Annotated in this window: 55 protein-coding genes and 2 pseudogenes (2 of these 57 running past the window's edge); 23 read left to right on the top strand and 34 right to left on the bottom strand. The window is 66.8% G+C overall.

Features of this window, described 5'->3' with window-relative positions:
* The 10 genes from AS181_RS11985 to AS181_RS11940 all read right to left on the bottom strand — a co-directional run.
* On the bottom strand, window positions 1-1,324 hold the 5' portion of the coding sequence (locus tag AS181_RS11985) for an AMP-binding protein (protein WP_091344346.1). It extends 287 nt beyond the left edge of the window; only the first 1,324 of its 1,611 coding nucleotides appear in the window; it begins with the start codon at window positions 1,322-1,324; its stop codon lies off the left edge, out of view.
* Entirely contained in the window at window positions 1,314-2,441 is a 1,128-nt protein-coding gene (locus tag AS181_RS11980) for a glycerol dehydrogenase (protein ID WP_058251823.1), read from the bottom strand. Before AS181_RS11980 ends, AS181_RS11985 begins: the two co-directional genes overlap by 11 nt.
* Window positions 2,438-3,427, bottom strand: coding sequence for a transketolase family protein (locus AS181_RS11975; RefSeq protein ID WP_058251822.1), 990 nt, complete (start codon window positions 3,425-3,427; stop codon window positions 2,438-2,440). The genes AS181_RS11980 and AS181_RS11975 overlap by 4 nt, the downstream gene beginning before the upstream one ends.
* Window positions 3,420-4,262 carry a transketolase gene (locus tag AS181_RS11970; RefSeq protein ID WP_058251821.1) on the bottom strand — a complete coding sequence of 281 codons (843 nt, stop codon included), beginning with the start codon at window positions 4,260-4,262 and terminating at the stop codon, window positions 3,420-3,422. Before AS181_RS11970 ends, AS181_RS11975 begins: the two co-directional genes overlap by 8 nt.
* A gap of 3 nt (window positions 4,263-4,265) precedes the next feature.
* Entirely contained in the window at window positions 4,266-5,063 is a 798-nt protein-coding gene (locus AS181_RS11965; protein WP_058251820.1) for an SDR family NAD(P)-dependent oxidoreductase, read from the bottom strand.
* Window positions 5,060-6,496: an MFS transporter gene (locus tag AS181_RS11960; protein ID WP_058251871.1), complete on the bottom strand. Its 1,437-nt coding sequence runs from the start codon at window positions 6,494-6,496 to the stop codon at window positions 5,060-5,062. The genes AS181_RS11965 and AS181_RS11960 overlap by 4 nt, the downstream gene beginning before the upstream one ends.
* Before the next feature lie 132 nt (window positions 6,497-6,628).
* Entirely contained in the window at window positions 6,629-7,330 is a 702-nt protein-coding gene (locus tag AS181_RS11955; protein ID WP_058251819.1) for an HAD family hydrolase, read from the bottom strand.
* A gap of 2 nt (window positions 7,331-7,332) precedes the next feature.
* Entirely contained in the window at window positions 7,333-8,250 is a 918-nt protein-coding gene (locus AS181_RS11950; protein ID WP_058251818.1) for a phosphotriesterase family protein, read from the bottom strand.
* Between the two features lie 38 nt (window positions 8,251-8,288).
* Window positions 8,289-9,836 carry an FGGY-family carbohydrate kinase gene (locus tag AS181_RS11945; RefSeq protein WP_058251817.1) on the bottom strand — a complete coding sequence of 516 codons (1,548 nt, stop codon included), beginning with the start codon at window positions 9,834-9,836 and terminating at the stop codon, window positions 8,289-8,291.
* Complete coding sequence (locus tag AS181_RS11940; RefSeq protein WP_139114206.1) at window positions 9,833-10,309, bottom strand: hypothetical protein; 477 nt, start codon at window positions 10,307-10,309, stop codon at window positions 9,833-9,835. Before AS181_RS11940 ends, AS181_RS11945 begins: the two co-directional genes overlap by 4 nt.
* A gap of 285 nt (window positions 10,310-10,594) precedes the next feature.
* Between AS181_RS11940 and AS181_RS11935 the strand changes: the two genes are divergently transcribed.
* Entirely contained in the window at window positions 10,595-11,389 is a 795-nt protein-coding gene (locus tag AS181_RS11935; RefSeq protein WP_058251815.1) for an IclR family transcriptional regulator, read from the top strand.
* 15 nt (window positions 11,390-11,404) lie between these two features.
* Here the strand turns inward: AS181_RS11935 and AS181_RS11930 are convergent, their stop codons facing one another.
* The 4 genes from AS181_RS11930 to AS181_RS11915 are packed head-to-tail and all read right to left on the bottom strand — an operon-like array spanning window position 11,405 to window position 15,272.
* The gene (locus tag AS181_RS11930) at window positions 11,405-12,151 is read right to left on the bottom strand and encodes a succinate dehydrogenase/fumarate reductase iron-sulfur subunit (RefSeq protein ID WP_058251814.1); all 747 of its coding nucleotides are present in this window, start codon (window positions 12,149-12,151) and stop codon (window positions 11,405-11,407) included.
* Window position 12,152: 1 nt separating this feature from the next.
* Window positions 12,153-14,099, bottom strand: coding sequence for a fumarate reductase/succinate dehydrogenase flavoprotein subunit (locus AS181_RS11925; RefSeq protein WP_058251813.1), 1,947 nt, complete (start codon window positions 14,097-14,099; stop codon window positions 12,153-12,155).
* Window positions 14,100-14,157: 58 nt separating this feature from the next.
* Window positions 14,158-14,982: a hypothetical protein gene (locus AS181_RS11920; RefSeq protein WP_058251812.1), complete on the bottom strand. Its 825-nt coding sequence runs from the start codon at window positions 14,980-14,982 to the stop codon at window positions 14,158-14,160.
* A complete protein-coding gene (locus AS181_RS11915; protein ID WP_058251811.1) occupies window positions 14,979-15,272 on the bottom strand; it encodes a hypothetical protein in 294 nt (97 codons plus the stop codon). The genes AS181_RS11920 and AS181_RS11915 overlap by 4 nt, the downstream gene beginning before the upstream one ends.
* A 106-nt stretch (window positions 15,273-15,378) precedes the next feature.
* Here AS181_RS11915 and AS181_RS11910 point away from each other — a divergent pair, with 106 nt between their 5' ends.
* Entirely contained in the window at window positions 15,379-16,053 is a 675-nt protein-coding gene (locus tag AS181_RS11910; RefSeq protein ID WP_058251810.1) for a DUF1345 domain-containing protein, read from the top strand.
* A gap of 86 nt (window positions 16,054-16,139) precedes the next feature.
* A pseudogene (locus tag AS181_RS11905) lies at window positions 16,140-16,906 on the top strand (pirin family protein).
* 80 nt (window positions 16,907-16,986) lie between these two features.
* Here the strand turns inward: AS181_RS11905 and AS181_RS11900 are convergent.
* Window positions 16,987-17,586, bottom strand: coding sequence for a TetR/AcrR family transcriptional regulator (locus AS181_RS11900; protein ID WP_058251809.1), 600 nt, complete (start codon window positions 17,584-17,586; stop codon window positions 16,987-16,989).
* Between the two features lie 84 nt (window positions 17,587-17,670).
* Between AS181_RS11900 and AS181_RS11895 the strand changes: the two genes are divergently transcribed.
* Both AS181_RS11895 and aqpZ read left to right on the top strand, forming a co-directional pair.
* The gene (locus tag AS181_RS11895) at window positions 17,671-18,537 is read left to right on the top strand and encodes an alpha/beta fold hydrolase (RefSeq protein WP_058251808.1); all 867 of its coding nucleotides are present in this window, start codon (window positions 17,671-17,673) and stop codon (window positions 18,535-18,537) included.
* Between the two features lie 147 nt (window positions 18,538-18,684).
* The gene (aqpZ, locus tag AS181_RS11890; protein WP_058251807.1) at window positions 18,685-19,464 is read left to right on the top strand and encodes an aquaporin Z; all 780 of its coding nucleotides are present in this window, start codon (window positions 18,685-18,687) and stop codon (window positions 19,462-19,464) included.
* 329 nt (window positions 19,465-19,793) lie between these two features.
* On the opposite strand, the gene AS181_RS11885 is transcribed toward aqpZ, so the two are convergent.
* The 8 genes from AS181_RS11885 to AS181_RS11850 are packed head-to-tail and all read right to left on the bottom strand — an operon-like array spanning window position 19,794 to window position 28,556.
* Window positions 19,794-20,771, bottom strand: coding sequence for a 2-hydroxyacid dehydrogenase (locus tag AS181_RS11885; protein ID WP_249146300.1), 978 nt, complete (start codon window positions 20,769-20,771; stop codon window positions 19,794-19,796).
* A 28-nt stretch (window positions 20,772-20,799) separates the two neighbouring features.
* Window positions 20,800-22,152: an enolase C-terminal domain-like protein gene (locus AS181_RS11880; RefSeq protein ID WP_058251805.1), complete on the bottom strand. Its 1,353-nt coding sequence runs from the start codon at window positions 22,150-22,152 to the stop codon at window positions 20,800-20,802.
* 21 nt (window positions 22,153-22,173) lie between these two features.
* A complete protein-coding gene (locus tag AS181_RS11875; RefSeq protein WP_078113209.1) occupies window positions 22,174-22,893 on the bottom strand; it encodes a sulfite exporter TauE/SafE family protein in 720 nt (239 codons plus the stop codon).
* A 31-nt stretch (window positions 22,894-22,924) separates the two neighbouring features.
* Window positions 22,925-24,001 (bottom strand): ABC transporter ATP-binding protein, encoded by a 1,077-nt coding sequence (locus tag AS181_RS11870; RefSeq protein WP_082652920.1) that lies wholly within the window; start codon window positions 23,999-24,001, stop codon window positions 22,925-22,927.
* Window positions 23,994-25,013: an ABC transporter ATP-binding protein gene (locus tag AS181_RS11865; protein WP_058251804.1), complete on the bottom strand. Its 1,020-nt coding sequence runs from the start codon at window positions 25,011-25,013 to the stop codon at window positions 23,994-23,996. The genes AS181_RS11870 and AS181_RS11865 overlap by 8 nt, the downstream gene beginning before the upstream one ends.
* On the bottom strand, window positions 25,010-26,008 hold the full coding sequence (locus AS181_RS11860; protein ID WP_058251803.1) for an ABC transporter permease: 999 nt from the start codon (window positions 26,006-26,008) through the stop codon (window positions 25,010-25,012). The genes AS181_RS11865 and AS181_RS11860 overlap by 4 nt, the downstream gene beginning before the upstream one ends.
* Window positions 26,009-26,037: 29 nt before the next feature.
* Window positions 26,038-26,964: an ABC transporter permease gene (locus AS181_RS11855; protein ID WP_058251802.1), complete on the bottom strand. Its 927-nt coding sequence runs from the start codon at window positions 26,962-26,964 to the stop codon at window positions 26,038-26,040.
* 17 nt (window positions 26,965-26,981) lie between these two features.
* Entirely contained in the window at window positions 26,982-28,556 is a 1,575-nt protein-coding gene (locus AS181_RS11850; RefSeq protein WP_058251801.1) for an ABC transporter substrate-binding protein, read from the bottom strand.
* Window positions 28,557-28,926: 370 nt separating this feature from the next.
* On the opposite strand from AS181_RS11850, the gene AS181_RS11845 reads away from it, so the two are divergent.
* Together AS181_RS11845 and AS181_RS11840 are read left to right on the top strand one after the other, a co-directional pair.
* Window positions 28,927-29,967 (top strand): 2-hydroxyacid dehydrogenase, encoded by a 1,041-nt coding sequence (locus tag AS181_RS11845; RefSeq protein ID WP_058251800.1) that lies wholly within the window; start codon window positions 28,927-28,929, stop codon window positions 29,965-29,967.
* On the top strand, window positions 29,967-30,362 hold the full coding sequence (locus tag AS181_RS11840; RefSeq protein WP_058251799.1) for a universal stress protein: 396 nt from the start codon (window positions 29,967-29,969) through the stop codon (window positions 30,360-30,362). Before AS181_RS11845 ends, AS181_RS11840 begins: the two co-directional genes overlap by 1 nt.
* Before the next feature lie 139 nt (window positions 30,363-30,501).
* Here the strand turns inward: AS181_RS11840 and AS181_RS11835 are convergent, their stop codons facing one another.
* From AS181_RS11835 to AS181_RS11820, 4 genes are all read right to left on the bottom strand, one after another.
* Window positions 30,502-31,395, bottom strand: coding sequence for a LysR substrate-binding domain-containing protein (locus AS181_RS11835; RefSeq protein ID WP_058251798.1), 894 nt, complete (start codon window positions 31,393-31,395; stop codon window positions 30,502-30,504).
* An 88-nt stretch (window positions 31,396-31,483) separates the two neighbouring features.
* Window positions 31,484-32,809 carry a glucarate dehydratase family protein gene (locus AS181_RS11830; protein WP_058251868.1) on the bottom strand — a complete coding sequence of 442 codons (1,326 nt, stop codon included), beginning with the start codon at window positions 32,807-32,809 and terminating at the stop codon, window positions 31,484-31,486.
* A gap of 18 nt (window positions 32,810-32,827) precedes the next feature.
* Window positions 32,828-33,760 (bottom strand): 5-dehydro-4-deoxyglucarate dehydratase, encoded by a 933-nt coding sequence (locus AS181_RS11825; protein ID WP_058251797.1) that lies wholly within the window; start codon window positions 33,758-33,760, stop codon window positions 32,828-32,830.
* Between the two features lie 24 nt (window positions 33,761-33,784).
* On the bottom strand, window positions 33,785-35,395 hold the full coding sequence (locus AS181_RS11820; RefSeq protein ID WP_058251796.1) for an aldehyde dehydrogenase (NADP(+)): 1,611 nt from the start codon (window positions 35,393-35,395) through the stop codon (window positions 33,785-33,787).
* A gap of 409 nt (window positions 35,396-35,804) precedes the next feature.
* On the opposite strand from AS181_RS11820, the gene AS181_RS11815 reads away from it, so the two are divergent.
* The 8 genes and pseudogenes from AS181_RS11815 to AS181_RS11780 all read left to right on the top strand — a co-directional run bounded on the left by AS181_RS11815 (window position 35,805) and on the right by AS181_RS11780 (window position 42,911).
* Complete coding sequence (locus AS181_RS11815) at window positions 35,805-36,404, top strand: hypothetical protein (protein WP_058251795.1); 600 nt, start codon at window positions 35,805-35,807, stop codon at window positions 36,402-36,404.
* Between the two features lie 1,291 nt (window positions 36,405-37,695).
* Window positions 37,696-38,955, top strand: a complete 1,260-nt coding sequence (locus AS181_RS11810) for an HNH endonuclease signature motif containing protein (protein WP_058251794.1) — start codon at window positions 37,696-37,698, stop codon at window positions 38,953-38,955.
* Between the two features lie 225 nt (window positions 38,956-39,180).
* Complete coding sequence (locus AS181_RS11805) at window positions 39,181-39,387, top strand: hypothetical protein (protein ID WP_058251793.1); 207 nt, start codon at window positions 39,181-39,183, stop codon at window positions 39,385-39,387.
* A 66-nt stretch (window positions 39,388-39,453) separates the two neighbouring features.
* Window positions 39,454-40,689, top strand: coding sequence for an alkane 1-monooxygenase (locus AS181_RS11800; RefSeq protein ID WP_058251792.1), 1,236 nt, complete (start codon window positions 39,454-39,456; stop codon window positions 40,687-40,689).
* Window positions 40,686-40,856 (top strand): annotated as a pseudogene (locus tag AS181_RS25720) (rubredoxin); the annotation flags it as partial. The gene AS181_RS11800 and the pseudogene AS181_RS25720, both read left to right, overlap by 4 nt.
* 74 nt (window positions 40,857-40,930) lie before the next feature.
* Window positions 40,931-41,110 (top strand): rubredoxin, encoded by a 180-nt coding sequence (locus AS181_RS11790; protein WP_058251790.1) that lies wholly within the window; start codon window positions 40,931-40,933, stop codon window positions 41,108-41,110.
* Complete coding sequence (locus AS181_RS11785; protein WP_058251789.1) at window positions 41,107-42,312, top strand: NAD(P)/FAD-dependent oxidoreductase; 1,206 nt, start codon at window positions 41,107-41,109, stop codon at window positions 42,310-42,312. The genes AS181_RS11790 and AS181_RS11785 overlap by 4 nt, the downstream gene beginning before the upstream one ends.
* Complete coding sequence (locus AS181_RS11780; RefSeq protein ID WP_058251788.1) at window positions 42,309-42,911, top strand: TetR family transcriptional regulator; 603 nt, start codon at window positions 42,309-42,311, stop codon at window positions 42,909-42,911. Before AS181_RS11785 ends, AS181_RS11780 begins: the two co-directional genes overlap by 4 nt.
* Window positions 42,912-42,913: 2 nt before the next feature.
* On the opposite strand, the gene AS181_RS11775 is transcribed toward AS181_RS11780, so the two are convergent.
* On the bottom strand, window positions 42,914-44,443 hold the full coding sequence (locus tag AS181_RS11775) for a phospholipase D-like domain-containing protein (RefSeq protein ID WP_416259059.1): 1,530 nt from the start codon (window positions 44,441-44,443) through the stop codon (window positions 42,914-42,916).
* A 149-nt stretch (window positions 44,444-44,592) separates the two neighbouring features.
* On the opposite strand from AS181_RS11775, the gene AS181_RS11770 reads away from it, so the two are divergent.
* The 4 genes from AS181_RS11770 to AS181_RS11755 all read left to right on the top strand — a co-directional run bounded on the left by AS181_RS11770 (window position 44,593) and on the right by AS181_RS11755 (window position 48,439).
* Entirely contained in the window at window positions 44,593-45,186 is a 594-nt protein-coding gene (locus AS181_RS11770; RefSeq protein WP_058251867.1) for a CHAP domain-containing protein, read from the top strand.
* Window positions 45,187-45,188: 2 nt separating this feature from the next.
* Entirely contained in the window at window positions 45,189-45,824 is a 636-nt protein-coding gene (locus AS181_RS11765; protein ID WP_058251786.1) for a DUF2461 domain-containing protein, read from the top strand.
* 193 nt (window positions 45,825-46,017) lie between these two features.
* Window positions 46,018-47,415: an amidohydrolase family protein gene (locus tag AS181_RS11760; RefSeq protein WP_058251785.1), complete on the top strand. Its 1,398-nt coding sequence runs from the start codon at window positions 46,018-46,020 to the stop codon at window positions 47,413-47,415.
* Window positions 47,416-47,506: 91 nt separating this feature from the next.
* Window positions 47,507-48,439 carry an antibiotic biosynthesis monooxygenase gene (locus AS181_RS11755; RefSeq protein WP_058251784.1) on the top strand — a complete coding sequence of 311 codons (933 nt, stop codon included), beginning with the start codon at window positions 47,507-47,509 and terminating at the stop codon, window positions 48,437-48,439.
* 20 nt (window positions 48,440-48,459) lie between these two features.
* Here AS181_RS11755 and AS181_RS11750 read toward each other — a convergent pair whose 3' ends face one another.
* The gene (locus AS181_RS11750; protein ID WP_058251783.1) at window positions 48,460-48,867 is read right to left on the bottom strand and encodes a YchJ family protein; all 408 of its coding nucleotides are present in this window, start codon (window positions 48,865-48,867) and stop codon (window positions 48,460-48,462) included.
* A 94-nt stretch (window positions 48,868-48,961) separates the two neighbouring features.
* Here AS181_RS11750 and AS181_RS11745 point away from each other — a divergent pair, with 94 nt between their 5' ends.
* Window positions 48,962-49,186, top strand: coding sequence for a dodecin (locus tag AS181_RS11745; protein WP_058251782.1), 225 nt, complete (start codon window positions 48,962-48,964; stop codon window positions 49,184-49,186).
* Window positions 49,187-49,215: 29 nt separating this feature from the next.
* Here the strand turns inward: AS181_RS11745 and AS181_RS11740 are convergent, their stop codons facing one another.
* Window positions 49,216-50,106, bottom strand: a complete 891-nt coding sequence (locus AS181_RS11740) for an alpha/beta fold hydrolase (protein WP_082652919.1) — start codon at window positions 50,104-50,106, stop codon at window positions 49,216-49,218.
* Between the two features lie 75 nt (window positions 50,107-50,181).
* On the opposite strand from AS181_RS11740, the gene AS181_RS11735 reads away from it, so the two are divergent.
* The 3 genes from AS181_RS11735 (at window position 50,182) to eutC (ending at window position 53,095) form a co-directional block, all read left to right on the top strand.
* Window positions 50,182-50,787, top strand: coding sequence for a TetR/AcrR family transcriptional regulator (locus tag AS181_RS11735; RefSeq protein WP_058251781.1), 606 nt, complete (start codon window positions 50,182-50,184; stop codon window positions 50,785-50,787).
* 92 nt (window positions 50,788-50,879) lie between these two features.
* A complete protein-coding gene (locus AS181_RS11730; RefSeq protein ID WP_058251780.1) occupies window positions 50,880-52,289 on the top strand; it encodes an ethanolamine ammonia-lyase subunit EutB in 1,410 nt (469 codons plus the stop codon).
* Window positions 52,286-53,095 (top strand): ethanolamine ammonia-lyase subunit EutC, encoded by an 810-nt coding sequence (gene eutC / locus AS181_RS11725; protein WP_058251779.1) that lies wholly within the window; start codon window positions 52,286-52,288, stop codon window positions 53,093-53,095. The genes AS181_RS11730 and eutC overlap by 4 nt, the downstream gene beginning before the upstream one ends.
* 163 nt (window positions 53,096-53,258) lie before the next feature.
* On the opposite strand, the gene AS181_RS11720 is transcribed toward eutC, so the two are convergent.
* The 4 genes from AS181_RS11720 to AS181_RS11705 all read right to left on the bottom strand — a co-directional run.
* Window positions 53,259-54,476: an IS110 family transposase gene (locus AS181_RS11720; RefSeq protein WP_058251778.1), complete on the bottom strand. Its 1,218-nt coding sequence runs from the start codon at window positions 54,474-54,476 to the stop codon at window positions 53,259-53,261.
* 419 nt (window positions 54,477-54,895) lie between these two features.
* Window positions 54,896-55,201: an SHOCT domain-containing protein gene (locus AS181_RS11715; protein WP_058251777.1), complete on the bottom strand. Its 306-nt coding sequence runs from the start codon at window positions 55,199-55,201 to the stop codon at window positions 54,896-54,898.
* A gap of 10 nt (window positions 55,202-55,211) precedes the next feature.
* On the bottom strand, window positions 55,212-55,670 hold the full coding sequence (locus AS181_RS11710; RefSeq protein ID WP_058251776.1) for a DUF6325 family protein: 459 nt from the start codon (window positions 55,668-55,670) through the stop codon (window positions 55,212-55,214).
* Between the two features lie 53 nt (window positions 55,671-55,723).
* Window positions 55,724-56,216, bottom strand: partial view of an AMP-dependent synthetase/ligase gene (locus tag AS181_RS11705; protein ID WP_058251775.1) — the final stretch only. 1,337 nt of this gene lie beyond the right edge of the window; only the last 493 of its 1,830 coding nucleotides appear in the window; its start codon lies off the right edge, out of view — the gene reads right to left on this strand; it ends in the stop codon at window positions 55,724-55,726.

Below are 56,216 nucleotides of genomic sequence, written 5' to 3'. Positions count from 1 at the left end.
CACCGGAGATGATGACGTCCTTGCTGCGGTCCCGGATCTCGACGTACCCGTCCGGATGCATCACCGCGAGATCACCGGTCCGCAGCCAACCGTCCAGGGTTGCCGCGGCAGTGGCCTCGGGATCGCGGTAGTAGCCGAGCATGACGTTGTTGCCGCGCACCACCAACTCGCCGATGGTCTCGCCATCGGCCGCGACATCGCCTCCTTCGTCGGACACGACTCGGACACGCCCTGCCACGATGTTTCCGATTCCCTGTCGCGCCTTGCGTACGGCGCGCACCTCGTCCGTGGCGTCATCCCACTCCGGCTGCCACTGGTTCACGACGATCGGGCCGAACGTCTCGGTCATCCCGTAGAGGTGGGTGATCTCGATGCCCAACCCGGCCATCCGGGCGAGGAGAGCAGGCGATGGTGGTGCACCTCCCGTCGCGGCCTGGACGACTCGATCGAGCCGAGCCGCCGACGGGTCTTCGGCGATCATGGTGAGGACCGTGGGTGCCGCGCTGAAATGAGTCACGTCGTCGTCGACGAGGTGACGCCAGATGAGTCCGGTGTCGATGCTGCGCAGGCAGACGCTCGTGCCGCCCGCGGCGATGACCGCCCACGTGAAACACCAACCGTCGCAGTGGAACATGGGGAGTGTCCAGAGATACTTCGACCCCGGACCTAGCCCGGAGTGGTAGGCCATCGCCACCGACTGCAGATACGCCCCCCGATGGTGGTACATCACGCCTTTCGGGCGTCCCGTCGTCCCGGAGGTGTAGTTGATCGCGAGCAGACCCCGTTCGCCGGTGTCCCGACGAATCGGGGCGCCCGCGTCTGCGAGCAGACGCTCGTACTCGTCCGAGCCGTCGGCCGAACCACCGATCACCACCCGAATTCCGACTGCTTCGCCGACCGCTCGTGCGCGATCAGCGAACTCGACCGTCGAGACGAGAACCGACGCGCCACTGTGTTCCAGGATGTAGATCAGCTCCGGTTCGGAGAGCCGGACGTTCAACGGCACCAGTACGGATCCGTGAGCGGGCGCAGCACTGTGCAGTTCGAGCATCACGTGCGAGTTCGCACACAACGCGGCAACACGGTCACCGGGACCGACACCGAGCTGTTCGATCACCGCGGTCAACCGCTGCACCCGATCGTGGAACTCGGTGTAGGTGAAGGAACGTGACCCGTCGATCACCGCGATTCGTCCGGCGAATGCCGCAGCGGCTCGATCCAGGAACGTGGCCGGACTGAGTGCGGAGAAGGCGAACTCGGCCGCGGGCGGCACCGGACTCCGGGCGCTGTCGATGTCCGGGTCCGGGCCGTGGTCAGTCACCATCGATCGCCGCCTCTTTCTCCACCTGTTCGATGGCCGCGATGATACTGGGGACCGATGCGTCGACCCAGGTGTTCGCGACGTGCGGCGCCGACGCCGCGGCGACAGCCAGAGCCTCGATCTCGGCGTTCGACGGTTCGCCCATGTCCAGATCGGCCAGCGAGGTCGGGAGACCGAGGGCACGGAGGAAGCTGCGGATCTCGTCGTGGTCGACCTCGGGATCGTCCTCGAGCGCCAGATGGACGAGCAACCCGTAGGCGACGTGGTAGCCGTGCAGGTGCGCCGACGACCCACGACCGACCTGCAATCCTCGCGTCATACAGTGCGCGATCGACAGGCCGCCGTTCTCGTAACCGATGCCCGACAACAGGATCACCGCCTCGACGACCGCCTCGAGCTCGGGGGTGACCTGGTGCGCGAGCGCATCGCGCACTGCAGCCTCCCCGTCGCGCAACAGGATTTGAGAACATCCATCGGCGACCACCTCGCCGATGATCAGCGGACGGGTGCCCTGCGTGGTGACACCGCGCCCTCGCGCACACGAGCGGGCCTCGTACTTCTTCGCGAGCGCGTCCCCGATGCCCGATACCAGAAATCGGATCGGTGCCTTCGCGATCACCTCGGTGTCAACGACGACCGCAGCCGGATTCGCGGGCAGACGACCGAGTTCCGACAGCCGTCCGAACTCGTCGTAGAGCGCGAACACACTGGCGGTGGGGCCGTCATTCGACGCGACCGTGGGGACCGAGACCATCGGCCGTCCGACGGTCTCGGCCACGCCCTTGGCGATGTCGAGCGCCTTGCCTCCCCCGATGCCGACCACCACGTCGCCCTGCCCGGCTGACACACGCGTCAGGGTGTCGGCGATGACGCCGCGCGTCACCGGTCCGGCCACCGGGATCACCTGGGCCCGTAGTTCGGCAGCGGCGAGCGACGCCTCGATACGCGCACCGAACAGTCCCGAGATGTCGGCGTCGATGACGACGATCGGCGCTCCCCCGATCTCGGCCACCACCCCACCGACGTCGTCGAGAACCCCTGGGCCCTGCAGATACTGTTGCGGTGCCGCGAACCGACGGGCGGTGCGGGCGACACCGATCCCGTCCAGCAGAGCGCTCATGCGTGCGGCCAGTTCCCGGTGATCACCGCGTGCGTGATCGCCGTCTCGTCGAGACCGAACAGGGCCTCGTTGTAACCCTGGGAACCGCAGGGGTGGAAGCGATCTCCCAGCCCGATCCTGGTCACCGGCACCGAGATCCCCCGGTCGGCCAGTGTCTCGACGACCGCGCTGCCCAGACCGCCCGAGCGCAAGCCGTTCTCGACCACGATCACCCGACCGACGTCTGCGGCGACTGCGGCGATGGCCTCGGTGTCCAGTGGCTTGATCGTCGGAACGTGCAGCACTGCCGCCGATACCCCGGCCGCCTCCGCGGACTCGGCCGCTCTCAGCGCGCGAGCCGTCATGAACCCCGTCCCGATGACGGCGACGTCTCGACCCGGACGCAGCATCCGTGCGCGGCCGATCTCGAACTCGAAGTCGTCCTCGTCGAACACGACGGGCACCTTGCCGCGCAGGTTGCGGATGTAGAAGGTACCCGGCGTGGCCGCGGCAGCGCGGATGACGTGACGGAGTTCCACCGCATCGCACGGATCGATGACCGTCAGATCAGGGATGGACCGCATCACGACCAGGTCCTCGAGGGACTGGTGTGTTGCGCCATAGGGATTTACGAGCCCCGGCGAACCGGCGACGATCTTCACGTCGGCCTTGCTGTGTGCGCATGACACGGCGATGAAGTCGAGGGCCCGGCGGGTGAGGAATGCTGCGTAGGTCGCGCAGAAAGCGATCTTGCCGACCTTCGCCAATCCCGCGGCCATCATCACCGCGTTCTGCTCGGCCATGCCGGCGTTGAAGTAGCGCTCCGGGAAGCGATCCCGGAACGGGATGATGTCGGAATACTTCGACATGTCGGCACTCAGTCCGACGATCCGCTCGTCGCGGGCACCGAGTTCGGCGAGTTCGGTACCGAAAGGCGCCCGCTCGTAGGGTCCCTCGACGTCGGCGATCTCGCCCATGCCGCCGGCACGGTTTTTGAGCTCAGCCACGATTCTCCTCCAGTTCGGCGATGAGTCCGGTCCACTCGGTGTCGTGGACGCGGACGAAATGTGCCCGTTCCCGGGCGACCAGCGTGGGCACGCCGGTCCCGGGAGTCGTCCGGGCGATCAGCACGCGCGGGACGTCTGCCGGCGCGGCTGCCAGCGCATCGAACGCCCGGACGAGAGCCTCGATGTCGTTGCCGTCGACCTCCTCGACCGCCCACCCGAAGGCGGCCCATTTGGCCGCGATCGGTTCCATGTCGAGCACGATCGGACCGTCGGCCTGGATTCCGTTGCAGTCCACCACGGCGGTGAGGGAGCCGAGACCGAAACTGGCGGCCGACATCGCCGACTCCCAGGTCGACCCCTCCTGCAGCTCACCATCGGAGAGTTCCACGATGATCTTCTGATCCCCACCGTCGAGGCGGAGCCCGAGCGCCATCCCGACACCCTGCCCGAGACCGTGTCCCAGTGAGCCACCGGTGATCTCGACTCCGGGCGTCTCGTCGAAAGTACTCATCGGCAGTTCGCTGCCGTTGAGTCCGTAGTCCGCGATCTGCTCCTCGGTCAGGATGCCCAGTTCGGCGAGCACCGCATAGAGCGCGATCGAGTAGTGCCCGGTGGACATCAGGAACCGGTCCCGGGAGGGCGAGTCCGGATCAGTGGCGTCGAAACGCAACTGCCGGAAGTAGATGACCGCGAGCAGGTCGGCGATCCCGAGCCCCTGAGCGATGTATCCCTCGCCTTTGTCCGCTGCCATTCGCATCATCGCCGACCTCAGCCGGAACGCGGTGTCGGCCAGTTGCGCGGTCGACGGGCGATCGATGTCGTTGTCTACGAGCATGTGTCAGGTGCCCTCTCTGGTCATCTCGGCGTCGGCCGAGTGGAATGTGCCGTCGATGGTGATCCCGCCGTCGACCCGGAGCACGGTGCCGGTGACGAACGACGCGTCCGTCGACGCGAGGAAGGAGGTGGCTGCAGCCACCTCGTCGGGAGAACCGAACCGGCGCATCGGTGTTCGATCTATCAGTCGCTTCTCATCGAGTGTTCCGGTGTCGAGACCCGTCCGCATCATCCCGGTGTCGATGTATCCGGGGGCCACCGCGTTGACCCGGATCCCGTGCGGTCCCCATTCGGCCGCGAGTGTGCGTGTGACACCCAGGACGCCGGACTTCGCGGCGGTGTACGCCAATCGTCCGGGTAGACCGAATGTCGAACCCACCGAGGCGAGATTGATGATCGACGCGTTGGGCGCCTCGCGGAGGAGGACGAAGGCCTCCCGGCTGCACCGCATGGTGCCGCCGAGGTGGACGTCGAGTTCGGCCTGCCACCGGCCGGAATCGATTGCCTCGGCCTGGGTCCGCGAAATGATACCCGCATTGTTGATCAGGACGTCGAGCCGTCCGAACCGCTGTCGCACGGCCTCGACCGCGCGGCGGACGGACTCGTCGTCGGTGACGTCGACGACCAGCGCGGACCCGCTGACGTCGGCGGCCGCCTGATCAGCACGTCCGGCGTCGATGTCGGCGATCACCACCTGGTGTCCGTCGGCCCGCAACCGTCGCGCCATGGCGAGGCCCAGACCCTGTCCGCCACCGGTGATCAGCGCCACCGAGCCGGGGATCGTCACACGTGCCCCGGTCATCGTCCGTACACCTCCCGTACCGTCATGTCGCCCTCGGCCGCGGCGATCTCGTTGGCGTCGTGCGTGGTGTCGAACGGCTCCCAGCGGATCAGCATGCAGATGGCCGCGCCGATCAGCGGCACCGCGACGAAGATGGTGATGGTGGTCGACAGCCCCAGCGACTCCGACATCCGCGGGAACGCGTACAGGCCGACGATTCCGCCGATGCTCTGCGAAATGGTGGCCAGCTGTCCGCCGCGACCACGCAGATCGGACGGGTAGGCCATCGCCGCCATGGTCAGACCTGACACACCGGGGCCCGCCGAGTGGAAGAAGATGAACATCGCCGGGACGATGAACGCCAGGAGCACGGGGAGCGAGTCGAAGAAGACGCCGAGGATCAGGATCATCGCGGCGACTGCCAGGAAGCCGTATTTCGCGGCGCCGTTCGCACCGAGTTTGGAGGCCACCCAGATCGACGCGATTCCGCCGACGATGCCGAACACGTTGAAGACGATGGAACCGAAGGTCGCCTCGCCGAAATTCTCACCGAACAGGCTGAGCGCGATGACCGGCAGGTAGTAGGCGACGGCGTAGTACTGCAACGCCTGCATCATGGTGACCACGTTCGCCAGGATCGTTCGTGCGCGGAATCGCGTGCTGAACAGTTCGGTGAAACGTCGCTCCTTCTTCGGCTCCTCGATGGCCGCGTCGAGATGACCGGTGGGATAGGTGGCCTCGATCCCGTACATCGCCTTCAACGACTTGGTCAGCTCCGGGAGTCTGCCCTTCTTGGCGAGCCAGCGCGGACTGTCCGGCATCAGCGCGAACTGCGCGATGGCGACGACGAAGGCGAACACGGCGGCGGTGACGAGTCCCCAGCGCCAGATGCTCAGTCCGACTTCGAGGTGGTACAGGCCCAGGACGATGGCCAGCGCGACGACGGTCGAGATGTACCACTGGGCCTGCCAGAAGTTGAGCAGGTACTGCCGCTTCTTGGGCAGGTTCTCCGACAGGTAGGCCATCGCGACGCCCAGGTCCACGCCGTAGGCGGCGCCGGCGATGCAGCGCGCGAGGACCAGCATCGCGAAACTCGGTGCCGCGGCCATCATCAGCGCAGCGACGACCGCGACGATCTTGGCCACCACCATGATTCGCACTCGCCCGTAGCGGTCGGCGAGCAGACCACAGGTCGCGGCCGCGATGAGGGTCGCGACGTATCCGTACGCACTGACCAGCCCCACGCCGTTGGCGTCGAGGTTGAGCTGCTCACTCATCGGCGCAGTACCGGAGCTGAGTACCGCGAGGAAGTAGGCCTCGAAAGCGATGCCGGCGAGCCCGAGCACCAGCATGAGCTTGTGTCTCCGGGTCTTGATGTCCTCCGTGTCGACCAAGTCGTCGACCTCGGCGACCGAGGTGAATGCCCGATTCCGGGCAGGGAGTAGTTGGGTCATGAGGAATCCGTTCAGGAGCGCCCGCAGTACCGACGGCGGGCGTGTCAACAGGTCACTGAATCGAGAAGTGTTGCGATCCAGCGTTTCAGGGATGGTCCAGCGCCACGTGGCGCCGGAACCGGGAGCGGTGAACTAGAGGTGCTTCAGCAGGTCGCCCAGTCTGTCGAGGAGATGGTCGGGTTCGTGATCGGCGAGTGTGTCGTGTCCGTAATATCCGTAGGCGGCACCCATCGTGCGGGTGCCCGCGGCGGCCCCGGAACGTATGTCCTGAGGGCCGTCACCGATGTACCAGGTATGGGCCGGGTCCAGCCCGGCCCGCTCCAGTCCGAGCAGGACGGGGGCTGGATGTGGCTTGCGTTCTCGGGTGTCGTCGGCGGTGACGATGGTTGCGAAGAGGTCGATATCGATGTCGAGGTACTCGAAATCCTTCTGCACCCGACTCATTCGCTTGTTCGTGACGATGCCGACGGTGATGTCGCGGTCGGCGAGCGCGGTCAGTGTCTCGTGCAGTCCCGGGTAGGCCGCCACCCGTTGATACGCACTCGAGATGTAGTGCGCCCCATAGGCACGTTCCAGATCGACCGGATCCCCGTCCGACCACCGGGCGAAGATCTCGGGCGGTCGTGGCGCCATCAGTACGCTCGGGTCCTCGAGTTCCCCGGGCAGCGGCCGGTCGAGCTCGTTCTCGAACGTCGCCCGATAGGCCTCGACGATCGCGAACCTGGAGTCGATGAGGGTGCCGTCGAGATCGAACAGCACCCCGTTCGTTGAAGTGGGAACACCGGTGTCCGCGCGGGCGGAATCGGTCTCTGCGGTGCTCGTCGGGGAACTCATGCCTACCCCTCCCGGGGGGTGAAGGCGAAGAACTCGCGCGGATTGTCCACGAACACCCGCTCCGCGATATCGGCGGGCAGGCGATCGCGAATCTGCTTGAGCAGACCGGCGAATCCCGGCCCACCTCCGTGGTGGGGCTGATAGGACGGTCGGCCGAGATCACCGGAGACCATGATCTTGGTGTAACCCTCGTCGAAAAGGCGTCGCACATAGTCGACCCGTAGCTCGTCCGATGGGTATTTCGGCTTGGTCCAGTGATCGAAACCCAGCCAGACCCCGGTCCGCGCGACCTCGCGTAGGTAGCCGAAGTCGAGGTTTCGATCCAGGTGCCCGATGAGGACGTGGTCCGGATCGACGCCCAGATCGGCGAAGCCGTTCGCCTGTAGGTCGCCGAGCGTGCCGGCCTGACAGTGCGTGGAGATCGGTGCACCGGTCATGAGATGCGCTCTGGCGACTGCCTGCTGGACCTTGCGCTCGTCGTCACGGATCTCGTCCGTCCGGCAGGTGCCGAACTTGATCACGCCGGCCGGTGCCGAGGTGTTGTCGATCCCGGCGGTGACATCGGCAACGAACCGCGCGGCGATCTCGTCGATCGATTCCGTGGCAACCGAGTCCGGATAGTAGATCCCCTTCTGATAGCCACTCGCGCTGACGATGTGCACGTTCGAGGCTTGGGCGACCGCCAGCAGTCCGGTTGCATTGCGCCCGTAATCGGCGGTTGTCATCTCGATGAGCGCGCCGCCGCCCAGCCCATCGAAGTCCGCGACCTCGGCGATGGCCGCGTCGACGCGATCGAGGACCATGTCGGGGTCCTGGTCCTGCGCCCACTTGGGCGGGTTCGTGAAGAGGTGCTCATGGCACAGGGTCACTCCGAGATTCTCCGGGGCGATGTCGCCGAGCACGGTTCTGATGACGGGCACGAGTTCTCCGTTTCGGGGTCGAGAAGGGTGAAGGCCGGTCAGGCCGGGGACAGTTGGTCGATGTCGGCAGTGGCGGCCCACACCTCGCGCAACGGCTCGAGAACGGCGCGATAGACCGCGAACGCGTCGTCGTACAGGGCAGCGGTCGACGGATCGGGCTCATGCACTCGTCCGGGCCGGACCAGACAGGTGGTCACGCTGTCGAGGTCGGGGTACTGCCCGGTGGCCACGGCCGCGAGCATGGCCGCTCCGAGCGCGCCGGACTCCGGGACATCGGGAGCCACGATCGTTTTCTGCAGGACGTCGGCAATGATCTGGCTCCACTCGACGCTGCGAGCTCCGCCGCCGGTCAGCCGGATTTCGTTGATCTGCACCGGCATCGCCGCATAACAGTCGCGCACCGACAACGCGGTGCCCTCCATGACCGCCCGCACCAGTTCGGCGGGTGTGGTGTCGCCGCGCAGATCGACGAAGCTGCCGCGCGCATTCACATCCAGGAACGGGGCCGTGGCGCCGGCTGTGTTGAGGTATGGGTGGAACACCAGTCCACGGCACCCCGGTTCGGCGGTACGGGCGAAGTCCCGCACCACGTCCCCGAGGGTCGTCGCACCGCGGGTGATGCGATCGACCTCGGCCGGACAGAACGTGTTGATCACCCAGTCCAGGCACAGCGTCCCGCCCCCGGAATTGGTGATCTGGCGCTGCCAGCGGTTCTCGGGCATGAGGAAGCCAAACCCGACTCCTGCCGGTTCGAGCAGCGGGTGATCGGTGGACGTGCCGTTCATCAGGCTTGTGCCGATGGTCGTGACGGCCTGACCGTCGTGCGCCGCACCGATTCCGATCATGTTCGCCGTCGCGTCGCCGGTGCCGGCACACACCGGTGTCCCGACCGGGAGACCGGTCTCGGCGGACGCTTCGGCGGACACGGTGCCGAGAAGCCCGTCGCTGACCCCGACCGTCGGCAAGCGGGTCGACATCTCTTCGATGCCGAATGCGGTGAAGAACTCCTCGGACTTGCGCCGGCCACGGAAGTCGCAGGGCGCGAACGAGAGATCGGACTCTTCGGTGGCCACCACGCCGGTGAGCCGATAGTTCACGTAGTCCTTGGCCATGAAGAAGTGGCGGATGGCGTGGTAACGGTCCGGTTCGGCGCGCTTCATCCAGGCCAGCAGCGGGTATGGGGTTCCCGGGATCAACGCGTTCCCGCTGATCGCGAAGAGCGCGTCGAGATGCCCCCGGTCACCGGCTTCGTCGAGGATGCCCGCGGCGCGGGCATCGGGCCAGCAGATCGCACGGCCCACGGGTTCGCCGTCGGCACCCAGGGCCCAGAGACCGCCCATGTGCCCGGTGACGCCGATCGCCACGATCGAGGTCGACGGTTCGAGTTCTCCGACCACGGCCCTGATCGTGGAAGCCACTGTCGCCCAGGTCTTCTCCGGGTCCTCCTCGTGACGCCCGGCGGTCGGGTAGAAACTGGGCGTGCGCGCACCGCATTCGGCGACGAGCTCGCCCGTGGCCAGGTCGACGGCAATCGACTTCAGCGAACTCGTCCCCTTGTCGACACCGATCACGACTGAGCGACTCATCGGGACACCCCTGCGGCGACAGCCGCCACGCGGAGCGCGAGGCGGTCGACTTCGAGCAGCTGATCAGTTGCCGTGTGTCGAACCTGTTCCCCCGCAGCTTCGATCACTCGCACCCCGGAGGCTTGTAGGCGGTGGGCGAGTACCTGCGCCCCGGGATGGTCCGACTCGATCCGAATCTGCAGTTCGCGACCAGCACCGGCCAGGATACGAACCAACGATGTACACAGGCCGCGCCAGACTGCACCGAGCACCTCCTCGGGCGAGGTCTGATACGACAGGCCGACCAGGACGTCGCGGCCGTCGACAGCCGCGTAGGTGACGCGGGTCGGGGTCGCCTCCCACTCGGCCACCGTCTCGGCGAACCGGGTCGTCAGGTCGGCGGCCACGTCGGGCGCGAACCGCTCCACGAAGGAGTCCAGCAGGTCCCAGCCGGGACTCGCCAGGGTCTCGACCGATCCGTTTGAACCCCGCACCACCACACGAGCCGGCTGGCCGGCGGCCAAGATCACCAGAGCGTCGGGAGAATCCGTGTCGTTTACGAGGACCTCCGAGCCTTGACTCGGTGTCCGGAATCCGGATATCGTGTGCGCCATACGGAACGATTGCACGGCTAAGTGTTTGTGTCAACCATCACATCATGGTCCACATGTGTCTCATGGCTCGGAAGAGTCGTTCCGACCAGGAGCCCCAGATGCGATACCCGCCACCACAAGAACCGAATTGATCAGTCCCACATAACCATTCGCGAGGAGATCAGCATGACAACACAGCGCGACCGGTCGGCCGAGATCGACCCGAAGAATCACATCGCGTCCATCATCAAGGCGGTCGATGTCCTCGAGGCCTTCAAAGGTGACCGTGCCGAGCTGTCGCTGGCGGATCTGATGAAGAAGTGCGGGTACAGCCGAACGACGATGTATCGAATCCTCAGCACCCTGGAAGTCGCTGGCTGGATCGAACGAACCCGATCCGCGGATTACCGACTTACCCTCCGCGTCTTCGAACTCGCATCGGCGGTCCTGGGCAGCTTCGACCTACGAACCGAGGCCAGCCATGTGATGTCGGAACTGGCGGCGCGGTTCGACGAGCACGTGTACCTCCTCGTCCCGGATGGTGCCCGTGCCGTGTGCCTCGACATGATCGAGAGCAGCCAGCCGATCCGGGTGATGGTCCTGACCGTCGGCCGCTCGCTGCCGCTGTACCTGGGCGGGGCACCCGTCGCGATGCTGGCCGAACTCGAGGACACCGCCCTACCCCAGGTGCTGGACTCAGGTCCGATGTTCACGCCGGCCGGTGACGAGATCACCGCGGAGGAACTGCGCGACCGGCTCGACGAGACCCGCCGGCGGGGCTACTCGATCAGCGTCGGGGACGTGACGCCCGGTGTCGCCGCCCTGGGTGCCTGCATCCGCGACCGAAAAGGAAATGTGGTCGCGGCGTTGAGTATCGGCGGACTTTCCGCGGACATGTCGGACGAGCGTCAGGACGAGATGGCCGCCGCCCTCATGGAGGGTGCGCTCACCGTTTCGCGCCGCCTGGGGTACGCCGGCTGATCGTGACAGTGTCCCTCACCGTCGGAAGAGCTTGTTGCCCAACCACACCAGCGGGTCGTAGGTGCGGTCGACGACTCGCTCCTTCATGGGGATCAACGCGTTGTCGGTGATCTTGATCTGCTCGGGACAGACGTCGGTACAGCACTTGGTGATGTTGCAGAGGCCCAGTCCGTGCTCGGTGCGCGCCGAGTCGCGGCGTTCGGCCACGTCCAGGGGGTGCATGTCGAGTTCGGCGACGCGCATCAGGAAACGCGGCCCGGAGAAGTCCTGTTTGTTGTCCTCGTGATCGCGCACGACATGGCAGGTGTCCTGGCACAGGAAGCACTCGATGCACTTGCGGAACTCCTGCGAACGCTGCACGTCGACCTGCTTCATCCGGTACTCCCCCGGCGCCAGGCCAGGCGGCGGTGTGAACGATTGCACTTCACGGGCTTTGGCGTAGTTGAACGAGACATCGGTGACCAGGTCGCGGATCACCGGGAACGTGCGCATCGGGGTCACCGTCACGACCTCGTCCTCGGTGAACGTCGACATCCTGGTCATGCACAGCAGTTTGGGACGCCCGTTCACCTCCGCCGAACACGATCCGCACTTACCCGCCTTGCAGTTCCAGCGCACCGCGAGATCCGGGGCCTGCGTCGCCTGTAGGCGGTGGATGATGTCCAGCACCACCTCGCCCTCGTTGACGGTCACCGTGTAGTCCTCGAGACCGCCGGCGTCGGTGTCGCCGCGCCAGATCCGGAACTTCGCGTCGTATCCCATGTCAGTCCTCCGAATGCCCCTCGGCTCGCTCGCCACCGGCGCCGGGATGACCGGCTATCTCGGCCGCCGTGTAGTACTTCTCGATCTCGGGGAACTCGAACAGCTCCAGGAGGTCCGGCCGCATCGGCGTCTGTTCCGTACGCACGACGCTGACCTCCGGCACCGCGGCGTCGTCCCCGTCGAGGTCCGCGGTGCACACCAGCAGCGCATTGCGCCAGTTCGAGTCCATGGACGGATGGTCGTCGCGGGTGTGACCACCGCGGCTCTCGGTGCGCATGAGTGCGGCCTTCGCGACGCACTCGCAGACCAGCAGCATGTTGCGTAGGTCGACTGCGAGATGCCAGCCCGGATTGAACTGACGATGTCCCTCGACCTGCGTGCCGCCCAGGCGCTTTCGCAGGTCCGCGAGCACGCCGATCGCCTCCTGCATCTCGTCCTCTTTCCGGATGATCCCGACCAGATCGTTCATGGCCTGCTGGAGGTCGGTGTGCAGGGTGTAGGGGTTCTCCGGTTTGCCCTCGGCCGGCGAATCGAAGGGCGCAAGCACGGACGCCGCCGCCCGGTCGATGTCGTCGGCGGAGACCGCGGGACGGGTCGCCAGCGATTCGACGTACGCCGCCGCCCCGAGGCCGGCACGACGCCCGAAGACCAGCAGGTCCGACAACGAGTTGCCGCCCAACCGGTTCGAACCGTGCATCCCGCCGGAACACTCGCCGGCCGCGAACAGGCCCGGAACCCGTGACGCGGCCGTGTCCGGATCCACCTCGATCCCGCCCATCACGTAGTGACAGGTCGGCCCCACCTCCATCGGTTCGGCGGTGATGTCGACGTCGGCGAGTTCCTTGAACTGGTGGTGCATCGACGGCAGCCTGCGCATGATCTCCTCGGCGGGCATGCGGGACGCGATGTCGAGGTAGACGCCGCCGTGCTCGGTGCCGCGTCCGGCCTTGACCTCCTCGTTGATCGCCCGCGCGACCTCATCCCGCGGCAGCAGGTCCGGTGTTCGCCGGGCGCTGTCGTTGTCCGCCAGCCATTTGTCGGCTTCCTCTTCGGTCTCGGCGTACTGACCTTTGAAGACCGGTGGGATGTAATCGAACATGAAGCGCTTGCCCTCGGTGTTCTTGAGAACTCCACCGTCGCCGCGAACGCCCTCGGTCACGAGGATGCCCTTGACGCTGGGCGGCCACACCATCCCGGTCGGATGGAACTGGACGAACTCCATGTTGATCAGGCTCGCGCCGGCTCGCAGTGCCAAAGCGTGCCCGTCGCCGGTGTATTCCCACGAATTCGACGTCACCTTGAACGACTTGCCGATCCCGCCGGTGGCGACGACCACCGCGGGCGCCTCGAACACGATGAAGCGGCCGGACTCGCGCCAATACCCGAACGCACCGGCGATCGCGTCGCCGTCCTTCAGCAGTTCGGTGATCGTGCATTCGGCGAACACCTTGATGCGCGACTCGTAGTCACCGGTGGCGGCGTAGTCCTCCTGCTGCAGCGAGACGATCTTCTGTTGCATCGTCCGGATGAGCTCCAGCCCGGTGCGGTCGCCGACATGAGCGAGTCGAGGATAGGTGTGGCCGCCGAAGTTGCGCTGCGAAATCCGCCCGTCCGCGGTTCGATCGAACAGGGCGCCATAGGTTTCGAGTTCCCAGACGCGATCCGGGGCCTCCTTGGCGTGCAACTCGGCCATGCGCCAGTTGTTCAGGAATTTGCCGCCCCGCATCGTGTCCTGGAAGTGCGTCTGCCAGTTGTCTTTCGAGTTGGCGTTGCCCATCGAGGCGGCACATCCGCCTTCGGCCATGACCGTGTGGGCCTTGCCGAACAGCGACTTGCACACCACGGCCACCGAGTAGCCGCGCTCGCGGGCCTCGATGACCGCCCGCAACCCGGCACCGCCCGCACCGATGACAACGACGTCGTACTCGTAGCGTTCCGGCTCGGTCATCTATCGGGACTCCCAACGTTGAGAACGGCTGCACCACAGGCGTTGTGTTGTCACTCGGTCAACCCACGAACCTCAGGTCCGAGATGGTGTTGCTGGCGACCAGCATGATGTAGAAGTCGGTGAGCACCAAAGTCCCGAGCGTGATCCAGGCGAATTGCATATGCCGGGTGTTGAGCTTGGACACCTGACTCCAGACCCAGTACCGCACCGGATGTTTCGAGAAGTGCTTGAGCCGGCCGCCGGTCACGTGGCGACACGAGTGGCACGACACCGTGTAGGTCCACAGCAGGAGCACGTTCACGACGAGGATGACGTTGCCCAGCCCGAAGCCGAAACCGCCGCCTTTACCGTGGAAGGCGACGATCGCGTCGTAGGTGTTGATCACCGAGATGATCACGGCCACGTAGAAGAAGTACCGGTGCGAATTCTGGATGATGAGCGGCAGTCGCGTCTCGCCGGTGTACCGACTGTGGGGTTCGGCGACGGCGCAGGCAGGCGGCGACAGCCAGACCGACCGGTAATAGGCCTTGCGGTAGTAGTAGCAGGTCAGTCGGAACCCGAGCAGGAACGGCAGGGAGAGGAAAGCCAGCGGAATCCACACCGGGAGTTCGGGGAAGGGGGTACCGAAATGACTCGCTCCGGGCACGCACGACTCGCTGAGGCACGGCGAATAGAACGGCGAGAGGTAGTGATAGTCCGCGGCGTAATAGGCGGTGCGCACGAAAGACCGGATCGTCGCGTAGATGACGAAGGCCGCGAGACCCACGACTGTCAGCAGCGGCGACAGCCACCACCTGTCCTGGCGGAGAGTTCGGGCCAGGATTCGCGCGCGGCCCGGAGAGAAGACCCCGACTGTGTCCCGCTCAGTCGCGGGGGCGCTCACTTCGTGCGCTCACGCGAATGAAAGCCCAGCCCTTCGTCTTGCGCACCCAGCCAGGCCGACTCGTCCGACTTGCAGTCAGGCACATAGATAACCTGGTCTCGCCCGACTTTCGTCTGCAGCAGCGGTGGCGGTGCGTGCTCGAAGTCGTGAAGGTCGATCTCCAGCCGATCCAGATCGTTGGACATTCGCCGAACCGCGTCTACATCGCCGTACTGCGTCTGCAGCGTGGTCATGTGATGCCGTAGCGCACCTATACTGCGATGCAGCTCCTTCATCTCGGTCGATATCATGGCACATCCCTTCCTGCCTATGTGATGAAGAACACAGTACCGGCCGGGCCCGCCGAGTCAACGATGTTGGCGGAACGTGTCGGCTCCCCCGACCGGAGGCCGCCAGATGAACGACGACGACCACGTTCCCGCGGAGAACCTGTCGCGCGCCGAGCAGCGATGGACCGCATCGGCGTTCGTACTGGTCGCGATGGCGATCCCGTTCCTCCTGCCCGCGCGCTACGCCGCCGGTACCGCCTGGCTGCTCCCCGCGATCGAGGGGATGGTGCTGCTGACACTCATCGTGGTGGACCCGGGCCGCATCGACCGGCCCGGCCGGTGGGTCCGCGGCCTCTCCGTCGGGCTGGTCGTCGCCATCGCCGCAGGTGCGGCGTGGGGAGCGGGACGACTCGTGTGGGACCTGCTGCACGGAGATCCGCAGACCGCGGCGGCGAACCAGTTGCTGGTCGCCGGGGCTCTCGTCTGGCTGCAGACCGTCATCGCGTTCGCATTCCTCTACTGGGAGCTCGACGGCGGCGGTCCGGTGAACCGGCACCTGCGTCCGGCCGCATACCCGGACCTCGCCTTTCCGCAACACCTCGAGCCACGGCTGGCACCATCGGGATGGCGGCCGGTGTTCTTCGACTACCTCTATCTGGCCCTGACCAACGCGACTGCCTTCAGCCCCACCGACGTGATGCCGCTGTCGCGTCGTGCGAAGCTGGCGATGGCGTCACAGTCGCTGTTGTCGATCGTCATCCTCAGCCTGGTGGTGGCCAACGCGGTCAACCTCCTCGATTGACGACCGCGGCACGCTCGCACACTGGAATAGGGTCGGCGACATGACGGTTGTGCCGGCGGGGTCCGGAGGACCAGATCGGAGTCACGATGAGCGAGCCATCTATCGGAACCGTGCCGTCGCGGCAGGTCATCCCGGGTACCGAGCGGCACATCTTCCGAAGCGAGTGGCTCGATTCCCGCCAGTCCTTCCCCGTCACGGGCAACTTCGATCTCGCGGCGAACGCCCACGGAGTCCTGCTGGTGCACAACGACGATCGCGTCGACGCCGGTGAAGGTTTCGACGCCCACTTCCACCGGGACGCCGAAATCGTCACGTGGGTACTCGAAGGTGCTGTCACTCATCGTGATTCGTTCGGCAACACCGGCGTGATCACGCCGGGCGTCGCGCAGCGGATGAGCGCGGGCCGCGGGATCACCCACACCGAGGCGAATGCTTCACGGCGCAGCGAGAACCGGGACCTGCGCGTCGTGCAGATGTGGGTGGCGCCCGAGCACGGCGGAGGTGAACCCGGCTACGCCGAACGCGACTTCAGCGCCGATCTCGCGACCGGCGGGCTGGTCACGGTGGTCTCCGGCAGGCCCGAACACGCGGGCACGGATGCGATCTCGATCGGCAACCCGTTCGCGGCGCTGCACGTGGCCCGGATCGGTTCCGGACAGTCGGTCGCCCTTCCCCCGGCACCGTACGGACATTTCTACGTTGCCAAGGCGGTGTCGAGCTGGACGACGGCATCCGACTCGTCGAGGGCGACGCGCTGCGCACCATCGATGAGGGCGCGGTCAGTGTCACCGCGACGTCAGAGGCCGAGATCCTGTTCTGGGAGATGCACACGACGTTCAACCGTGACCTCTGACCACCCGTCGGGCCGAACTGGACGCGGAAAGGAAGCCCAACATTCGTCAACCGGCGATGACGGCGACTGCGAATGCGAGGTCACCCGACGATGGCGCCCCGGAGGTACTGGTCCAGAATGCGCCGGATGTCGACTGCCGGGTTGATGGCGGTGCGGTAGAACACTAGTGAATCCGTGATCGCGAGCAGATCTTCGACCTCGATGCCCGAATTCGGCAGGCCGGCACCGGCGAGCGAACGCGTCGCCACCAGTCGTGCCACGTCCTCGACGTCGGACCGACCGGTCAACCTTCGGCGAATGGCGGGCAGATCGTCGAGTTCGAGGATGAGCGCGTAACGGGCGCGCATGTCGTCGTGTCTGGCAGCGAGGGTGTCGACCAATTCCGACAGCGATCCGGCCAGTTCGTCGACCGGAACCCGTCCGTCGTGGTCGACCCCTTCATCTGTCATCACCAATGCCTCGGTGTCGATCCGGGTGCGGGCCGCCAGTGCGTCGACGATGAGCTCGATCAGCGCGATCCGGGTCCTCGCATGGTAGGAGGTCGACCCCAGCGGCAACCGCGCCTCCCGATCGACAGCCCGATGGGTGAGTGCGCGGACACCGTCGCGGGCGATGATTCGGATGCCGGCATCGGCGATGACATCCCGACGCCCGCCTCCACTGGTCGAATCCGCAGACATGCGCGAGATACTACAGATGTAGCGGATCGTCCCGTAGTCTCTACATGTGTAGAGCCCGATGCATCGCGGTGGACGGAGACGCCAGTGGAAATCGATTTCGTACCCGACCCAACGCTGTATCCCTTCGAGTCACGATGGTTCGAATCGTCGGTCGGACGGCTTCATTACATCGACGAAGGCGTCGGGCGACCTGTCCTGATGTGTCACGGCTCCCCCACCTGGAGCTTCCTCTACCGGCACATCGTGACCGGGCTGCGCGATCGTTTTCGCTGCGTCGCCCTGGACCTCCCCGGCTTCGGGCTGTCCACTCGCCCCGACGGGTTCGGCTACACCATCGCCGAGCTGACGGTTGTCCTCGGCGAGCTGATCGACCACCTCTCCTTGGACGACTTCGTCCTGGTGGGTCACGACTGGGGTGGACCCATCGGACTCGGTGCGGCAGTCCCCCGCGCCGAACGCGTGGGCGGGATCGTTCTCGCGAACACCGCGTTCTGGCCGATCGATCTGCTACCGAATCGATTGTTCAGCGCGGTCATGAGCAGTCGTCCGTTGCGACAGTGCATCCTCGAACAGAATCTGCTCATCGAAGGCGTACTGCTCGGCAGGTTCGGGCCGGACTTGACCAACGCGGAGGCCGAGCACTATCGGCGGGTGCAACCGAGTCCCGACGCCCGATATGGACTCTCGGTCATGCCCGGCGAGATCCGCTCGGCGAGACCACTCCTCGAGCAGTTGGCCGCGGATGTCCCGCTCCGTCTGGGCGATAGGCCGGCACTCGCCGTATGGGGGATGGGGGACATCGTTTTCCGGCCGCGACGCTGCATCCCCAAGATTCGCGCGGCCTTCTCCGACCTGGAGGTCGTCGAGCTCCCGGACGCCAAGCACTTCGTGTCCGAAGACGCTCCCGAGACGATGAGCGCGGCAATCGCCGCGCGATTCCGCGATCGGTGACGAGCTTCGACGACCAATTCTTCGTTGAACTGCACACGATTTGCCATACTGCTGCCAGTTTCCGGCGGCACGGCTACTGTGTGAGCCACTCGAAGGGCGAGGCACTTCGCGCGCCTCGCCGGCCAGGTCGCCAGCGAAAGGACGTTCATGCCTTCCCCGTCGCCCGCAGCACGACTCGCGGCTGAGTTCTTCGGAACATTCTGGTTGGTCTTCGGCGGATGCGGCAGCGCGATCTACGCCGCCAAGCAGATCGCCCAGTCCGAGGACGGCCAGGACACCTTCCAGGTCGGAATCGGGTTCCTAGGTGTCTCTCTGGCTTTCGGTCTCACCGTGGTGACGATGGCCTACGCGGTGGGGCACGTCTCCGGCGCACACTTCAATCCCGCGATCACGCTGGGTGCCGCCGTCAGCGGCCGGCTCTCCTGGAAAGAGCTGCCCACCTATTGGGTCGCGCAGGTCGTGGGTGGTCTGTTGGCCGGCCTCATGCTCTTCCTCATCGCCAAGGGCCAACCCGGGTTCACGGCTGAGGGCAACATGGCCGCCAACGGATTCGGCGAACACTCCCCCAGCAACTACTCCCTCACCGCGGTCCTCATCGCGGAGATCCTGCTGACGGCGTTCTTCCTCATCGTGGTCCTCGGCGCGACCGACGGACGCGCTCCCGCGGGCTTCGGCCCGCTCGCCATCGGACTGTGCCTCACGCTCATCCACCTGATTTCGATCCCGATCAGCAACACATCGGTCAATCCGGCGCGCTCGACGGCGGTCGCCTTCTTCAACGGCAACGGCGCACCCGGACAGCTGTGGGCTTTCTGGCTGGCGCCGCTGATCGGCGGACTGATCGGCGGTCTCCTCTACCCGCTGCTGTTCCAGAACGGGAAGCGCGCGGCAGCCGAACCAACACGGACCGAGACCGCCGACGCCTGATCGTGGCGATGGGCCGGTTCGAGGACGCCCCTGCCGTGCGACTGATGAACCCGAATGCTCGGAGCGGGCCCAACTACTGCTCCCTGAGGAGGCCGGAGCTTGCGGAGGCCGTCACGAAGGGTCCTGGTGAGTCGGGTTGCGAAGACCCTTCGTGACGCGCCCTCCGCAAGCCCGGGCGCTCCTCAGGGAGCAGGGGGCAGGGCGTCCTTTCGGATCAGGGAGCAGGGGCCGGTCGTCGACCTCGACGCGCTCCTTCGTCGCTCGCTCGGCCCGGCGGCTTGCGCTCCTCACACCTCAGGGAGCGAAGGGAGGCCCGGCAGGCCTCGGATTCAGGACGGCGCGACCACCCGCAGGACCTCTCGCCCCGAGTGCAGCCGGGCGATGTTGTCGGTGATGTCGCGCACCCGCCCGACGAACGTGTCACGGGTGACCCCCGAGATGTGCGGGGTCATCAGCACGTTGGGCAATTCGCCGAACGGCAGGCCCGACGGGTCCGCTCGATCGCTGCCCGTCGGATAGCGGTACCAGACGTCGAGCGCTGCTCCGCCGATCAAGCCGTCCCGGAGGGACTCGTACAGATCCTGCTCGACGACGAGCGGGCCGCGGCCCACGTTGACCAGCACACCCCCGGGCCCGAGCCGCCGCAGGTGGCCGGCGTCGATCATCCCGGTGGTACTCGCGGTCAGCGGCGCGGAGACCACCACGACATCGGATTCGACCATCAGACGACCGAGATCAGTGGTGTCGCCGTACCATTCGAGCCCGGTGTCGTCGACGACCCGGCCGGACCCGGTCACCGCACAGGCCCGCGCGCCGAAGGCACCCATCAAGTCCGCGGTTCGTCGACCGATGTGGCCGAAACCCACGTAGCCGATCATCGCGCCACGCAGCGTCCGCGGCTGTTCCACCCCGTCGCGGTACACCGCCGAGGCCCACAGCCCCTGCCGTAGCGCGGCGTCCTGGCCGAGGAGACCTCGGCGCACCGTGACCACCGCGGCGGCGATGTACTCGGCGATCGAATCCTCGTGGTGAAAGGTGTTGGCCACCTCGGTGTTCGCCGCGAGGTCACCGAAACTGACCTTGTCGGTGCCGGCGCCACCGGTCAGCACCAGCCGCAGACCGGATCCCGCGCGAGCCATCGCCGGGGTCACCCGACCGCCGACGTAGACGTCGGCGTCGGCCAGATCGGCCACGAGCGCAGCCTCGTCGAAGGCCGCGTGCCAGGACGTGTTCACATCGGCGGGCAACAGGCTCTCGAACAGCTCGCGGTGCGGCACGAAGTTCCGTTCACCCACCACGACTTTCAGGTCGTCGCCGCGCGTATCCGCCACGACCTCAGCTCCGCACGAGCGCGGGTCGTTTGCTGTCGAACGTCCAGTCCGGGATGAGGAACTGCATCCCGATCGCGTCGTCCCGCGCCCCGAGCCCTTCGGTGCGGTACAGCTGATGAGCGGCTTCCACCTGCTCCATGTCGACTTCGACGCCGAGACCCGGCCGGTCGGGAACCGTGAGGTGACCGTCGACGATCTCGTACGGCTCGGTGGTGAGACGTTGTCCGTCCTGCCAGATCCAGTGCGTGTCGATCGCGGTGATCTCGCCCGGCGCAGCGGCCGCGACGTGCGTGAACATGGCCAGTGACACGTCGAAGTGGTTGTTGGAATGCGATCCCCAGGTGAGCCCCCAGGCATCACACAGTTGCGCGACGCGCACCGAGCCGGCCATGGTCCAGAAGTGTGGGTCGGCCAGCGGGATGTCGACCGCATTCGTGCGGATCGTGTGCCCGAGCTCGCGCCAGTCGGTCGCGATCATGTTGGTCGCGGTCGGCAGCCCGGTCGCGCGCTTGAATTCGGCCATCACCTCACGGCCGGAGAACCGGCCCTCCGGTCCCACCGGGTCCTCGGCGTAGGCGACCACATCGCGCAAGCGTCCGCCGATCCGGATCGCCTCCTCGAGCAACCAGCCGCCGTTGGGATCGAGCGTCACCCGGGCCGTCGGGAAGCGTTCCGCCAGCGCGGTGACGACGTCGGCCTCCTCGTCGGGCGACAGAACCCCGCCCTTCAGCTTGAAATCGGCGAAGCCGTACCGCTTCTGGGCCGCCTCGGCGAGTGCGACGACACCGTCGGCATCAAGGGCCTCCTGATGACGCAAACGCATCCAGTCATCGGTCTCGCCGGCACCGTCGGCGTAGTCCAGCGTTGTCCTGGTGCGATCCCCCACGAAGAACAGATAACCGAGCGCAGCAACGCGATCACGCTGCTGTCCCTCGCCGAGCAGCGCCGCCACCGGCACACGGAGGTGCTGGCCGAGGAGATCCAACAGTGCCGATTCGACGGCGGTCACCGCGTGGATCGTGATGCGTTGGTCGAAAGTCTGATCCCCGCGGCCACCACGGTCACGATCGGCGAACGTACGCCGGATGTCCTGCAGGACCGCGTTGTACTCGCCGATACCGCGACCTTCGACGATCGGTCGCGCATCGTCGAGCGTGGTGCGGATCGGTTCGCCGCCCGGGACCTCACCGACCCCCTGGTTGCCTTCGGAGTCGGTCAGCACGACCAGGTTCCGGGTGAAGAACGGGGCGTGTGCGCCGGACAGGTTGAGCAGCATGCTGTCTCGTCCCGCGACGGGGATCACCCGCATCTCGGTGACCACCGGAGTCGTCGTGGACGTCGATGTGGCTGTCGTCATGGTGAGGTCCTTTCAGAAGTGTCAGAAGAAGATCTGCTGGCCGATGAGCAGTGCCGCGCCGACGGCCGACACCGTGATCGACACGGTGCGGAGCCGATCCCGGTCGAGTACCCGGTTGACGGCGCGGGAGGCGATGAAGCCGAGGACGACGACCGGTGTCAGGGCGAGGAACGCCCAGAGGATCTCGGCGCTCACGCTGCCGGTCGCGGCGAGCGCGGCCATCGACATCAGGCTGCCGACGAGGAAGAACGCACTCATGTTGCTACGCACGTGCGCGTTCTCCTCGCCGGAGTACACCAGCGCCATCGGGGGGCCGCCGATCGACGTGGCCGTGCCGAGCAATCCGGAGGCCGCGCCCGCGGTGGCCAGGTTGCGACGTACCGGTGCCGGCCGCCAGCCGACGGAGGCGATCACGACACCGCCGAGCACGACCGCCGCCAACAGCAGTGACAAACCGCGGGTGGGCAACCAGACCAGCAGCAGGGCGCCGGCGACGGTCCCGGGGACCCGACCGGCCAGAGCCCACCCGGTACCGCGGAAGTCCAGGCTTCCCCGCTCGCGGATCACCACCAGCAGCGTGACTGTCGTCGCCGAAGCGATCAGCATGCCGGGAAGCAGTGTCGGCGCCACCAGGGCGACCACCGGCGCGGCGAGCATGCCCATCCCGAAACCGATGGATGCCTGCATGCAGGACGCGAGGAACACGGCCACCGCGATGGTCACGCATGCCACGACGCTCACGCCAGTACGGCCTTCGTACCGCCGGGCGTGTTCACGCCGCCGGGGCAGGCATGCCCAGGCCGACCCGTCCGCGGGGGTGATAGCACTCGGCGATGTGACCGGCCTCCTGCCGATCGGTGACGGCCGGCGGCAGCGCGGTCGCGCAGACGTCGGTGGCGTGTGCGCAGCGCGTCCGGAACCGGCAGCCCGACGGCGGATTGAGAGGCGAGGGCACCTCGCCGCTCAACAGGATTCGCGAGCGGCGGTTGTCGGCGTCGAGCGTCGGTGCCGCGGACATCAGCGCCTCGGTGTACGGGTGCGCAGGATGGTCGAACACGGCTTCGGTACTGCCTGTTTCGACGATCCGGCCCAGGTACATCACCGCGACCCGGTCGGCCACATGACGCACCACCGACAGATCGTGCGAGATGAAGATGTAGGAGATGTCGAGCTCCTGCTGGAGTTCGTTCAGCAGGTTCAGCACCTGCGCCTGTACCGAGAGGTCCAGCGCCGACACCGGCTCGTCGCAGATGATCACCTCGGGATCGAGCGCGAGCGCACGGGCGATTCCCAGGCGCTGGCGCTGACCGCCCGAGAACTCCTGCGGGCTGCGGTGTTCGTCGCTCGGCCGCAACCCGACGAGATGCAGCAGTTCACGGACGCGGGCGGCCCGGTCACGCTTGCGCGGGTACAGGTCCTTGTGGGTACGCCACGGCTCGCCGATGATCTCGGCCGCGGTCATCCGATTGTTCAGCGAGGCATACGGATCCTGAAAGACCATCTGCACCTTGCGGCGCAGGGCGAGCAGGTCCTTGCCCTTGAGCCGGTAGGGGTCGGTGCCGTCCCAGCGAACGGTGCCGGTGTCGGGCCGCTCGAGCATCATCAGCGTTCGGGCGAGAGTGGACTTGCCGCAGCCGGATTCGCCGACCAGACCGAGTGTCTCGCCGCGGCGGAGATCGAGATCGATCCCGTCGAGCGCCCGGAGTTGTTTGCGGCCGCCCTTGCCGGACACCGCGAAGGTCTTTCCGACGTCGCGTACTTCGAGGACCCGGCTCGAGTCGAGCGGGGCCGCGGCACCGCGCGCCTTGTCGAGGCCGGGCGTCTTGTCGAGGCTGGTCGTCTCAGGCATTGTCGATCTCCTCCGAGAAGTGGCAGGCAGCGGCCCGGTTGGTGCCGGTGGTCGTCAGCGTCGGCCGTTGCTGCACGCACTGCGCGCGGGCCAGCGGACACCGCGCCTGGTACACACAGCCAGTCGGGATCGAGTGCAGGTCGGGCGGCGTACCGCCGATCGACTTGAGATCGGCCCCCCGTTCGGCGCTGACGGGAACGGAATCGAGCAGTCCCTTGGTGTACGGATGCTTCGGACTGCCGAACACCTCGGCCACCGGTCCGGTCTCGACGACGTTGCCCGCGTACATGATCGCGACGCGGTCGGCCTGCTCGGCGACGAGCGCGAGGTCGTGGGTGATCAGGACGACCGCCATGTCGTGTTCGGCCCGGAGGCGCCCCAGCAGAGCCATGATCTGGGCCTGCACTGTCACGTCGAGAGCGGTGGTGGGTTCGTCGGCGAGCAGCACCTTGGGGCTCAACGCCACCGCCATCGCGATGAGCAGACGTTGCCGCATCCCACCGGAGAACTGGTGCGGGTAGGAGTCGACGCGCGACTCCGGTTCCGGGATGCCCACGTGCCGCATCAGTTCGATCGCCTCGAGGCGGGCCTTCTTCTTCGACATCCCGCGATGGATGCGGAACGGTTCGGCGAGCTGGGTCCCGACCGGGTACACCGGGTTGAGGGCGGTCAGCGCGTCCTGGAACACGATCGCGAGTTCGGTGCCGGCCATCTCGCGCCGCTTCGACGCGGGAGCGGAGACGAGGTCGACGGAGTCGAGGACGATCGATCCGTCCGAGACCGAGGCGATCGGGTCGAGCAACCCGACGAGCGCCTGTGCGGTCATCGACTTGCCACACCCGGATTCGCCGAGCAGGGCCAGGGTTTCGCCGCGGCGGGCCCGGAAGGAGACGTGGTCGACCGCCCGCACGGTACCGGTGGGCGTCCGCAGATCGACGGTCAGGTCGACGACGTCGAGTGCGACCCGGTCGTCGGTGCCGGCGTCGGGCCGGTCGAGGGCAGGAGCACTCATCGCAGCGCCTTTCGTGAGGAGAAGAACCGCTTGCGGGCGTTGGGGGTGGTCAGCCGCCACCGCTGGCCGGGATCGGTCGCGATGCGCGCCCACGCGGCCAGCATCGTGGCCGACACGGTTGTGATGACGATCGCCAGGCCCGGGAAGAACGACAGCCACCATGCGGTCTGCAGGTAGGTCCGGCCCTGCGACACCATCAGTCCCCAGCTGATGTCGGGCGGCTGGATTCCGATGCCGAGGAACGACAGGGACGACTCGGCGAGCATCACGTAACAGAAGTCGAGCGTGGCCACCGTAAGCAGCGTGGGCAGCAGGATCGGCAACACGTGCCCGCGGAGGATGGCGCCGCTACTCGCACCGAATGTCCGTGCCGCGTCGACGAACACGCGGCTCTGGAGCTCGGCCGACTCCGCGCGTGCGGTCCGCAGGTAGATCGGGATGCGGGTGATCGCCAGGACGGCGATGATGTTCGCGGCGCTCGGCGAGAACACGTACAGGATAACGACGGCGAGCAGCAGAGACGGGAAGCTCATGATGACGTCGGCGATGCGCATCGCGGTGGTCTCCCGCCAGCCGCGGTGATATCCCGCCCACATGCCGATCGCCGAGCCGACGACGCACGAGATGATCACCGCAGGAAGGGAGACCATGAGCGTGGTCTGACAGGCGACGATGAGCCGGGCAAGCATGCTGCGCCCGAGCGGGTCGGTGCCCAGGACGTTCATCCACCCGGTGTCGAGGTTGAACGGCGGGAGATTCGACTCGTCGAGATTCTGGTCGGTCGCGGCGTCGCCGACGAGCCATGGACCGAAGATCGCGGTCAGCAGGATGAACGCAAGGATACCGGCCGCGACGGTCGCGAACTTGTCACGGAACAGCAACCGCCACAGCGGCATCTGACCGGCGGGCACCTTCTTGGTGGCGACGGAGTCGCCGGTGATGTCGGTCGAGGCGACGGGACTCGTCGTGTCGACGGGATCGGTGACTATGGACATGGTGTCGGTACTCCTCTGGTCGCCGGCGACTAGACCGTGGCCTTGTCACGAACGCGGGGGTCAAGCAGGGCGAGACCGGCGTCGATGACGATGTTCAGGATGAAGATGCTGATGGCGGTGAGGAGCACCGCCGCCTGCAGGACCGCGAAGTCGCGTTGCAGGATCGAATCGATCATCAGCTTGCCGATGCCGGGCCATCCGAAGATGGCCTCGACGATGACCGCACCGTTGATCAGGCCGACCGCGAGATCGCCCGCGACGGTGAGGGCGGGTGCGGCCGCGTTGCGCAGGGCGTGATGGGTGACGATCCGCAGATCCCCGGCGCCCTTGCTGCGTGCGACCTTGACATACGGGGCCGCCAGCGCGGAGACCATGGCCCCGCGCACCACCTGGGTGAGCACGCCGAGCGGTCGGATCATCAGGGTCGCGATGGGCAGTACCCAGGCCAGGGTTCCGCCGGTGCCCGATGTCGGCAGCCAGCCGAAGACGACCGCGAAGATCCAGATCCCGGTGATCGCGAACCAGAAGTCGGGGACGCTGGCCGCGGTCATCGACAGCAGGCTCGAGAAGCGGTCGGCGAGCGAGTTCGGTCGGTAGGCCGCCCAGCAACCGATGACGATCGAGCCGAGGACGGACAGCACGAGCGTGACGAAGGCGAGCTGCAGAGTCGCCGGGAACGCTGCGAGCGCCATGCTCGCCGCCTGCTGACCGGTCTTCAGTGACTCACCGAAGTCGAGGTGGAAGACGCCGGCGAGGTAGTCGGTCATCTGTTGCCAGATCGGTTTGTCGAGCCCGTTCGCGGCGGCGAACTCGGCGCGCTGCTCCGGGGTCGCGGAGACCGGGAGGTAGAGATTGGTGGGGTCGCCGGTGAGCCGGGCCATGAAGAACACGCCGAACAAGACGATGATCAGCGGGATCAGGCTGGTGAACATCCGGCGCCGGAGGAAGGTGAGCATCGGTCATCGCCTCTGTTTCAGTCGTTCTGGGCTGGCGCGTGGGTCATCTCGGCGAGACGCATCTCGTCACCGGTGGCCGAATTGGGCCGGTAGGCAACACGATTCGCTTTCGCGAGAACTGCTTGCATGTGTGCGATATACGCGTACTGGCGGATCTCGCGCGGCTCGGTGGCCAGCACCGCGGCGAGTGCGTTCTGACGGGCCGGGCCGGTGAGGGCCTCGGCGGCGCGGATCTGTTCGTCGTAGGCGGCTGTGCCGTAAGTGCTCTGGTAGCCGTCGGACAGCATGTACTGGTCGAGGGTGAATTGGGTGTCACCGGCCTGGTTGCCGTGCATGATCATCAGCAGCACAGGCCCCGACCCGGGTACGAAAGGCCTTGTCTGATACTGCATCTGACCTGATGTGTCCATCATCTCGATCTTGACGTCCAGCCCGATCTTGCTGAGCGTGAACTGCAGGTTCTCGATGGTCTCGTTGATCTTGGGGAACTGACCGGTTCGGCCGATGAGGCGGATGGTTCGGTCGACCGGGACACCATCCGCCCGTGCTTCGTCGACCAACCCTTTCGCACGGTCGAGGTCGTACGGCGTCGGGGTGAGCTGATCGTTGTAGCCGACGATGCCTTTGCCGACCAACTGCGCTGCCGGCGTGCCGAGGCCCTGGAACAGCGCGTCGACGATGCCGGCGCGATTGACGGAGAGGTCGATGGCCTCGCGCACCCGATAGTCGTTCAGCGGGGCATCGGTGGCCTGCATCCGCAGCGCGGTCGTCTCGTTGTTGGTGTAGGCGATACCCAATTCGCCTGCGCCGTCTTCCGGCCCCAGTGACGTGGCGACGTCCGCCTCGTCGTTGGTCACCATCGCGGCACGGACGCTGCCCTCGGCGCGCCACTGGTACACGGCGCGGGTGAACTCCGGCGCATCGCCGTGATAGTTCGGATTCGCCTTGAGCGCGACCCGCTGTCCGGAATCCCAGAAGTCCACCATGTAAGGGCCGGTTCCGATCGGCACCCGCACCTTGTCGTCGGCGACGGTGGTACGCGGGACGATCTCGATGAAGGAGAGACGCAGCGGAAGGATCGGGTCGGGTGTCTCCGTGCGGACCTCGATGGTGTCGGGGTCGACCACAGTCACCTCGCGGGTGGTGTCGTCGAAGACGTAGCCGTTGACGTCACAGCCGATCGCGCCGTTGAACGTGCGGCGAATCGAGAACGCGGCATCCTCGGCGTCGAACGGCTGCCCGTTGCTGAACCGGATACCCGTGGCCGTGGTGAAGCGCCATACGTTCGGTTCGACCTGGGTCCATTCGGTCGCGAGACTCGGCTCGAGCGCACCACTGTCGGGGTTCCGTTCGATGAGCGGCTCGGTGATGTTGGACCGCACGACGACGCCGGTCGCCGTCAGCGAGGCATCGCAGGGTTCCAGCGTGGGCGGCTCTTGGGGCAGGACTATGCGCAGGGTGTCCGGGGAAGCGCTCTCGCCGGCTGTCGTGTTGGCGACGCTGCAACCACTGGCCGCGAGCGCGGCCACCGCGGACAGGACCAGCAGACACCCGGCGGGGCGCTTCCGGGATCGCAGATGTGCGATCTGCATGGGGACCTCCGATGAGAGAAAGACTGCGAGTGATCTCGCGGTGGGCTCGACCGCGTTTGTGACGGTAGACACACGCTATGAGCGTCGCGATGACGGCGTCAACAGCACAAAAGCCCAGCAAAAGGCCGTTTCGACGGGTTTTGGCTCCGTCCGGGGAGTGCCAGGCGGAGCGCGTGCGAGACCAGAAACAGCCGCTGACCTGACGGTTCTCCTGACCGACGTGCCAGACACCGAATCGACGACGCCGCATCCATACTGTTTGAGTATCGATCCATGTTATTTGCGTGTTGGACAGGTATCCGTGAGCGCTTCTAGCGTGGAGTCATCCACCGAAGGACCGGTCTGTGTCCTGCACTCCTGGAGGTCAAGCATGACGAGCAGTACGGCCGGCACCGCGACGGCAACGGAAACCATTGGACTGAAGGACCTTTCGTCGTTCCACGGCTCTGTTCTCCGCGTCGGCCCGCTGAAGCCCTCGCTCGAGGAGCGTCTCGAAGGTACCTACGGCGCCCCGCGACTGCCCGATGACCGAGAGGCGCGGAAGGCCTTCCTCGCGCGCAACGCCGACGCAGTGACCGCGGTCGTGACCTCGGGACGAACCGGGGTGGACGCCGGCTTGATGGCCGAGCTCCCGAACCTCGGCGCCATCGTCCATTTCGGCGTCGGTTACGACACCACCGACGTCACCCGTGCCGCCGAGCTCGGCATCGGCGTCAGCAACACCCCGGACGTCCTCACCGACTGCGTCGCCGACACCGCAGTCGGACTACTCCTCGACACGATGCGCGGACTCGCCGCGGCCGATCGGTTCGTCCGGGCCGGCCGCTGGCCCGTGGAAGGCAACGTTCCGCTCACCCGGAAGGTCTCCGGCACCGACGTCGGCATCCTCGGGCTGGGCCGTATCGGCTCGGCGATCGCCCACCGCCTGACCGCCTTCGGGTGCCGGATCGCCTACCACAACCGCCGTCCCATCGACGGCTCACCGTATCGCTACGCGGCGTCGCCGGCCGAGCTCGCCACCCGCGTCGACGTACTGATCGTGGCCGCCGCCGGCGGTGCCGACACGCGCCATCTCGTCAACCGGGACGTCCTCGAGTCGCTGGGCGCCGACGGCTTCCTCATCAATGTGGCGCGCGGCAGCGTCGTCGACGAGGACGCCCTCGTCGACGTGCTGCGGCGCGGCCGACTGGCCGGCGCCGGGCTCGACGTGTTCGCGCACGAGCCGGAGGTGCCCGAGGCGCTGCTGGCCATGGACAACGTCGTACTTCTCCCCCACCTCGCGAGCGGAACGGTCGAGACACGTGCCGCCATGGAGGAACTCACCCTCGCCAACCTCGAGACCTTCCTGCGTACCGGTGACCTGTCGACACCGGTCGTCGCACCGAATCACGCTCTGCGAAAGGACATCTGATGTCTGTCGTCCTCAGCTACCTACCGACACCCGAGGGGCGCGGCGCACTCCCGTTCGGCTTCGCCGAGGCCCGCATGCGCGGCACCGGCGTCGTGATCGTCGCCGATGGTGACAACGCCTCGTCGCCGGAGTTCCTGGTCGACCTGGAGAACGCGCGCGAGGTGGCTCAGGCCGGTGACGTCGACTACCGTGTCGCCGAGAACGATCCGGGCCTCTCGCACGCCGACCAACTCATCGACGCATCGTACGACGACGCAGCGGAGCTCCTGGTGATCGGCCAGCGCAGGCGTTCACCGGTCGGAAAACTGCTGACCGGCAGCGTCGTCCAGCGTGTGCTGCTCGACGCACAGTGCCCGGTGGTCGCGGTCAAACCGCCCGTGCGCGCCGCGGTCTGATCGGGCTTTTCCACCGCAACCACTGCTGGTCGAGCAGCGTCGAACGAGCGAAGCGAGTCCGCCGCGCCCGTCGAGGCCACCGAGGTGAGGTCGTCGACGAGTTCAGGTGCACAGCCGACGAACTCGATCGAGGTCGCCGTCAGATCCATTCACGTTCGGGTAGAACATCTCTCATCAACCGCGCGAGTGCCGGGTTGGTGTTGTCCGCGCGCCAGGCGACGTTCATCTGCACCGGACGATCGCGGATCGCGGTCACCTCTTTGAACACCACCCCGTCGGGATGCATCGTCATCGCCGATTCCGGCACCAGCGCCATCCCCAGCCCGGAATGCACGAGGACCAGCATCGTGTGCACCTGCGTCACGTACTGGACGTAGCGTGGCGAGGCCCCCACCGCAGTGAATGTGCTGATCAGCAGTTCGTTGAAGTAGCGCGCGTCCGTGGGCGAGTACATGATGACCGCCTGGCCGTCGAAGTCCTCGATCGCCAGGTGCTCGACGCCGGCGAACTCGTGATCGGCAGGCAGTGCCGCGACGAGCCGCTCATGATGCAGCGGACGGGAATTCACGCCCGGCCGCGAGATCGGCGGCCGCACGATACCGAGGTCGAGGTCGCCGCGGACCAAGGCCTCGACCTGGGCGACGGTCACCATCTCCCGCAGCACGAGGCGCACGTCCGGCAGTCTCTCACGGGCGGTCTGCATGAGCCGGGGCAACACCGCCCGCGCCGAGGCACCCGTGAAACCGATGTTCACGGTGCCCAGGTCGCCCGCAGGCACCCGACGCACGGTCAGGGCCGCCCCCTCGGCGAGCGCGACGATCCGCCGCGCGTCAGGCAGGAAGGCCGCCCCGGCCGCCGTCAGCGACACCGCACGACTGCTGCGCTCGATGAGCTGAACTCCGAGTTCGTGTTCGAGCTGCTGGATCTGGCGACTCAACGGCGGCTGGGTCATGTGCAACCGCTCGGCCGCTCGGCCGAAATGCAGCTCCTCGGCGACCGCGATGAAGCAGGACAGGCGCGACAGAGAGAACATCGATCCACTTTCGGCATCGTAACCCGGCAATCTGCGGGGTGGTGTGGATGACGCTAGACCACTTCTCGGCTGTCGGTCGAGGGTTCGTTCACCACCGCGGGCTGGTGTTCCGGAAGCCCGGATCGATGGACTGCATGTAGCCGGTGTCGTCGCGATCCCGGATGCCGCAGTCGAGGTATTGCTGGTGCAGGGCCTCCAGCGCCTCGTCGTCGAGTTCGACGCCCAGACCCGGGCCGGTCGGGACCGTCACCGCACCGTCGACGATGTCCAGCACACCGGGCTTCACCACGTCCTCGGTCTTCCAGGGCCAGTGTGTGTCGCAGGCATACGTGAGGTTGGGCGTCGCAGACGCCAGATGCACCATCGCGGCGAGGCTGATACCCAGGTGCGAGTTGGAGTGCATCGACAGCGCCAGCCCGAAGGTCTCGCAGATGCCACCGAGCAGCCGTGAGCGTTGCAGGCCACCCCAGTAGTGATGGTCGGACAACACGACCGAGACCGACCTCTGTCGCACCGCGGGTTCGAGGTGATCGAAGGCCACGACGCACATGTTGGTCGCGAGCGGCATCCTCGCCTGCTCGGCAACCCGTGCCATACCGTCGAGGCCCGGGGTCGGGTCCTCCAGATACTCGACGATCCCCTCGAGTTCTGCTGCGACTCGCACCGAGGTCTCGACGGTCCAGGCGGCATTGGGGTCGAGGCGCAAGGGCACACCGGGGAATTCGGCGTGCAGCGCCTTGATCGCGGCGATCTCCTCGTCGGGGTCGAACACCCCGCCCTTGAGCTTGATCGCGGTGAACCCGTAGCGGTCGATCATGCGGTGTGCCTGCCGGATCAACCCGCTCGGGTCGATCGCCTCACCCCATTCGTCCGGCAGACCGTTGGCTCCGACGGCACCGGGGTGGGCCGCCCATTTGTAGAACAGATAAGCGCTGAACGGAACCCGGTCGCGCACGCTTCCGCCCAGCAGGTCGCTGACCGGCCGGCCGAGAGTCTTCCCCTGGATGTCCAGGCAGGCCACCTCGAATGGTGAGAAGACGCGGTCGGTGGTGCTGGCGGTGGTGATCATCCCGGCCACCCCGTCACCACCGGTGACGGCCAGTGTCGAGATCCGGGCGTCGATGGCCTCCCGGAGGCGGTGTAGGGCGAAGACGTCGAGGCCGATGATCGCCTTGGCAGCCGCCTCCATACGCGCGAGATGGGCGGTGTCCGCGTAAGTTTCACCGAGCCCGCGCACACCGTCGGCGGTGTCGATCACGATGATCGCCCGAAGCGCGTAGGGCTGATGAACGCCAACGGTGTTGAGGAGCGGCGGGTCGACGAAGGCGACCGGAGTGACGGTCACCTTCGTGATCGTGGTGTCGGTCCGGTGGCCGGCGACCGAGGGGTGTCCGACCCGGGGCGTGTCGATCATGTTGGTCGTCATGGCTTCTCAGACCGCTGCTTGAACGGCGAGCGTGCTCGCCAGGACTGCCCGGCCCGCGGCGGTGATCCGCTCGAGTTCGGCCTTGTGCTCGGGAGTCGGCTGGACCAGGGGCGCCCGTACGGGGCCAGCCTCGATGCCCTCCATCGTCACGCCGTGCTTCACGAGGGCGACGGCATATCCCGGCACCTTGTTGCGCAGACGGACCAACGGATGGAAGAAGTCCCGCAGCAGCGCCTCGGTCAGCTCGACGTCGCCGTTCTCCAGCGAGTTGTAGAAGGCGAGGGCCAGCTCGGGAGCGAAGGCGAACGTCGCCGACGAATACAGGGTGACGCCGATGGCGCGGTAGGCCTGCTGTGTGATCTCGGCGGTGGGCAGACCGTTGAAGAACAGGAACTCCTTCGTGTCACCGAGCGCCTCCTTCACCGCGATGACGATGCGCGACACGTTGTCGAGGTCACCCGTGCCGTCCTTGAACCCGATGACGGTCGGCAGCTCGGCGACCTCGACCGCCGACACCTCGTCGAACACCGCATTGCCGCGGTTGTAGACGATGAGCGGCAGATCGGTGGCCGCCGCGACGGATCGTGTGTACTCGGCGAGGCCGGCGGGCGGCATCGTCACCAGATACGGGGGCAGCAGCAGGACACCGTCGGCACCATTGGCTTTCGCGCTCACCGCGAACTCCTTGGCCTGGACCAGGGAACCACCGGCGCCGGCGAACACCGGGACACGGCCCGCGACGGTCTCGACCGCGCAGCGGACGATCCGGCCGAACTCCTCGAGTCCGAGTGCGTGGAACTCGCCGGTGCCGCAGGCGATGAACACGCCGCCGGGGCCGGCTGCCACCCCGCGGTCGATGTGTTCGGCGAGGCGCCGGTAGTCGACCTCTCCGGTGCTGTCGAAAGGTGTGACGGGGAAGAACAAGACGCCGTTGAGCATTGGGACTCCTTGGATGGGTGTGGTTCAGTCGCGGATGAGTTCGCCGTCGACGCGGCGCCAGATGTGTTCGGGGTTTCCGTCGGCAATCGGCTGTGGCAGCAGTGCCGCTGGGACGTCCTGGTACGCCACCGGTCGCAGGAACCGCTCGATGGCGAGCGACCCGACGCTGGTGGAACGGCTGTCGGAGGTGGACGGATACGGGCCGCCGTGGACCATTGCGTGGCCGACCTCGACACCGGTGGGCCACCCGTTGAACAGAATCCGACCGGCCTTGAGCTCGAGCTCCTCGAGCAGGTCGCGGGCGTCGTCGTGGTCGGAGGTCGCGGCATGGATGGTCGCTGTCAGCTGACCTTCGAGCTCGGCAGCAACCTCGCGCACCTGCTTCAGGTCCCGGCAGCGCACGACAAGGCTCGACGACCCGAAGATCTCCTGCTGCAACGTCTTCGACGCGAGGAAGGTCTCGGCGTCCGTACCGAAGAGCGCGGCCCGGCATTCATTCGGCCCGGCCGCATCCGTGGACCGAGCCAGAACATCGGCGGCGGACACGAATTCGTCCACCCCCGTCGCGTAGCTCGCGGCGATCCCCGGGGTCAGCATCGGCGTGGGGTTCGACGCGGAGATCGCTTCGGAAGCTGCGGCGACAAAGGCGTCGAGGCCTGGGCCGTCGACGGCGATGACGAGGCCGGGGTTGGTGCAGAACTGGCCCGACCCCATCGTCAGCGAGCCCACGAACGCACGGCCAAGGGCTGCCGCGTCGTCTCGCAGCGCACCTTCGAGCGGGAAGACCGGGTTGATCGAACTCATCTCCGCATACACCGGGATGGGCTCGGGTCGCGATGCGGCTGCGGCAACGAGAGCTGTTCCACCCGAACGAGATCCGGTGAAGCCGACCGCCTTGATGCGTGGGTCGGTGACAAGTGCGATGCCGATCTCACGACCGGTGCCGTACAGCAACGAGAACGTACCCGCGGGCATACCGGTGGCGACGATCGCGTCAGTGATCAGCTGGCCGACCAGTTCCGAGGTACCAGGGTGTGCGTCGTGCGCCTTGACCACCACCGGACACCCGGCGGCGAGCGCCGACGCGGTGTCTCCGCCGGCGACGGAGAACGCGAGCGGGAAGTTGCTGGCGCCGAACACGGCCACGGGGCCGAGAGGAACTTTGCGTTGCCGGATGTCGGCGCGCGGCAGCGGAGTGCGGTCCGGGCGCGCGGGGTCAATGCGCGCCCCGTGCCAGCTGCCTTCGCGGAGTACAGACGCGAACAGACGGAGTTGACCGGATGTGCGACCGACCTCGCCGGTGATACGTGCGGCCGGGAGTCCGGTCTCTGCGACGGCGCGCTCCACGAGGACCTCGGTCGCGGCGTCGAGGTTGTCGGCGATCGTCGAGAGGAAGTGCGCCCGGCCTTCGGAGGAGGTGGCTCGGTACGGTCCGAAGGCGGCCGCTGCAGCCGCGGTGGCTCGGACCACATCGGCCACGGTGCCGTGTGCGTAGGCGGGCAACAGCCGCGCGTCCGTCGTGGGGTCGATGCCGTATACGGCGCCTCCTGAGCCCGTCACCCGTTCACCCGCGATGATCAGCTGTCCGGTGAGGTCTTGCGTCGTCGACGGTGCGGGCTGCTGCGCAATGGTCATCGTGATCCCATCCCTGGAGTTGACGTTCCGCCGAGGTGGCCATGCCGCCGTGCCACCCGGAAGCCTCATCTACCTCGATGGCGGCTCACCGTCGGCGCCGGTCTGCCGGAGCACTCGGCCTTGTCCTGACCGTAGAACCGGCCATCCATTCATGTCCAAGTCAATTAGTGGCAGCATCAATGCTGGCAATGAATCGATGCAGATGAGTCGACCACGACCAGAGCCTTGGAACACCTGACTGACGCGTCATCCGGGCGACCCACACCGGGACTCCTGACGGACGAAACCGGACGTGTGATGGGACAATCACAGCGCCGAACCCGACATAACGCGCATGGACCGACCCGGTGTGTGCGCCGATCGCCGGACCGGACACACCACCACTCGACGAAAGCGGACCACAGAACCAATGAAGCGCATTCGCCTCCTCGCCATCATGGCCCTGGCCATCTCGGCACTGACCATCTCCTTCGGCACCGCCAACGGCGCCCCCGCGCCTGCCCTGCCGTCCCACCACTCGAGCGCCTCCGCCGATGGGTCCTCGATCGTGTCCAAGCTGAGCAACGCCACGTTCGTCGCGGGCGAGCAGGAACTGCGGGTCGTCGACTCCCGCGGCCGGACCATCGAACGGATCGGGCTCGTGCTGCCGTTCGACGGGGCCGCGGTCCCGATGCGCGCGCAGGTCTCCGCCGACCGCACCCAGGCGACGTTCACGCCGATCCTCTCCCCCGAGGCGCGTGCGGCGATCGCAGCCGGGGTTCGCCCGGCGTCGGCGAAGAAGGACCGGGCCTATCAGCAGATGATCTGGCACATCACCAACGGCTGGAACCGCGGCGGCAACGTCACCACCGCCATCGGCGCGCTCGCCGGCCTCGTCATCGGCTGCATCGTCATCGTCGGCTGCGTCTGGGGCGCCGGCGTCGGCGCTGCGATCGGTGCGGTCATCGGCATCAACAACGGTGACCCCCGCGCCGCGCAGTCGATCCTGGACTGGATCAACACCCCGTAAGACCAGCGAGCAGGGCCTCGCTACTCGGGTCCCAGATGCTGCAGAATCCCCAACTCCGCGTGCGGGGTTGGGGATTTTCTGCTTCTTCCGGCTTGCGGACGCGCGTTCGGCGGTGGGCCCGGCATGCACCGTGCCCTAGAAGGTCGGCGGCCGTCAGTGACCGTGTCGGCAATCGGCGCCGAACGCCCGACCCGGTCAAGCGCGCTTCTCGACAATGCGGAGCGCGTGTCCAGTCCGGTGGCGACGTCGCTACCTGGCCGCTGAGATGCAGCAGACCAATGAGTTCTCACGTCGCCGAGCCCCTCGATGACCCGCCGAACCTGACCGGCCCGGGCCCGATGATGGGTTGATCGATGTACGTCACGGCTCGTTCCGTCAACGAGTTCACCGCCGCGCACACTGGTGGAGGTCGGTGCGGGCTCTCTCGACCCACGTGCTCCCGCCGACAATTCGTCGCCGAAAAAACTTTCCGCGAACCGAGTTCGGCGCACCGCGAGACGGGGTTTGCCCGGACGACTGGACATCGACCCGACGTCTATCGACTTCAACCGACCCGAACCCGTCGACGACCTCCGGCATCGGATCGGACGGAGACCGCCGGATACCTGTCCGACCACGACCTCACCACCCAGGACCCGGCGGGTCACCGCGACCAGAGAACACCGGGTCGTAGCCCCGCCGCGCACTTACCCGCGGGGCGCCACAAGAGAGCCTCACCGGAGCAGGCCGAGACCCGCCGGCCGGCCACACCCGAGGGACACGCCCTCAACAGCCAACGCGCCCACATCGGTACCTGAAAAGGGCGTCACCGACGCAACAGTTGCGGTAGGCGACGTCACGGTGACACAGCTGTTCCACCTCGAACCCTGCCGACTTTCCGCCCGGGTAGGCGGCACGACGGCTCCCCCGGTCCTACGTATGCCTGCACCATCGAGGCGACCGTTTCGACGACCCAGTCAGTGTCTCGGCGACAGCCATTCCCGCATACTCAGCGGCATCTGAAATCGCTGAGCGCTGAGCCGGACGATACCCTTCGGCCCCCAACACATATCGCCGTTACCTTCCGCACGCCGGCCACGCCAGTCCGGTCGCCTCCTGGGACGTCGAGACTGCTCCACCAGCAAAAAATGCGCGCCCGTCCGGGCGTACTCGAAAACTGGAGTGACTTGAACCGGCCACTGACCACGAGAAGCGCACAGTCAACGCCATCAGACGCACAGTGAACGAAATATGCTGCACAGTAGATGAATTCGCGGTTCTCGGCTTGTGGAATTTCCTCGAAATCGAACGGATGTTCCTGTACTGTGGAGTCATGCCAGAGCTCGCCACTCTCCTCGATCAGCTCATCGAGACCACCCCGCCCGCCGACGACCCAACCGGCAGAGCAACATTCGACTCCCTCGACACGTGGCGTCTGATCCGCAACCTTGCTGACCATCAGATCGCCACGCACGCAGCGCAACTCGACGCCCTCGGTGTCGCACAGAAGGCCGGAAGCACCACCAAGAAACTGCTGATCGAGTCAGGCCACGCACCGGCCGCCGCGCACCGCACCATGCGAAGCGTCGATGCGTTGCCGGGGTTGCCTGCGCTGTCTCGTCATGCCGCTGACGGGCGGCTGTCCGGCGAGGTCGTCGATGCCATCGTCCGCGGCATGAACGAGATCGAAAAACGGTGTGGTGACGCTCTTCCCGAGGGGGAACGCTCCCGGTATGAGATCGAACTCATCGCCCAAGCACTATCCGGTGCAACACCGACCGAAGTGCTCAAGCATGCTCACGCCATCAGCAACGCCCTCGCCGACGCCTCTGACGCCGGAACCCCAGCGTCGGACGATGCACGCTTGAACTCGGTGAACGCGCACACCACCGACGACGGCCGCGTCGAGGTGCGTGCCGACCTCACCCAGGTCGTGGGTGAGAAGTTCCTGGCCATGATCGACGAACGGTCCTGCCCACGGCCCGAACCCGACGGCGCCGAGGATCGACGCACCGCAGAGCAGCGTCGCGCCGACGCTTTCGAGTTGATCCTCGACCAAGCAGCGATCGGCGCGAGCATCGACACCGTCGGAAGCCCACGCACCCAATTGATGCTGACGATCCCCGCGACCGGAGACCTCGCAACACTGCCGTGGACCGGAACCGTCAGCCAACCTACAGCCCGACAGGTCTCATGTGACGGATCCTTGACCGAGATCATCCTCAATGGCGAAGGCGTGCCGCTGCAGATGGGCCACACCCACCGCTTGTTCCCGGCGCACCTGCGCAAAGCAATGATCGTCCGCGACGCCTGCTGCATCAAATGCGGTGCGCCACCGTCACATACCCAGGTCCACCACATCAAGCCGTGGGCCGACGGCGGACCCACCGACCTCGACAACGGCTGCCTGCTCTGCCAACGCTGCCATACGCAGGTCCACCACCACGGCTGGGACATCGTGATGGGTTTCGACCGACACCCTTGGCTCGTCCCACCCCCCAGTATTGACCCACACCGCCGACCGTTACCCGCCTACAACCGACGCACCATGCGCCTCGACGACGCCGCCTGACTCCACCCTTCCGACACACACCTCACGCGCCGCACCCGGGCCAAACCCGGGACCGCATCTGTACTTTGACAACTCCACAGCGGAACACGACCGACCCGCTCCCACTCGACCTGTCGAGCGGGAGCGGGTTCCGGGCAGCCGAACCCGAACTCGGCGGCGACCACAGGAACAGGCCTCGGACCAGCACCACGACAGCGAGCAGCGCTCCGCCCCTGCGGAGCCGTGATGGGCAAGACCTCGGCCGTGGCCATGGACCAGCTCAAGGTGCTCGTGTTCACCAACGTGCGAACCGACGGGGTCGACTCGACGACCGAGATGAAGGACAGGGTGGTCTCGAAGACCCCGGCAGCGGCGAGCGACCTTCCTGCCGCCCAGGTCCCCGTCGGACGTCCCCGCACCAACGCTTCTTTACAAATAGACGTCAATGTCTAGACAACGGACATTGTCGCGGTTAATGTCTAGTAGCGTAGAACACAGCCCGCCCAGACAGGAGCGCGTATGAGTACCGCACCGACCCCGTTCACCGCGGACGACTCCCCCGCCGAGTGGAAGGACCGCAAACGCCATCTCTGGCTGCTCGGCCTGATCCCGCCGACGTCGATCTTTCTCGCAATGGGTCTCGTCGCCGGCTTCAATGCGATCGGCCACGGTTTCGACGTCGTGTCGCCGGTGTGGTGGTGGATCGGACCGCTACTCGTCTACGTTCTGCTCCCGATCCTCGACGTGTTCTTCGGGCCCGACGGATCGAATCCGCCCGAAGAGCTGATGGAGCAGCTGGAGAACGACAAGTACTACCGCTACTGCACGTACGTGTACATCCCGTTCCAGCTCGCGAGTCTCGTGATGGCCTGCTACCTGTGGACGGCCGACGACCTCAGTTGGCTCGGCATCGACGGCGGGCTCGGGCTCGCGTCGAAGATCGGGCTGGCGCTGTCGATCGGCGCGATGGGCGGGATCGGAATCAACACCGCTCACGAACTGGGGCACAAGAAGGACGATCTGGAACGCTGGTTGTCGAAGATCACTCTCGCCCAGACGTTTTACGGTCACTTCTACATCGAGCACAACCGTGGGCACCACGTGCGGGTCGCGACGCCCGAAGATCCGGCCAGCTCCCGTTTCGGAGAGTCGTTCTGGCGCTTCCTCCCCCGTAGCGTCTGGGGAAGCCTCACGTCCTCCGTCGAGCTCGAACGCAAACGCCTCGAGCGGGCGGGCAAGCCCTTCTGGCATCCGAGCAACGACGTCCTCAACGCATGGGCGATGTCGATCGTGCTGTGGGGGGCGCTCACCGCGATCTTCGGCTGGGAGATCCTCCCCTTCCTCGTGATCCAGGCCGTCTACGGTTTCTCACTGCTGGAGACCGTGAACTACCTCGAGCACTACGGTCTACTCCGCCAGAAGACGCGGACCGGCCGCTACGAGCGGTGCACGCCCGAGCACAGCTGGAACTCCGACCACATCTGCACCAACATCTTCCTGTACCACCTCCAGCGCCACAGCGATCACCATGCGAACCCCACCCGGAGGTATCAGACCCTGCGCAGCTTCGACGGCGCGCCCAACCTGCCGAGCGGATACGCGAGCATGATCACGCTCGCCTACTTCCCACCGATCTGGCGGCGTGTGATGGACAAGCGGGTGCTCGACCACTACGACGGAGACGTCGAACGGATCAACATCGCACCGCACCGCCGCGAACGCGTCCTGGCCGAGCACGGGGTGTCGCCGCGATGAGCACCTTCCGTTGTCCGGTCTGCGATTACGTCTACGACGAGACCGTCGGCGCTCCCCGGGAGGGCTTCCCGCCCGGCACCCCCTGGGCCACCATTCCCGACGACTGGCCGTGCCCCGACTGCGGCGTGCGGGAGAAGATCGACTTCCTCGGCGCCGGGAGCGAAGCGAGCGGGCCGGATGATCTCGGCGCCGGGAGCGAAGCGAGCGGGCCGGATGAAATCAGCGAAGGGAACTCTGTGCGATGAACTTCAAGCTCTTCCGTTGTGAGGTCTGCGGTTTCGAGTACGACGAAGAACTAGGTTGGCCGGAGGACGGCATCGAGCCGGGCACCCGCTGGGCCGACATCCCCGACGACTGGAGCTGCCCGGACTGCGGTGCGGCCAAGGCCGATTTCGAGATGGTCGAGGTAGCCCGTCCGTGAGCGCCGTTCGCACCGGCACCACCCGGGGCGGTTCGGTGGTGATCGTCGGCACCGGCGTAGCTGGCATCACGGCTGCGGAGTCGCTGCGTTCCAACGGTTTCGACGGAACAATCACCGTGTTCGGGGACGAGCCACAACTCCCCTACCGTCGAACGGCGCTGAGCAAGAACCTCGTCGACGGCGACCTGACGGACGCCAAGATCACGCTCCGTCCGCCCGGGTACTGGTCGGATCGGGGCATCGAGATCGTGACCTCGACGCGCGTCGCCGACGTCGACGCCTCGTCGCGGCGGGTCTGCCTCGCCGACTCCTCCCAAGTGGATTACGACGCGCTGGTCCTGGCCACCGGAGGGCGTGCCCGGCGACTCCCCGGCACGACGTCGTCCCCGCTCGCCCTGCGCACCCGGCACGACGCGGCGGAGCTCCGGCACGCGATCCAGGACGGGCCGGTGATCGTTCTCGGCGGCGGACTGATCGGACTGGAGATCGCCGCAGCCGTGGCGTCGACCGGAGACGGTTCGCGCGTCACCGTCATCGAGCGCGAGACGTCGCTGTTGTCGCGGATCGTTCCGGCAACGGTGGCCGAGGCGGTGGCGACCCTGCACCGGGAACGCGGGGTGCAGATCCTCACCGGCGTGGTGCCCACCACGATCACCGCCGAGTCCGTGACGTTGGCGGACGGGCGGACGTTGACCGGAACGGTGATCAGCGCGATCGGAATGGAGCCCGATCTCGAATTACCGCACAGCGCAGGGATTCCCGTCGATGCGGCCGGGATCGTCGTCGACGATTTGCTGCGAACCCGAGTCCCCGGCGTCTACGCGGCTGGCGACGTCGCAGCGCGGCCCCATCCGTTGACGGGCGCACCGATGCGTGCCGAGCAGTGGCTCACCGCGACCGAGCACGGCAGACTGGTCGCCATGACGATCGCCGCCGACCTCGGGCTGGACACCGGCATCAGCACTGCGGTACCGCGTGTGCCACTGGCCTGGACGATGCAGTACACGACCAACATCCAGATCGTCGGGTGGCCGACATCGGGAGATCGTGTGGAGGTCGACCTGGACGACTCCTGCTCTGTCGTGCGGGCTTTCGCCGGAAGTCGTCTCGTTGGCGCGGTCTGCCTGGGCAGGGGCGGCTCGGGACGATCCCTGCGCGCCGAGATCGAGTCATCTCTCCAGCCGGTCGGTGCGCACGGATGACGACTCGCAACTATGCGCAGGACAGCAAAGCCCTGCTGCACAAGTCGCTGCTCGACGGACTGCACGACCTGCTGCTGGACCGGGACTGGGCGGCGGTGCGCATGTCCGATGTCGCCGCCGCGACGGGGGTCAGCCGCCAGACCGTCTACAACGAGTTCGGCTCCCGTTACGGCCTCGCGCAGGGCTACGCGGTGCGGTTGGCGGGCCGTTTCGCCGGCCATGTCGCAGACTCACTGGCGAATTCGGTCGGCGACGTCACCGAGGCCCTGCACAAGGGTTTCGGTGAATTCTTCGCCGGGGTCGCCACCGACCCGCTGATCGCCTCGCTGCTGTCCGGCGAGGCCAAACCCGATCTGATGAAGCTGATCACCACTGATGCGGCACCGATCATCACCACGGCCGCCGACCGGCTGGCCGAGGCCTTCCGCGAGTCCGAGTGGCTGTCGATGCCGGAGTCCGACGTCGTGCGGATCTCGCGCGCGATCACCAGGATGGCGCTGAGTTACATCGCGATGCCCCCGGAGGGCGATCGCGACGTCGCATCCGACCTCGCCGAGGTCATCGCCCCCGCCATCGAGGCGGCCCGCACGCGGATGTGACGTCAGCGCCGCAGCAGGTTCCGCGTGCCTCGACGGATCACCGCGCGGTAGATGCGGTCGATCGTGCCGATCCGCGCGTCCTCCGGGTCCACGAGTTCGTTCTCCGCGATGACAGACTCCTCGCCGTCGATCGTCTCGTGATCGAATGCCTCGACTGTCCGGCCCGGGCCGGTCAGCCGATCGACCGCCCCGACGAGCGAATTCTCCTGTGCCACGGCATCGTCGAACACCTCGTGGTCGACGCCCAGATGCTCGGACAACAACCGCGTGCGCATGGACAGGATCGTCTCGCGCAGGTCGCCGTCGGCAGGGTCGTTCGGATCGGCCTCGATGGCGACGTCACACTCGCTGTCGAATCCGAGCGACCGGTTGTTGAGGTTCGAGGACCCGATGCGCAGGAGGACGTCGTCGACGATGAGCACCTTGGCGTGCACGTAGATCGGGTCCCCCTCGGCGGTCACCGGGTAGAAGGCACGGAATCTGTCGTACTTGTCAGCGCGCCACAGGAGTTGCAGGAGCCTGTGCCGCGCACCGTCCATGGCGAGCCGTTCCATTGGACTGTCCGCATGCCTCGGCAGCACCAGGACGATCTCGGGCCCGTCGGGCTCGGCGAGCCGTTCCGCCAGCGCGTCCGCGACCTCGCGCGCCGCCAGGTACTGGCTCTCTATGTAGATCGTGCGGCGGGCCGCGGCGAAGGCCGCACGGTACAGGCGCCGGATCTCCTCGACCTGGGGCCGGTCGTCGTACTGCGGAATCGTCCGGGCCACCGCGACGTCGCAGTCGGTGAACGTGACGTCGAGATCCGTCGGCCAGATGTCGGGGCCGTCGGTGTCGACGAGGGGTTTGAGGCTCTCGCCGGTGGCGGCCTCCCACCGGTCGAGAGCGACGGACGCGACCACGCGCGCGGCGTCGCCGTCGAGGGCGACCGTGGCGTCATGCCAGGGCCCATGCGGTCGGCCATCGGGGTCCCGGCGGAACTCGTTGTGCGACAGATGTTCCGAAGTGTCCCACCGGTTCACCGTCATGTCGATGCCGCCACAGAACGCGAACTGGTCGTCGATCACCGCGATCTTCTGATGATGCGCGGCGGAGACCGGGTGGGCGGCGTCGATCCGGTAGTGCAGACGACGGCCGGTGAGCAGATCCTGGACGAAGGGCGGCGCGACTCCGCGCAGGATGCCGGTGAACGCGCCGGTGCTCCAGCGCAGGACGTAGATCTCCAGTTCCGGACGGTTGTCGATGAGCCACCGCAGGAAGTTCCCGAGCACGTCGGGGACCTCGTCGTCGGCGGTCCGCGGATCGAGCCGGATCCGGGTGTCCACGTCCCAACCGATGAGGACGATGCGGCGCCGGGCCTGCAGCAACGCCGACTTGGCGTGCAGGAAGTAGTCCGCCGCGTCGACGATGCATGCGACGCGGTCGGCGGTCGCGATCTCCCGGCACGTGTCCCCGGCACGCAGGATCGGCTCGTGATCTGACTCGTCCACCGCGTTCGCTCCTTGAATCGCCTTGGCCCCCCGACCGGCGCCCATTGTGCCAAGCGCGCATGTCGCCCGCGCGGGCGAGGCGCCGGGCGAACGCCGGCGGGGACGAGGAACGAGGCGCGGCCACGGCGCCGATGCCTACACTCGTCGAGGTGAGCGCCGACACGACTGCCGACCGACCCGCAGACGGTGCGGGCATGCGCCCGGTGCGTCGACGTGGTCGGCGGACGGTGATCGCCGCGGCGCTGGTCGTGATCGTCGTCGCGGGCGTCGGTCTCGTCGCGTGGCGGGCCGTACCCGAACGGTGGTTGCCCTGGGACACCGCCGAGTTCCCGCAGGTCGACGCGTCCGAGCTGACTCCGGATCAGCTGCGGATCGTCGAAGCGGTTCGCCACGAACACGCCGTTCAGCGCCCGGGGACGTTCTACTCCGAGGGTGTCGACGAGCCGTGGTGCGCGAACTTCGTGAGCTGGATCATGCGTTCGGCGGGTCGCCCGCTGGTCAACCCCAACTCCGGCCACTGGCGCATTCCCGGCGTGTACACACTGCAGGAGTACTACGAGGCAGACAACCGTTTCGAGGCCGTCGGTGACTACACGCCCCGGGTGGGCGACGTCGTGCTCTACGACCGGTCCTCCCGATTCGGCCAGCACACCAACATTGTCGTCGCAGTCGACGGCGACACCGCGGTCACGGTGGGCGGCAACGAGATGGGCCGCATCCGCATCCACTCGCTGGACTGGCAATCCGACGGCGGTGTCCTCGGCTTCGGACGCGTCCTGCCGGAGTGACGATGACAGACTTCACGGGATTCACCGAAGCCGCACTCGACTTCTACGACGACCTGGAGATCGACAACTCCAAGGCGTTCTGGGAAGACCACAAGGACGTCTATCGTTCCGCGGTCGCCGAGCCCATGCGAGCCCTCACCGACGCGCTGGCCGACGAGTTCGGCCCGGCCAAGATCTTCCGGCCGTATCGCGACGTCCGATTCTCGAAGGACAAGACGCCGTACAAGACCCACCAGGGCGCATTCGTCGCCGTGGCCCCGGCCACCGGGTACTACGTGCAGATCGGCGCACCGGGTGTTCGCGTCGGCGCGGGCTTCTACGAGGCCACCCCGGCCCGGCTCGCCGAGATTCGGAAGTCCATCGACCACGACCGCAGCGGACCCGAGCTCGAGAGCCTGCTCCGGCGGCTCACGGGGGACGGCTGGGAGATCGCCGGGGACCGGCTGAAGACCGCACCTCGCGGGTACGACGTCGCTCACCCGCGGATCGAACTACTTCGCCACCGATCGCTGTCGGTGGGGCGGGACTACGGATTCGACCAGATCATCCATTCCGCGGAACTCGTCGATCGGGTGCGGCGGGACTGGCGGGCGACGGTCCCGCTCGTCGAATGGATCGCGGTCCGCACCGGTAGCTGAGAGCCCGCACCGACCGGTCCGCGCGACACATGGAAACGATCAGACGGCGACTTCGACGGTTGGCGCGCGCGTGCGACGGGAGGCGGGTGATACTGGTCGCCGACCGCGTCCGAGATCCGAGGACGATCACAGGCACCCGGGTGGACCTCCGATGACGATCCGAGTTTGTGACCCCGATGCCCGAGGAGCACCGATGACCGACACCGTCCACTACGGGCACATCTTCCATCTCGCCGGCAGTCCCGCGATCACCGAGGCGGTGGACGCGCTGGTATCGATACCCGACGGAGCTCTGGTGGTAGGCGACGACGGCACGATCAAGTTCGCCGGCGAGAGATCCGAGCTCCCTTCCGAATTCGCGAGCGCGGAGGCGCACGAGCACCCGAGCGGGTATCTCATCCCGGGCTTCGTCGACACCCACATCCACTTCCCGCAGACCTACGCCGGCGACTCCTACGGCGGCGGGCAACTGCTCGAATGGCTCAATCTGTGCATCTTCCCGTCCGAATCCAAGTTCGCCGACCCCGAATTCGCCCAGGCCGCTGCGGTCGAGTTCACCAGGCGACGGGTCGCCGCGGGTACGACGGCGATGATGGTGTTCGGTTCCGCCTTCCCCCACGCCCAGGATTCCCTGTTCACCGAGACCCAGAAGGCCGGGCTGCGTATCGTGGCCGGCCGCGGCATCCAGACCGTCGGCGGTGACACCGCCAAGCCGCTGCTGACCTCGGAGGAGGAGGCCATCCGCCTCACCCGGGCCGAGATCGACAAGTGGCATGCCGCCGACACCGGCGACTACCGGACCGCGTTGCTGCACGTCGCGATCGTGCCGCGGTTCTCGCTGTCGGTGACCACCGAGACGCTGAAGAACCTCGGCGACCTGTACGACGAATACCGCGAGCAGGGCGTCTACGTCCACAGCCACCTCAACGAGAACAACCGTCCCGGCACCGGAGAGGTGGACACCACCAAGGAGGTCTACCAGGTCGACTCCTACCTCGACACCTATGACGGGAAGTTCCTGCCCGGATCGCAGGTCGGCGGCAAGAGCCTGCTCGGTCCGCGGACCATCCTCGCGCACTGCGTGCACTGCCAGGACGCCGAACTCGCGCGCATGGCCGAGACCGGTACCTCGATCTCGCATTGTCCGGTGTCGCAGTTGTTCCTCGGATCCGGCACGATGCCGTGGAAGCGCACCGTGGCGGCGGGTGTAAACATCTCCGCCGGAACCGATTTCGGCGGCGGCGACGAATGGCTCGTCCCGCGCGTACTCGGAGATGCCTTCAAACAGCACATCACCGAGCCCGGAGACGCCGGGGTGTCGATGCACCCGGCCGAAATGCTGTTCATCGGGACCGTCGGCGGGGCCCGGGCACTCGACATGGAGAACCGTTTCGGCAACTTCGATGAGGGCAAGGAAGCCGACTTCCTGGTCATCGAACCCATGGACGCCTTGAAGTCCACGCTGGAGAACGCCGTCCGGTCCGACGATGCCGATCTCGCCCGCGACCAGACCCTGTTCGGCCTGCTGATGGGCCTCCGCGAATCGTCCATCGCCGAGGTCTACGTCCAGGGGCGTCGGGTCACCGTCTGACCGACGGCCCGACGCCGACGACCGGCAGGATACGACGATCGCCACCTCGCCCGACGCCACCGACACCGCCGGCAGCACCCCGATCATCGCGGTGTCGGTGTTCCATGCCGGTTCCGCCGACGACTTCGCGGAGTGGGCAGCGACTCTGGCCGCGTCTGCCACCGACTCCGAGGGCTGCCTGGGAGCCGAGATCTCGGCGGTGACCGACGGACATTTCGACCCGGCGATCGCGACCACGTTCGTGGACGAGGAGGCGCTGGACCGGTGGCTCAGCGGTCCCGGTCACCGTGCCGCGCTCGACGCCGGGCGAGCGCACGGTTGTCTGCCGGCGGCGCCCGTGCTCGAACTCGTCGACGGCCGGTCGCCACCGCCGGGAGTCGGCGCCTTCCGTCACGACATCGTCGCGGGCGCGGTCGGCGACTTCGTCGCCGCGCAGCACGTTTTGGTCCAGGCGGCAAGCGAATTCGGCGGGTACGAGGGAACCGCCCTGTTCGTCGACGAGCAGCGCGAGACATCGCTGTCCGTGTTGCGGTTCCGCACCGACCGGCAGCTCGCGGCCTGGGTGTCGTCGAGCCGGCGCAGCGAAGCGCTCGCCGGGTTGCGCTCGAGTCTCACCCACGACTTCGAGACGATGGCGAGCACCACCGCGTTCGGTACCACCGTGCGCACCGACCGCGGCCGGATCCTGAAGACGCCGAACTGGAAGTCGGCGATGATCGTGCTGCTCGTGCTCTATCCGACGGTGATGACCCTGTCGCGGTTTCTCGGCCCTACGCTCGATCGGCTCGGCGCGCAGCCATGGCTCGCGTTGTGGCTCAGCCAGGTCGTCAGCGTCACCCTGATGCAGTGGTGGCTGATGCCGTGGGCATCACGCCCGTTCCGGCGATGGCTCGACCCGGTCGAGGGGAGCAACTGGCGCAGCAATGTCGCGGGGGCGGTAGCAGTTCTGCTCGTCTACCTGCTGTGCCTGACCGTGTTCGCCAACGTGACGTGGCTGCAGTGGTGGGATTACGCCGACGCATGACGTCGGCTCCCCTGCCGGGGTCACCCGACGATCCCGTCGACATACAACCAGTGGCCCTTCGACCGGATGAACCGGCTGCGCTCATGCAGTGAGCCCCGCTCCGCGCCGGCTCGGTAGTGGGCGGTGAAGGTGACCTCGCCCTCGGTATCGAACGGTGAACCTCCCCTCCTCGACTCGATGTCGAGGCGGTACCAGCGCATCGACTCGTCCAGCTCGAGGGTGGCCGGGCGGGTGTCGGGGTGCCAACTGGCGAGCAGATGATTCCGATCCCCCAGCGCGAAAGCGGTGAAACGCGAACGCATCAACGCCTCCGCCGTCGGGGCGGCGCGCTCACCGGCAAGTACCGGCCCGCAGCAGTCGCCGAGGACGAGACCCGACAGACACGGGCATCTCTCGGAGACGTCTCGGTTTACCGATTCACTGGTCACCTTTCGATCTTAGGGGTACACAGGAAGAGCGGGCGGCCGAGCACCGGAGCCGCCGCAGCCATACCCGAAGGTTCTCACGATTGGAGCGATTCCCTTGTCGGACAACGTGTATCGAGTAATCGAAGTGGTCGGGTCCTCGACCTCCGGCACCGACGACGCCATCCGCAACGCGATCGCTCGCGCCTCGTCGACCGTCAATCACCTCGACTGGTTCGAGGTCACCGAGACCCGTGGCCACATCGAAGACGGCCAGATCGCGCACTTCCAGGTCACATTGAAGGTCGGTTTCAAGATCGAGGGATCCGGCGACACCACGTAGTCGGACCTGCGATTGTCTCGGCGCGTTCCTCATGCCTCGGATCTCGAGGCCGTGAGGAACGCGCCGATCCGTGCGGCGACGGTCTCCGGATCGTCGAGCATGGGCAGGACCGCGGCGCCCGGAATCGGCACGTAGCGGCCACGGGGTAGGAGTTCGGCGAGTCGCGGTCCGTGGGCCGGCGGCATCACGCGGTTGTCTGGCGACCACAGCACGAGCACGTTTCCGTCGAAGTCGGCGAGCGCCTCGGTACGACGGATGAGTTCGCCGGCGTCGAAATCGGTCGTCGCATACTTGGTGACGTCGCGGCGAATCCGGGGATCGGTCAAGACCGGATCGGTCCACCGCCGCATTTGCGCGGGGTCGACCGGACCGTTGACCATCCAGCCCCACAGCATGGGCAGGCGACGAAGCCATCCGATCCGCAATTGCCGCGCCGCCAGGGTGATTCCACCCGGCAGGCGCACAGCAAGGGTGGCCATCTTGCCCGGTAGACCCGGTGGGAAGTTGTCGAACGCCTCACACGGGAGGATGACCATCCGGCCGACTCGCCGGTCGAGGCCGAGTGCGGTCAGGAAAAGCGAACCGCCCCAATCGGAGTGGACAAGCGTCACATCGTCGAGGTCGAGTGCGTCGAGGACGTCGGCGACGAGTCTGACCATGCCGTCCATCGACAGGTCGGCAGTCGCATCGAGGGGAATTCGGTGCGATCCCAGTGGCAGAACCGGCCGGATATATCGAAAACCACTGGGCAACAACGGGATCACCGCATTCCACACCTCATGGTCCATCAGCAGACCGTGGAGGAACACAACCGGCGGGCCGGCACCGTCATCGGCGTACTCGACGACACCGGCCGGAGTGTCGAGGCGTTTCATCGCCGTCGGCCGATACCCACTCGTCGCGTAGCCGTCCTGACTCATACCGATCTCCTCCAGAGGAACTGTTCGAACAGACGCCGGTCTTTAGAACGATCACTCTAGAACAGATGCTCTAGAATGACCAGGGTGAAGACGGACGAACGCATCGTGGTCGCGATGACCGAGCTGCTCCGTAGGCAGGGATACGCCGCGACCGGGATCAAGCAGGTCGTAGACGCCGCCGACGCGCCCATCGGGTCCATTTACCACCACTTCAGCGGCGGCAAGCGAGACGTCGCCGAGGCCGCGCTGCGTCAGTCCGGCGCCGCGTACGGGGAACTCGTCGGGATGCTGCTCGCCCCCTACGACGACATCGCGGCGGGTATCGAGGCGGCCTTCGGCTCGGCTGCTGAGACCATCGCCGAGAACGAATGGCTCAACATGTGTCCCGTCGCCACCGTCGCAGGCGAGATCGCGGACACCGAGCCGGCACTCCGGACGGCGGCTGCGGAGGTGATCGACGCGTGGGTCGAGAAGGGCACGGCACTGTATCGAACCCGTGGACTCGCCGAACCGGACGCGCGAGCCCTGATCCTCGCCGTGGTGGCCTCCCTCGAAGGGGCCTTCATCCTCGCCCGCACACAGCGGTCCACGGCCCCGATCGTCGCTGCCGGCCGGGCGATGGGCGCGTACGCGCGATCGCTGACAGCCGACACGGAGTCCACCACCGGCGCCCCCACCTGACGCTGCTCGTTCGGCATGCGCCTCCCCGACACCGAACCTAGACTTCGGAGGACCATGACGCGCGACCATTCCCATCCCGGCCCGGGTTCCCGATGAGGTACACCCAGACGATCGCCGGCACCACACACGAGTTCGACGGCCTCGTCGAACTCATGGCGAAGGCCACCCCACGCCGGTCCGGTGACGAGCTCGCCGGTTGCGCCGCGGGTTCCGATGCCGAACGAGCCGCTGCCGCTTGGCAACTCGCCGACGTGCCGTTGAGCAGGTTCGTCGATGAACCGTTGGTGCCGTACGAGTCCGACGAAGTGACCCGGCTGATCGTCGACACCCATGACCGAACCGCGTTCGCCGAGATCGCCCACCTGACGGTCGGCGGGTTCCGGGACTGGCTGCTGGAGATCGCCATTCGTTCCGACGCAGGAGAGCGACTCGCCCGCGTCGGCCCCGGCCTCACTCCCGAGATGGTGGCGGCCGCGTCGAAGATCATGCGAAACCAGGACCTGATCCTGGTGGCCGCGGCAGCGCGGGTCACGTCGGCGTTCCGTACGACCATCGGCCTGCCCGGCCGGATCGCGACACGGCTACAGCCGAACCATCCCACCGACGACCCGCGAGGCATCGCCGCGGCGACCCTCGACGGCCTGCTCATGGGGTGTGGCGACGCGGTCATCGGCATCAACCCGGCGTCGGACTCACCACGGGCGACCGCGGATCTCCTGCACATGCTCGACGACATCCGGCAGCGTTACGAGATCCCCATGCAGTCGTGTGTTCTGTCGCATGTGACGACCACCGTCGACCTCATCGAGCAGGGTGTGCCGGTCGACCTCGTGTTCCAGTCGATCGCAGGCACCGAGGGAGCCAACAAGGGATTCGGGGTGACGCTGGACATCCTGCGCGAGGCCGACGAGGCGGGTCGGTCGCTGCACCGAGGGACCGTCGGCGACAACGTGATGTACCTCGAAACCGGTCAGGGATCGGCACTTTCGGCCGGCGCGCATCTGGGAACCGGCGGCAAGCCCGTCGATCAGCAGACCCTGGAGGCGCGTGCCTACGCGGTCGCGCGAGAACTGAATCCCCTGCTGATCAACACCGTCGTCGGTTTCATCGGGCCCGAGTACCTCTACGACGGCAAGCAGATCATTCGCGCCGGTCTCGAGGATCACTTCTGCGGCAAGCTGCTCGGGCTCCCGATGGGCGTCGACGTCTGCTACACCAATCACGCCGAGGCCGACCAGGACGACATGGACACGCTCCTCACCCTGCTCGGCGTCGCCGGTGCCGCGTTCGTCATCGCCGTTCCCGGAGCGGATGATGTGATGCTCGGGTACCAGAGCCTGTCGTTCCACGACGCGCTCTACGTCCGGGAAGCACTCGGACTCCGACCGGCCCCCGAGTTCGAGTCCTGGCTGGTGCGACTAGGCATGACCGACGGCGCCGGGCGCATCCTGCCGGTGGATCCGGGCGAGTCTCCGCTCCTGTCATTGACGGCCGGCCGATGACGGAGGCCCGGCCCACATCAGCGGGCGGTCACGCGCCGCAGCCCGACCCGTGGTCCGAGCTGCGGCGCAGCACACAGGCCCGGATCGGACTCGGGCGCTCGGGCAATTCGCTGCCCTCGCGGCGGGTCCTCGAATTCCAGGCCGCCCACGCCGCCGCCCGCGACGCCGTCCACGAGCCCCTCGATGTCGACGGTTTCGCGCGCTCGATCGGCGAACTCGAACTCGATCCCCCGGTCGTCGTCACGAGCCGTGCGGGGACACGCAGCGAATACCTGCGCCGGCCCGACCTCGGCAGGTTGCCCGAAGATCTCTCCCAGGTTCCGCGCTCGGACGCCGAAGTGGGGATCGTGCTGGCCGACGGACTGTCACCGCGGGCTCTTGCCGACCACGGCCGGGGTCTCGTCGCCGCGCTCCTCCACCAGTTCGACGGCCGGTGCTCCATCGCACCGCCGGTCATCGCGACCGAGGCCCGCGTCGCCCTCGGCGATCACATCGGCGAGGCGCTCGGGGTCAGCACCCTCATAGTGATCATCGGTGAGCGACCCGGCCTCTCCGTCGCCGACAGCCTCGGCATCTATCTCACGCATCTCCCCCGCCCGGGACGTGCCGACTCGGATCGCAACTGCATTTCCAACATCCACCCACCCGACGGTCTGCACTACGACGTCGCCGCACGGACGACCGCCGCGCTCATCGACGGGGCCCGGAAACTCGGACGATCCGGTGTCGCACTCAAGGACATGTCGCGCACCGGAGAACTCGACGGGATCGACGACGCGGAAGCGACGCCCCCCGCTTCCCCCTGAGGTGCGAGGAGCGCAAGCGACGCCCCCTCTGCTCCCTGAGGTGCGAGGAGCGCAAGCGACGCCCCCTCTGCTCCCTGAGGTGCGAGGAGCGCAAGCGACGCCCCCTCTGCTCCCTGAGGTGCGAGCGAAGCGAGCCACGAAGACATCCCAGGGGTGCAAGGTGTCAAGCGGCGAGGTTGGCGCGGTGGTTCCAGGCGGTGTGTTCGTTGTAGAGGGTGCGGTGTTTGAGGCAGCCGTGGAGGATGCCGATGAGCCGGTTGGCGAGCGCACGCAAGGCTTGGGGGTGGGACTTCTTCTGATCTCGCAGGCTGTCGTAGTAGACGCGGGCGCCGGGACTGCCGGTCAGCGCGCTTTGCGCCATCGCCATGGCGGCGGCGTTGAGGCGGGTGTTGCGGATATGGCGGGCCAGCACGACGTGCCCTTTGCCTGAGGCGATGGTCCGTGGTGAGGTGCCGGCATAGTTTCTGCGAGACTTGGCGGTGGCATAGCGTTCGGGGTCGTCCCCGAACTCGCCAAGCATCCGGGCGCCGGTGATGTCACCGACTCCGGGCATGGACAGGTAGATCTCGGCGTCCGGATGCGCTCTAAAAGACTGGGCCATACTGGTTTCCAGTTGATCAATTTGGGTGTTGAGCGTCGTCAGCATGTTCACCGTCACGGTCACGGTCGCCGCATACGCTGCGGTAAGTGCCTCCGGTGCGCTCAGATGACCGCCCCCACGCAGGGCCTGCTGGATCTCGCGGGCACGGGTATCGGTATTGCGTTGGCGGCCACCCTTTTTCAGAGCTGATCGGATCGCCGCGACCGTCAGTGCCGCTCCCTGTCGTGGGGTGGGAGCGCGACGCAACACCGCCAGGCAGTCTTTGTGGGCGAGGTCGCCGCCGAAGGCATCGACCGCGGCCGGATAGTAGGCGCCCAGTTGAGCGCGCAACACGTTCTGTTGTGCTGAGCGCGCCCACACCAGATTCTGATGCGTACGGGCCATCACCGTGATCGCCTTGACCTCGACGGTGTCGGCGGCGACCAATCGATGATTGTGCCGGTCGGTCCGCACCAGATCAGCCAGCGTTTTCGCGTCAGCCTTATCGGATTTGGTGCCCCCGACATGGTGGCGGTCGCGGTACCGCGACACCGACAACGGGTTGATCGCATACACCTGATAGCCCGCGGCGACCAGGGCGGCGACCCACATGCCGTGATCGGTTTCGATCCCCACCACCACCTCAGTCGGGTCGTGGGCGAACCGGGCGAGCAGGTCATGCATCGCCGTCACGCCGGCCGCGTTCTCGGGTAGTCGGCGGGTGGCCAGGGTGGTGCCGTGTTCATCCATCACGCACACGTCGTGATGATCCGACGCCCAGTCGTTGCCCACACAGATCATGTCGGTCGTTCACCTCGTCTTCGGTCGTCTCGATCGATCGTCGGTGTGAACCTTGGGGTGATCACCCTTGACGCGGCCTAATGGATCAGTGCTCACCCCACATGGTTCAGGGGGCACGACATCCCAGAAGCGTTCTAGCGGGTGATCCTTACCCGGCCGGGCCACGGTCTTCGTGTAGAAATCCGACACCGTTTCAGGGTCTCGGAGTGGTCACCGGCCGGGAAGGCTCACACAAACCAGCATCCCCTGCAGGACGCCGATCCACCCCCATTAGGGTCTCGCAGACGCCTCACCAGGCCCTTCGTGGCTCGTCGCTATCGCTCCTCGCACCTCAGGGAGCAGGGGGGTCGACTCCCTCGCACCTCAGGGTCCGGGGGCTATGCGGTTCTTTCGGATCAGGGAGCAGGGCGGAGCGGCGATCAGGTCCCGAGGATCTTCGCTTTCTGCGCGGCGAACTCGGCTTCGGTGAGAATGCCCTGCTGGTACAGGGCTCCGAGCTCCTTCAGCGCCGAGATGGTGTCCGTCGGGGTCGATGCGGGCGCCTGCTGCTGAGGCGGCTGGGCGTACTGGGGTTGTGCGTATTGTTGTTGCGCCCGTGGGTCCTGGGCAGCCGCACCCTGCTGGGCCCACCGGCTCGCCTGGCGCCGGGACACCCGATTGCTCACCGCTGTCGCGGTTCCGGAGATGACAGCGGTGCGTGCGACACCGCGGAGAAGTCCTGGCATGTCGGTCCTTTCAGGATTCGATTCGGTTGTCGGCGGCATCGAGCTGCTCCAGTAACGCGTCCACCGGAATCCGGCCCGATGCGACGAGCTGTCCACCGCCGTTACGGACGGCTGTGGCGAACGGCGCGGCCCAGGCGTTCTCCCAGACGACAACGGCCGCACTGGAGCCCGGGTCGATGATCGCGGCTGCCTCCGCGAGATCGGAATCGTCGAGCAACGAGGTCGCGGCGCCGTCGAAGATCGCGAAATCAGCGCCGAGCGAGTTGATCTCGAGCCGGGCGACCGTACCGTCGGCGTCCTTGGTGATGAAGACGATGTCGATCAGTCGCACGATCCCGCGGTCGATCAGATCGATGAGATGTGGAAGTGCCTCACCGGTCGGCTGCTTGCCCGTCCACTCGACCACGATGTAGTCGATGGGTCCGAGTTCGCGGTCAGCCGTCTGGTCGACACCTGCTTGGTCGTCCAATTCCTTCTCCCTGTCTCGTGCCGTCGACGTGACCGTCTGGCAGCGGGCCCCGGTCACGACCTCAGATCCACCACCGAACGTCCCGGTTGCGCCTCGTACAGTTCGCCGATCTCACTGGCGTACTTGGTCGCAATCGGCTTGCGGCGCAACTTCATCGTGGGGGTGAGCTCGTCGCCGCCGGGATCCCAGGCGGTCGGCACGATGGTAAATCGTTTGACCTGCTCCACGCGGGACAGTGACCGATTTCCGGCACGGATTGCCACCGCCACCTCGTCCACCACGTCGGGGTGCGAGGACAACTCGGTCAGGTCGGCACCGGACAGGTCGAGTCGCTTGGCTCGCGCGGCCGCCGCATCCGGGTCGAGAACCACGAGCGCGGACACATAGGGCCGGCCGTCGCCGATCGCCGCGACTTGACCGATCAGCGACGACGCCGCCTTCATCGCGTTCTCGATGTTGGTGGGCGACATGTTCTTCCCGGACTCGTTGATCATCAGTTCCTTCTTGCGGTCGACGATGGTCACGTTGCCGTCACCGTCGATCGTC

The organism is Gordonia sp. SGD-V-85, from assembly GCF_001456905.1.
Classification (GTDB): Bacteria; Actinomycetota; Actinomycetes; order Mycobacteriales; family Mycobacteriaceae; genus Gordonia; species Gordonia hongkongensis.
The sequence above is the reverse complement of the archived record's forward strand: the minus strand, read 5'-3'. Positions and strand labels throughout refer to the sequence as shown.

What these genes read in the sequence shown, in the direction of transcription:
- AS181_RS11980 (WP_058251823.1), bottom strand. Translation starts at nt 2,441, where the DNA reads ATGAGCGCTCTGCTGGACGGGATCGGTGTCGCCCGCACCGCCCGTCGG.
- AS181_RS11970 (WP_058251821.1), bottom strand. Translation starts at nt 4,262, where the DNA reads ATGCTCGTAGACAACGACATCGATCGCCCGTCGACCGCGCAACTGGCC.
- AS181_RS11965 (WP_058251820.1), bottom strand. Translation starts at nt 5,063, where the DNA reads ATGACCGGGGCACGTGTGACGATCCCCGGCTCGGTGGCGCTGATCACC.
- AS181_RS11960 (WP_058251871.1), bottom strand. Translation starts at nt 6,496, where the DNA reads ATGACCCAACTACTCCCTGCCCGGAATCGGGCATTCACCTCGGTCGCC.
- AS181_RS11955 (WP_058251819.1), bottom strand. Translation starts at nt 7,330, where the DNA reads ATGAGTTCCCCGACGAGCACCGCAGAGACCGATTCCGCCCGCGCGGAC.
- AS181_RS11945 (WP_058251817.1), bottom strand. Translation starts at nt 9,836, where the DNA reads ATGAGTCGCTCAGTCGTGATCGGTGTCGACAAGGGGACGAGTTCGCTG.
- AS181_RS11935 (WP_058251815.1), top strand. Translation starts at nt 10,595, where the DNA reads ATGACAACACAGCGCGACCGGTCGGCCGAGATCGACCCGAAGAATCAC.
- AS181_RS11930 (WP_058251814.1), bottom strand. Translation starts at nt 12,151, where the DNA reads ATGGGATACGACGCGAAGTTCCGGATCTGGCGCGGCGACACCGACGCC.
- AS181_RS11925 (WP_058251813.1), bottom strand. Translation starts at nt 14,099, where the DNA reads ATGACCGAGCCGGAACGCTACGAGTACGACGTCGTTGTCATCGGTGCG.
- AS181_RS11915 (WP_058251811.1), bottom strand. Translation starts at nt 15,272, where the DNA reads ATGATATCGACCGAGATGAAGGAGCTGCATCGCAGTATAGGTGCGCTA.
- AS181_RS11910 (WP_058251810.1), top strand. Translation starts at nt 15,379, where the DNA reads ATGAACGACGACGACCACGTTCCCGCGGAGAACCTGTCGCGCGCCGAG.
- AS181_RS11900 (WP_058251809.1), bottom strand. Translation starts at nt 17,586, where the DNA reads ATGTCTGCGGATTCGACCAGTGGAGGCGGGCGTCGGGATGTCATCGCC.
- aqpZ (WP_058251807.1), top strand. Translation starts at nt 18,685, where the DNA reads ATGCCTTCCCCGTCGCCCGCAGCACGACTCGCGGCTGAGTTCTTCGGA.
- AS181_RS11880 (WP_058251805.1), bottom strand. Translation starts at nt 22,152, where the DNA reads ATGACGACAGCCACATCGACGTCCACGACGACTCCGGTGGTCACCGAG.
- AS181_RS11870 (WP_082652920.1), bottom strand. Translation starts at nt 24,001, where the DNA reads ATGCCTGAGACGACCAGCCTCGACAAGACGCCCGGCCTCGACAAGGCG.
- AS181_RS11865 (WP_058251804.1), bottom strand. Translation starts at nt 25,013, where the DNA reads ATGAGTGCTCCTGCCCTCGACCGGCCCGACGCCGGCACCGACGACCGG.
- AS181_RS11860 (WP_058251803.1), bottom strand. Translation starts at nt 26,008, where the DNA reads ATGTCCATAGTCACCGATCCCGTCGACACGACGAGTCCCGTCGCCTCG.
- AS181_RS11855 (WP_058251802.1), bottom strand. Translation starts at nt 26,964, where the DNA reads ATGCTCACCTTCCTCCGGCGCCGGATGTTCACCAGCCTGATCCCGCTG.
- AS181_RS11850 (WP_058251801.1), bottom strand. Translation starts at nt 28,556, where the DNA reads ATGCAGATCGCACATCTGCGATCCCGGAAGCGCCCCGCCGGGTGTCTG.
- AS181_RS11845 (WP_058251800.1), top strand. Translation starts at nt 28,927, where the DNA reads ATGACGAGCAGTACGGCCGGCACCGCGACGGCAACGGAAACCATTGGA.
- AS181_RS11840 (WP_058251799.1), top strand. Translation starts at nt 29,967, where the DNA reads ATGTCTGTCGTCCTCAGCTACCTACCGACACCCGAGGGGCGCGGCGCA.
- AS181_RS11835 (WP_058251798.1), bottom strand. Translation starts at nt 31,395, where the DNA reads ATGTTCTCTCTGTCGCGCCTGTCCTGCTTCATCGCGGTCGCCGAGGAG.
- AS181_RS11830 (WP_058251868.1), bottom strand. Translation starts at nt 32,809, where the DNA reads ATGATCGACACGCCCCGGGTCGGACACCCCTCGGTCGCCGGCCACCGG.
- AS181_RS11825 (WP_058251797.1), bottom strand. Translation starts at nt 33,760, where the DNA reads ATGCTCAACGGCGTCTTGTTCTTCCCCGTCACACCTTTCGACAGCACC.
- AS181_RS11820 (WP_058251796.1), bottom strand. Translation starts at nt 35,395, where the DNA reads ATGACCATTGCGCAGCAGCCCGCACCGTCGACGACGCAAGACCTCACC.
- AS181_RS11815 (WP_058251795.1), top strand. Translation starts at nt 35,805, where the DNA reads ATGAAGCGCATTCGCCTCCTCGCCATCATGGCCCTGGCCATCTCGGCA.
- AS181_RS11810 (WP_058251794.1), top strand. Translation starts at nt 37,696, where the DNA reads ATGTTCCTGTACTGTGGAGTCATGCCAGAGCTCGCCACTCTCCTCGAT.
- AS181_RS11805 (WP_058251793.1), top strand. Translation starts at nt 39,181, where the DNA reads ATGGGCAAGACCTCGGCCGTGGCCATGGACCAGCTCAAGGTGCTCGTG.
- AS181_RS11800 (WP_058251792.1), top strand. Translation starts at nt 39,454, where the DNA reads ATGAGTACCGCACCGACCCCGTTCACCGCGGACGACTCCCCCGCCGAG.
- AS181_RS11790 (WP_058251790.1), top strand. Translation starts at nt 40,931, where the DNA reads ATGAACTTCAAGCTCTTCCGTTGTGAGGTCTGCGGTTTCGAGTACGAC.
- AS181_RS11780 (WP_058251788.1), top strand. Translation starts at nt 42,309, where the DNA reads ATGACGACTCGCAACTATGCGCAGGACAGCAAAGCCCTGCTGCACAAG.
- AS181_RS11775 (WP_416259059.1), bottom strand. Translation starts at nt 44,443, where the DNA reads ATGGGCGCCGGTCGGGGGGCCAAGGCGATTCAAGGAGCGAACGCGGTG.
- AS181_RS11770 (WP_058251867.1), top strand. Translation starts at nt 44,593, where the DNA reads ATGCGCCCGGTGCGTCGACGTGGTCGGCGGACGGTGATCGCCGCGGCG.
- AS181_RS11765 (WP_058251786.1), top strand. Translation starts at nt 45,189, where the DNA reads ATGACAGACTTCACGGGATTCACCGAAGCCGCACTCGACTTCTACGAC.
- AS181_RS11760 (WP_058251785.1), top strand. Translation starts at nt 46,018, where the DNA reads ATGACCGACACCGTCCACTACGGGCACATCTTCCATCTCGCCGGCAGT.
- AS181_RS11740 (WP_082652919.1), bottom strand. Translation starts at nt 50,106, where the DNA reads ATGAGTCAGGACGGCTACGCGACGAGTGGGTATCGGCCGACGGCGATG.
- AS181_RS11735 (WP_058251781.1), top strand. Translation starts at nt 50,182, where the DNA reads ATGACCAGGGTGAAGACGGACGAACGCATCGTGGTCGCGATGACCGAG.
- AS181_RS11730 (WP_058251780.1), top strand. Translation starts at nt 50,880, where the DNA reads ATGAGGTACACCCAGACGATCGCCGGCACCACACACGAGTTCGACGGC.
- eutC (WP_058251779.1), top strand. Translation starts at nt 52,286, where the DNA reads ATGACGGAGGCCCGGCCCACATCAGCGGGCGGTCACGCGCCGCAGCCC.
- AS181_RS11720 (WP_058251778.1), bottom strand. Translation starts at nt 54,476, where the DNA reads ATGATCTGTGTGGGCAACGACTGGGCGTCGGATCATCACGACGTGTGC.
- AS181_RS11715 (WP_058251777.1), bottom strand. Translation starts at nt 55,201, where the DNA reads ATGCCAGGACTTCTCCGCGGTGTCGCACGCACCGCTGTCATCTCCGGA.